Raw genomic sequence first — 57,447 nt, 5'->3', positions numbered from 1 at the left:
GCTGGGGCCGGTCGAGCAGCTCTTCGGTTCGGGGATCAAGTCGGTGAGGTCCGCGTGAACCGGCTCGACGCCATCCGGGGCGCCACCCCGGGGCAGGACCACAACGCGCGCAGCATCGCGGCCCTGGCGGCGAACCCGGCGTGCGACCGGCGGGCGATCCTCGACGCGGCGGCGATCGACAAGCCCCGGCTGATGCGGCGGTTGCGGTTCGACGACCGGTGGGGCCAGTCGCCGTTCGCGATCCAGCGCAACCAGCAGTTCACCGACCTGGTGAAGGCCAACGGCGCGGCCCACCTGCTGCGGCTGCTGCGCACGCTGCTCGACCTGCCGATCGAGGAGGCCGGTTACGTCAACCTCGAAGACGCCGGGGGGAACGAGGGCCAGGTCGCGCGGCACGGCCACACCCGCCGGATCATCCGGCAGACCGCCGAGGGCCGGGGCCGGGCGACGATCCTCGACCGGCCGCTGCTGCGGCTCGACGTCGCGGGCGCCCAGGTCTACCTGGAGCCCGACGTCATCGCCTTCCAGCTCGGCGGCAGGTTCCACATCGTGGCGATCAAGTCGTTCGCGATCGTCGACGACCAGGCCGACACCCCGAAGGTGTCGGCGGCGGCGCGCGAGGCGGCGGTCTACGTCCACGCCCTGCGCGCGCTGGTCGGCCGCGACCTGGTCTCCCACGACGTGATCCTGGTCTGCCCGCGCGACTTCACCAACGAGCCGACGGCGACCACGGTCGACGTCCGCCACCAGCTCGTCACCCTCGCCCGCCAGCTCTCCCGGCTGACCAGGATCGAGGCGATCCTCGACCGGCTGCCCGAGAACCTGAGCCTCGACCTCGACGCGCTGTCCCCGGCCCAGATCGAGGCCGCCGTGGCGGCCATCCCGGCCCGCTACGCCCCGCAGTGCCTGTCGGCCTGCGAGTTGTCCCACCTGTGCCGCCGGGAGGCCCATGACCTGGGCCACCTCGACGCGCTGGGTCGGGTCGTCCGCGACGACCTGGGCGGCATCGAATCGGTGCAGACCGCGCTGCGGGTCGCGACGCCGGGCGAGCCGGTGGCCGACGACCAGGCCGAGATCGCCGAGCGGCTCCGCCACGTCGCGCGCCTCTACGACGAGGCGGTCGCGTGAGCCTGCTCCACTCCTACGTGAAGGTGAAGGCGCGGGAGCAAGGGCGGGCGCTGCCGCGCGCCACCGTGCGCCACGTCCACCTGGCCGAGGCGCCGATGGTGTTCGTGCCGCTCCGGCTGGCCGGTGAGGCCGCCGCGCCGCTCGGCGCGATGGTCGGCACCGATCCCGCGCGGCCGACGCTGCTCGTGGTGCCGCAGCCGCGCAACCGCGACCTGCGGTTCCAGTTCCTCGCCGACCTCGGGGCGGTGCTGCTGCCGTACATCGACCGGATCTCCCGGCAGGTGGAGACGGTCGAGGCGAGGACGCCGTTCGAGCGGTGCCTCGACGCCCCGCAGATCGTCGTGCCGAGCCCCGGCGGGGTGGAGTTCGCCGCCAAACTGGGGCGTTCGTCGCGGTTCCGGCGCACGACCGGCCCCTACGCGGTCGACCCGGCGGTGCCGATGCTGGGCCGGTGGCTGACCTTCCTGGCCGAGCAGAGCGAGTTCGCCGGGTCGTCGCTGATGGTGGCGATGACCGACCTGCTGACCGCCCACTGGGTGACCGGGCAGAGCGCGGCCGAAGACGCCGACCTGGCCGCGCTGCTCGGCTGGATCGACCCGCCCGAGGGCCTGACCGGCCCCGAGGCGGCGGCGCTGGCCGACGATCCGCTGACCCCGCCCGCCGGGCCCGACACCCATCCCGAGTTCGACCGGCAGGAGCTCCAGAAGGCGATCGAGCACTACGACGCGACCGGTTCCGCCGCACAGGTCGAGGAGGCGCTGCACGGCCAGCTGCGGCCGACGTGGGACCGGGTGTGGCAGGCGATCGGGCTGCTCTCGGCGCTGAAGGAGTCGCCCGGCGCGACCGCCCGCTGGGAGCGCGACCGCGTCCACGTCGCCCTCCACCGCGCCTGGATCGACGGCGGCGGCCTGCCGCAGGGCAAACGCGACAGCGCGGTCGCGGCGGCCAAGCGGCTGGCCCGGCTGGAGGCGGCGCAGCAGTCGTTCGAGGCGGCCCGCGCCTTCGACGACCCCCTCGTGATGGCCGAATACCGGGCCGACGGGGTGGCGTTCGCGGGCGAGGTGGTGGCCGTCGACCTGACCCGGCGCATCGTGCCGCCGGGCGGCAAGCGCGAGGTCCCGCGTCCCCTGGTGACGATCGAGACCTCCGATCCGGTACGCCTGGCGAAGGGCAAGAAGGTACGCTCGCCCTCCCGTCCACGCCAGTCGGCGACCATCGCCGATCTCACCGAGACGACGGTCACCGTGCAGATCGACGACGGCATGGGCCGGGGCGGGCAGCCCGCCGAGGGCAGCGTGCCCGCGGTCGGGACCGTGATCTGCTACACCGAGCTCGACCCCGGCGAGTCGCGCCGCGCGCCCCTGCCGCCGCGCGAGGAGACGCCGTGGACCCACGGCGGCCCGCCGCCGGAGTACGTGCCGACCGACGACGACGCAGCGGAGCCCTGGTCATGACCCCCGCCGAGGCCGCCAGGGCGGCCACCGAGACGATCCTGGCCGACTACACCAGCGCCGCCTCCCCGGGCCTGGTGGTCGACTCGCCCCCGGGCGCCGGGAAGACCACGCTGGTCGTCGAGACCACCGCCGCCATCGCCGCCAAGGGCGAGCGGCTGATGATCGTGGCCCAGACCAACGAGCAGGTCGACGACCTGGTCGACCGGCTCGCCCGCAGGTCGCCCGAGCTGACGATCGGGCGGCTGCACGCCGAGGGCTTCGACCCGCCCGAGCGGGTGCGCCGCCACGCCGCCGTCACCACCGGCAGCAAGATCGCCCAGGTCGACGCCTGCCAGGTCGTCACCGCCACCGCCGACAAGTGGGCCTACGTGGCCGACCGGAGCTGGAAGTGGGCGATCGTCGACGAGGCCTACCAGATGCGCTCCGACAAGCTCCTCGGCGTGGCGCGGCTGTTCGCCGACGGGCACGCGTTGTTCGTGGGCGACCCGGGCCAGCTCGACCCGTTCAGCGTGGTCGACAGCGAGCGGTGGACCGGCCTGAAGTGGGACCCGCTGCAGAGCGCCGTCGCGGTGACCCAGCGGCTCAACGGGCTGCGCACGCACCGGCTGCCGGTGTCGTGGCGGCTGCCCGCCAGCGCCGCGCCGATGGTGTCGGAGGCCTTCTACCCGGCGGGCGGCTTCACCGCCGGCACCGAGGAGGGCACCCGGCGGCTGGAGCTGACCGTGCCGGGCCTGCGCTCGTCGTTCGACCGTACGGTCGAGATGGCCGCCGCCACCGGGTGGGCGCTCTACGAGCTGCCGAACCGGCACACCGTCCGCACCGACCCGGAGGCCGCGCAGGCCTGCGCCGAGATCGCCCGGCGGCTGGTCCAGCGCGGCGCGGTCGCCCACGACGAGCACGGCTCCCATCCGGTGACGCCCGACCGGATCGCGATCGGCTGCGCCCACAACGACCAGGTCGCCGCGGTGAAGCTGGCCGGGCCGCCCGAGGGCGTCACCGTCGACACGGCCAACCGCCTCCAGGGCCGCGAGTACGACGTCACGATCGTGCTCCACCCGCTGTCGGGACGGCGCGACGCCACCGCGTTCCACCTGGAGTCGGGACGGCTCTGCGTGCTGACCTCACGGCACCGGCACGCCTGCGTCGTGGTGGCCCGCGCGGGCATCGCCGACCTGCTCGACCACCATCCGATGAGCCCGCGGGTGCAGCTCAACGTGCCGATCAAGTTCCCCGACGGGTGGGCCGCGAACCATGCGGTCCTGGCCCACCTGGAGAACTACCGGGCCTGAGCCAGCACGTCGCCGATCAGCGTCGCCGTCACCGGGATCTTGTACGCCGTCTCGGGGAACGCGGGCGTCCAGTCGAGCCGGGCCGCCCGCGCGAACAGCTCCTCCGACGGCGCGTGCCCGGTGAGGGCCGCCTCGACGCCGGGCAGCCGGAGCGGCACCGCCGCCACTCCCCCGACGGCCACCCCGGCGCGGACGATCACGCCGTCGCGCACGGTCAGGTGGGCGACGGCCTCGGCCAGCGGCCACTCGGCCGAGGCGCGGCCGGTGGCGCGCTTGTACCCGGCGCGTTCGCCGTCGATCGGGGGCGGCAGGACGACCGCGGTGAGCAGGTCGGACGGGTCGAGCAGGTGGTCGCGGGCGCCGTCGCCGTAGAGGCCGGCGACCGGCCGGCGCGGGCCGTCCTCGATCTCGGCGACGGCGTCATAGGTGAGCAGCGCCATGGCCACCGACGAGGGGTGCGGCGCGACGCACGGGCCGACGTCGAGCACGACGGCGCGCTCGCCCGGGTTGCCGCGCGCCGGGCAGCCCTCGCCGCCGGTCTTCAGGCACTCGTAGTGCTCGTTGCGGTAGTAGCGGCAGCGGGTGCGCTGGAGCAGCACCCCGCCGAGCGTGGCGGCCCGCCTGATCTGCGGCGTCGCCAGCGCGCCGGCCGTCAGCGCGAGTGCGGGATAGGCGGCGGACAGGGCGGGGTCGGTCGCCAGGGTGTCGACGGTGACCATCGCCCCGATCCGGAGGCCGCCCTCCTCGGTGGTCTCGATCGACCGGAGGCCCCGGTCGCGCAGGTCGACGATCGGGCCGGTCGAGCGGCCCGACGCGCGGCGTTCCATCAGATCAGTGCCGCCGGCCCGGTATTCGGTCATCGGGGCATCCCTTCGAGCAGGCGGTCGGGGCGGATGGGCAGGTCGAGCGGGCGGAAGCCGGTCGCGTTGAAGACCGCGTTGCCCACCGAGGCGGCGACCGAGACGGTGCACACCTCGCCGAGCCCGACGCCGCCGCCCGGGACGTGGTCCCAGCCGTCCTCGTGGAAGTGGATGGTCATCTCGGGGGTGTCGTTGACGCCGGGCAGGCGGTAGTCCTCCAGGTTCGCCGACAGGACCACGCCGGTGCGCGGGTCGGTGATCCGCTCCTCGTAGAGGGCGTAGCCGATGCCCTGCACGATGCCGCCCTCGCACTGGTTGCGGGCGGCCGTCCGGTTGTAGATGGCGCCGGCGGCGATGCCGCCCCACACTCGCGTGACCCGCGTGTGGCCGAGCAGGGTGTCGACCTCCACCTCGGTGATGTGGACGGCGCCCGCCAGCCCCCGGCCGACGCGCAGATGGTCCATCGACACCGGGACCGCCGAACCGCGCCGGTCCTTGGGCCGTTCGCCGAGCACGGTCACGCCCTCGGCCGCGCCGACCGGCTTGCCGCCGAGGTGCGCGGCGAGTTTCCCGGCCGCGTCGCGGGCGGCCGGGCCGACCGAGGCGGTCGACCGGCTGCCGCCGGCGACCGGGCCGTGGGGCGCGTCGGAGTGGCCGACCTCGACGACGACGTCGGCGTCGGGGAAGACCTCCCTGACGGCGTTGCGGATGACGGTCCGGACGCCGGTGCCGATGTCCTGGGTGGCGGTCCGGGCGACGATCCGGCCGTCGCGCACCGTGAGCTCGATCTTGGTGTCGACGTCGGCGGTGTAGATCCAGTTGGCCGCGGCGGCCCCGACGCCGCGCCGGTAGCGGCCCGTCTGGGGCGTCGCGGGGCGGTCGCGCCACAGCGGGAGTTCGGCGGCGATCTCGTAGAGGGCGCGGCGGCGGCGGTTGCCGTCCCAGGTGCGGCGCAGCTTCAGCGGGTCGGCGCCGAGCCGGTGGGCGATCTCGTCGACGCCCTGCTCGACCGCCCATGCGAACGGCGGGCCGCCCGGTCCCCGGAAGGGGCTGGCCGGGGGCGCGTTGCCGATGACGTCGCGGTCGCGGAAGTGGCGGGGGCCCCGGCCGTACATGAGCAGGCCCAGGGTGGCGACCATGGAGCCGGTCGAGACGCCGCCGTGGCCGGAGACGTCGAGCGAGATCGCGGCCAGCCCGCCGGTCGGGGTGCCGAGCATGCGCAGCTCCGAGCGGGTGCCGGGGCGGTAGCCGGTGTCGGTGAGCTCCTCGGCGCGCGACATCGCGACCCTCACCGGGCGGCCGAGCCTGCGGGAGAGCTCGACGGCGGCGACCACGTCGGTGCTGAGACCGAGCTTCGAGCCGAACCCGCCGCCGACGTGCTGGGCGACGACCTCGACCTTCGGCGGGTTCCAGCGTTTGGCGGCGGCCGCCTTGACGTGCGGCAGCGCCTGCGTGGAGACGTGGAGCGTCAGCCCGTCGGGCCGCCAGTCGGCCACCGAGGCGTGCGGTTCGAGCGCGGTGTGCGACTGACCGGAGGTGGTGAACGTGGCGGCGAAGTAGCCGGGCGCGTTCCGCTCCTCGGCGGCGTCGAGCCTTCGCCGGGCGGCGCGCCCGCGCCAAGCGGAGGCGTAACCCGACCGGACGTTGCCCCGCCACCGCCCGGGGAACCCGGCGCCTTCGGCGCTGGAGGGCGCGGCCTTCTGGGCGGCGGCGTCGGCGAAGATCACCGGGGCGCCGTCGCGCCGGGCTTCCGCGGGATCGACGACCGAGGGCAGCGCCTCGTAGTCGACCGTCACCCGCTCGGCCAGTTCCCTGGCGAGGGCGGGTGTCTCGGCGGCCACGGCGGCGATCGGCTGACCGGTGTAACGGACGACGTCGCCTTGCAGGAGGCGGACGAATCCCGCCACCGGACGACCGGCCGCGGAGGCCGGGGACGTTTTCTCGGACATCTCCGGAGATTTCACCGTGACTCGCGCGTGCGGGAGCCGCGAACGCACGATCACCCCGTGGAGCATGCCCGGGAGGCTCACGTCGACCGTGTACTCGGCCGCGCCGGCGACCTTGGCCGGGGCCTCAACCCGGGCGGGCACCGGCTCGCGGTCGTCGAACACGCCCGCGCAGGCCTGCCGGACGGCGGCGACGATGTTCTCGTAGGCCCCGCACCGGCACAGGTGGCCGGTCAGCGCGGCGGCGACCTCCTCGCGGGAGGGCGTGCCCTCGTGGTCCTTGCGCCACCGGTCGTGGAAGGCGACGGCCTCGGTCACGAAGCCCGGCGTGCAGAACCCGCACTGGAGCGCGTCGCACTCGACGAACGCCCGCTGGACGGGGTGGTCACCACCGACCCCCTCGACGGTGGTGACCTCGGTGCCGTCCAGATGGGCGGCCGGCAGCAGGCAGGACACCTTCGGCTCGCCGTCGACGAGGATCGTGCAGGCCCCGCAGACCCCGGCGCCGCAGGCGACCTTGGTGCCGGTGGCCCCGAACACCGTCCGGATCACGTCGGCGGCGGTGTCGTCGGGACCGGGGTCGTGCTCGCGTGGACCGCCGTTGAACGTCAGGCGCATCGGAGGCTTCCCTTCGGCCGGTTATCCGGAGTGAATGTTCACTCCGCTTGGGATCGTACGTCAAGCAGCGCCCACGTGGCCGCCTGCGCCGCCGCCAGATCCTCATCCGTGAGCGTCAGCCCCGCCCGCCGCGCCTTCACCAGCCCGACCAGCGCGCCGTAGACGAGCGCGACCAGCATCTGCGGGTCACCGGCCCGGATCTCCCCCGCCTTCTGCCCCTCGGAGACGAAGTCGACCGCCGTCTGGTCGATGGACGTCGAGGCGGTCCGGCTGTCGACGTCGAGGTAGCCCTCGTGCTGCTGGAGTTCGAGAAACGCGAACGCCTCCGGATGGTCGGCCGCGAACCCGACGAACGTGCGGAACATCGCCGCGAACGTGCTCGCGTAGGACGCGTCGGCCGACCGCTCGGCCGCGAGCCGCTCGCCGAGCCGCTGCTTCCAGAGCCGGTAGACGGCATTGCCCAGCGCCTCCTTGCTGGGGAAATAGCGGTAGAGGGTGCCCACCGACACCCCCGCCCGCTCGGCCACCTCGGCCACCGGGGTGTCGCCATAGGTACGCTCGTTGAACACCGCGAGCGCTGCGTCGAGCAGCGCGGCACGCGTACCTCCCGCTCGTGTCATTCCGGCAGTCTACGGTGGGCCTGGTGAGGATGACCTGGGACGAACCGGCCACCGTCGACGAGGCGACGGCGATCCAGTCGCGGCTCCGCCCGCTCGCCGACCTGACCTCGGAGGGCCCCGCCAAGATCGGCCTCACGGCCGGCCTCGACGTGGGCTACGCGGCCGACGACACGGTGACCGGAGCCGTCGTCGTGCTCGACGCCTCGCTCAAGGTCGTCGACCAGGCGGTGGCGCGGGAGAAGGCCCGGTTCCCCTACGTGCCGGGGCTGTTCGCGTTCCGCGAGATCCCGCCCCTGCTGACCGCGCTCTCCCGCCTATCGGTCACCCCCGACCTGCTGGTCTGCGACGGCTACGGGGTGGCGCATCCCCGCCGGTTCGGGCTGGCGTGCCATCTGGGCGTGCTGACCGGCCTGCCGGCGATCGGCGTGGCCAAGACGGCGTTCGTGGGCACGCACGAGCCCCCCGCCGACGAGCGCGGCTCGTGGACGCCGATCGTCCTCGACGGCGAGACGGTGGGCCGCGCCCTGCGCACCCGGACCGGGGTGAAACCGGTGTACGTGTCGCAGGGCCACCGGATGAGCCTCGGCAACGCGTGCGCCCAGGTGCTGCGCCTGGCCCCGGAGTTCCGGCTGCCCGAGCCGATCAGGCTGGCCGACCGGCTCTCTCGTACCTGACCGACAGATCGGGTTTCCAGACGCCCTCCTCCTCGGCCAGTTCCCACCCGCCGTCGATGACGTCGGCTCCGACGGTGGCGGTGAAACGCTGCGCGAAGCCGGGCTGGTCGCGCCACATCCTCCAGACGCCGTCGTCGAGCGTGCACTGGTAGACCCGGTGCACGCCCCGGCCGTCGGAGTAGAGCTGGGTGAACCGGCCGGTGCCGTCGTCGGAGCCGTAGACGCAGACGGCGGGGAACAGTTCGGGCATGCCCTGGTCGCCGGGGAAGACGTCGGTGCGCTGGACGACGAACCGGTCGTCGAGCCAGGCGAACGTCGACCGCACCCGGCCGAGCACCTGGCCGCCGGGGAGCGCGGTCGTGACGGCCCATTCGCCGATGAGAGGCTTCAGTCGCTGCATGCCGTATGCGTAGCAGAAGACGGCGGTCACCGGGGAGCCGGAACGGCCTTCTCGGCGGCGCGGCTGACCTCCTCCCACGCCGCCCAGGTCTCCATCTTCTTCCGGGAGACGTCGAAGGCCAGGTCGTAGACGGCGCTGCCCAGCAGCAGGCGCAGCGGCGGGTCGTCGGCGTCGACGAGCTTCATGACGGCCTCGGCGGCCAGGTGCGGCAGGCTGTCGACCGACCCGTCGGCGAACCGCCGCTCCATTTCGGCCCGCAGCGGCGCGTAGACCTCAAGCGGCTCGGTGGTGACCAGGCCCGTGGTGTAGAGGCCGGTCCAGTATCCGCCGGGCTCGACGATGGTGACCTTGACGCCGAAGCCCTCGGCCTCGGCCGCCAGCGCCTCGCTCATCCCTTCGAGGGCGAACTTGCTCGCGCTGTACATCCCCGTGAGGGGGAAGCCGCCCAGCGCGCCGATGCTGGAGATCTGCAGGATGTGCCCGCTCCCCTGGGCGCGAAGGTGCGGCAGCACGGCCTGGGCGACCCAGAGGGGGCCGAAGAAGTTCGTCTCCATCTGGGCGCGGGCCTCGGTCTCGCCGAACTCCTCGACCATGCCCATGGCGAGGTAACCGGCGTTGTTGACGACGACGTCGAGGCGGCCCATCCGGCGCACCGCCTCGTCGACCGCGGCCCGGACGGCCGCGCGGTCGGTGACGTCCAGGGGAAGCGTGAGCAGGCGGTCGCCGTGCTCGGCGGCCAGCGGCTCCAGCGGGGCGACGGACCGGGCCACCCCCACCACGCGGTCGCCCGCGGCCAGCGCCGCCTCGGTGAAGGCCCGGCCGAGGCCCCGGCTCGCTCCGGTCACGAACCACACACGATCAACGGTCATTCCACAGCTCCTCTTTTCAGCGAGACGAACCGTCTCGCCTCGCTTGAGAACTGTACGCACATCTCCCCTGACGATGCAAGACGGTCCGTCTCGTCTTAGGATGAGCGCATGACGACGCAGCGCAAGGCGCCCGACGCCGCCCGGCGCAACGAGACCGCCCGCCGGGCCATCCTCACCGCCGCGCTCGACCTGGCCGGAGAGGTCGGCTACGCCCGGCTGAGCATCGAGGGCATCGCCGCCAGGGCCGGGGCGGGCAAGCAGACGATCTACCGCTGGTGGCCGTCGAAGGGCGCGGTGTTGTTCGACGCGCTGCTGATGCTCTCGGAGGGCCAGGGCGACCAGCCCGCCGACCTGCCCGACACCGGCGATCTGGAGGCCGACCTGAAGACGGTGCTGCGCGCCACCGTCGACGAGCTGAACGACCCGCGCTACAGCGAGCCGATGCGCGCCTTGGCCGTCGAGATCCTGCTCGACCCCGCCCTCGCCGCCGACTTCGCCGAGCGGCTCGACGAGCCGGTCAGGGAGCTCAAGCGCCGCCGGCTCAGCCGCGCCCAGGCCGCCGGGCAACTCGCCGCCGACGCCGACCTCGACGTGGCCGTCGACCTGATCTGGGGCCCGCTCCGCACCCGCTGGCTCTACCGCGAGGGCCCACTGACCACCGCCTTCGCCGACACCGTGGTCGAGACGGCCCTCAACGGACTGCGCCCGGGTGCGAGCAGCCGGCCCACCAGCCCAACCCCGACCTGATGGAGACGGCCGGGCGCGAGCTGAAGAGCCTGCCGGGCACCGGTGAACGGGTCAGCGGGGAACTCGTGGCGGTCGCCACGGCCTTCCCCGAGGCGGGTCAGCGGCGGGCCGCGGCCGCCCGGCGGACCTTCTTGTCGAGCCAGGTCGGCCCGCTGGACCGGATCGTGACCGGGGCGTCGAGTTCCTGGGCGACGAGCCCCGCCCACGAGTCGGGCGCGGAGGACAGGATCGGGCGGGCGGTGAGCAGGCGTTCGGACACCTGCGCCCGCAACTCCAGGCCGCCGCCGGGCACCAGGGTCAGGCCGTCGGCGTACTCGCGGCAGACCTTGAGCTCGGGGTGCTCGTCGGCGACGTCGAGGTGGGTGAGCGCGATCTCGTCGATGCCGCCGCAGACGCGGGCGGCGTAGCGGAGCGCGACGAGGTCGAGGTGGCCGGTGCGGAACGGGCCCTGCCACTCGCCGGTCATGTTGTGGCGTTCGGGCAGGTGGAGGGTGGGGTCTTCGGTCACGAACGGGCCGTTGCCGTGCCGGGTCATGTACGTGCGGACCACGCCGAGCCGCTTCGCGTCGTCGAGGCCGGCCTCGCCGAGCAGCTCGAACGCGTTGGTGAACGTGGTGGTCGACCAGGTCGTGTAGGGGTGGAAGCCGTACCACTCGTCGAGGAGCACACCCTGGGCGCCCTCGAAGACGAGCGGCCCGCCCGAGGGCAGCCGGCCGGTGTGGACGGTCGCGGCGAACTGGCGGTAGGCCTCGGCGACGTCGTCGACCGACGGCATCCTGATCGGCCGGCCGATCTCGGCGGAGGCCCAGTCGCGCAGCCGCCGCAGCAGCGGCCGCAGCGCCCGGGGGTTGCCGCAGTCGGCGACCCGGATCGCCGACGCGGGGTTGTCGATGGCGTAGGACGCCGTCTCGCCGACGCCCATGCCGCACGACCCGTGGCGGCGCTCGCCCCGGGAACGTTCCCGGAACCGGTTGACGCGCATGTGGAACGGGGTGGTGACCAGCGCCTCGGGGTCGACGGTGAGCAGGTCGAACGGCCGGTGCACACCGAGAGAGCGCAGGTGGTTGGCCTCGCTGGCCAGCCGCATCGGGTCGACCATCATGTAGCGCGACAGGAAGGTCGGCACGCCCCAGAAGGTGCCCGCGCCGAACTGGGCGAAGGTGTGGTGGCGGCCGTCGGGGGTGACGACGTTGTGGCCGGCCTGGCCGCCGCCGTTGTAGCGGACGACGGCCCTGATGTCGGGGTGCCGGGAGCACAGGTAGTCGACGATGGTGCCCTTGCCCGCGTCGCCGTATCCGAGGTCGGCGACGATCACGTGGTCTTCCATGGTGGCCTCCACTCTCGCTAGTGGGCCTTCTGGGACATGACACGGTCGACCACGGTGAGCGCGATCGTGTCGCAGATCGACGAGACGTCGTCGAGCTCGATCACGCGGTCGCCGAGTAGCGTGCGCCACAGGCCGCTGACCTGCTGGTCGCCCGCGTGGGAGGTGCCGCCCGGGATGATCATGTTGATGTCCCAGGTGCGGGAGGCCTCCTTGATGACGGTCTCGGTGCGGACGTCCTTGACCATGGACTCGCCGAACAGGGCGGCCACCTCGTGGCCGGACACCGACGGGTAGGGCATCTCGTCGCCGATGACGAAGGCGACCCCCTTCACGCCGCGCTTCTCGTGGCAGTCGAGCGCGGTGTGCCGGGCGAGGAAGTAGAGGGCCAGTTCGTAGCTCTCCCGCATGCCGCCGCCTCCGCCGCCCTCCAGGAGGATGCGGCGCAGGTCCTCGTCCATGCGGTTGTCGGACTCGAACTGGCCGATCTGCAGGGGCGCGCGGTCGCACGTCGCGTCGCCGACGGCGCCGAAGAGGATCTGGGCGTCGGGGATCAGTGCGGTGACCGTGGACAGCAGGCTCGGCAGGCGGACCTGTAACTCCCGGGGGACCCGCTGCATCGAGCCGGTGACGTCGAAGAAGACGGCGACGGCGACGCTCTCGGGGTGTTCCTGGGAGTCGCGCGCCTCCCTGACCTTCACGTTGTAGGGGTCGAGCGCCTGGTGCACCCGCCAGGTGTGGCGGGGCTGGTTGCGCATCGCCTCGGAGTGGCCGAAGGCGGCCAGTCCGCGCTGCTCGCGGTAGGTCTGCGCGGCCTCGAATTCATCGTCGGACCAGTGGCCCCATCCCATGTGCGGTGACTCCTCATCGGTGGCTTCGAGTGTTCGGTGGCTTCAGGTCGTCTCGGACGGGCGCAGCAGCGCCGGATGGAGCTGCGTCGCGCCGCCCCACCGGTAGAGCCGGGCACGGGGGCCCCCACGTTCTCCCCCGCGCTCGGTGGTGCGGCCGGTCTCCTCGACGTAGCCGTCGACCGACATCACCTTCCGGTGGAAGTTGCCGGGGTGGAGCTGCTCGCCCCACACCACCTCGTAGACGTTGCGCAGTTCGGAGATCGTGAACTCCGGCCCGACGAACGAGGTGGCCAGCGAGCTGTACTCCAGCTTGTTGCGGGCCCGTTCGACGCCCTCGTCCAGGATCGCGGCGTGGTCGAAGGCGAGCTTCATGTCCCTGGTGGCAGCCAGGGAGATCCACGCGGCGTTCTTGGCGTCGGTGCCGGCGACGGGCTCGGGGACCTGGGGCGCGAAGGCCAGGTAGGCCACGGTGAACACGCGCAGGGGGCGCGGGTCGCGGCCGGGCTTGCCGAAGGTCTTCAACTGCTCCAGGTAGACGCGGTCGAGGTCGGACTGCCGAAGGCCGGTCTCCTCCTTCAGCTCACGGGCGGCGGCCTCGTGCAGGTCCTCGTCAGGCTGGACGAACCCGCCCGGGAGCGCCCACTCGCCCATGAACGGCGGCTCGCCGCGTTCGACGAGCAGGACGTGGAGCTCCTTGTCGCGGATCGTCAGGATGACGAGGTCGACCGTCACGCCCACAGGCGGGTAGGCACGCGGCTCATAGGTGTTCAGCCATTCCGCCTCTTCCATCGCACCGTCTTTCTCAAACTGAGTATTTCTAAGGGTGAGCATAACCCCGTGTCCGGGTGCGCACAAGCCGTGTTCCTGAACGTTTCACCACACTCCGTACGCCGTCCCACGTCGGCAGACCTCGCCTCGTCACGTTCCCGAAACACTCTGTACGCCGGACGGAAACGCGCCCACATTGAGAGCCGCCCACCCCCCGCCCTGGAGACGACCTGCTCATGAGACCCCCACCCAGACTCCGGCCGCGGTCGTGGCGGTTCCGCGCCACGGCCGTGTTCGCCGCAGTGGCGGCGGCCGTCGCGCTCGCCACGTTCCCGACTCTCCCCGCCAACGCCGCCATCGCGTGCCAGGTGACCTACGCCAAGCAGTGGGACAACGGCTCCGGCTTCGGCGCGAACATCTCCATCCAGAACCTCGGTGACGCGGTCAGCCCGTGGCGGCTGACCTACACGTGGCCGGGCAACCAGACCGTGCAGCAGGGCTGGAACGGCACCTGGTCGCAGTCGGGCGCGAACGTGACGGTCGTCGCGCCGTCGTGGGCGCAGAACCTGGCCTCCGGCGCGAACGTCGGCATCGGCTTCAACGGCCAGTACAGCGGCACCAACACCAACCCGACCTCGTTCTCGCTGAACGGCACGGTCTGCAACGGCCCGAGCCCGTCGCCGTCGCCCTCCCCCTCGCCCACCCCGCAGGCGCTCGTCGTGACGCCGACCACGGTGAGCGTGCCCGAGGGCGGCACGGCCACCTACTCGGTCCGGCTCCAGGCGCAGCCCACGTCGAACGTCACGGTGACCTCGACGGCCGGTTCGGGTGACACCAACCTGACCGTGAGCTCGGGCGGCAGCCTGACGTTCACCTCCGCGAACTGGGCCACCCCGCAGAACGTGACGCTGGCCGCCGCGCAGGACTCCGACAGCACGAACGGCTCCCGCACGATCACGGTCGCCTCCAGCGGCCTGGCCAGTGTGAACGTGACCGCGAACGAGGCCGACGACGACCCGGGCACCACCCAGTCGCTGGTCGTCTCGCCGACCGCGCTGACGGTCCCCGAGGGCAACACCGCCATCTTCGGCGTACGGCTGGCGATCGCGCCCACCTCGAACGTCACCGTCACCACCACGGCCGGCTCGGGCGACGCCGACCTGACCGCGACCGCCGGCACCTCGCTGACGTTCACGCCGTCGAACTACGCGACCGTGCAGAACGTGACCCTGAGCGCGGCGCAGGACAGCGACAGCACGAACGGCTCGCGCACCTTCAGCGTGGCGTCCACCGGCCTGACCTCGGTGGCGGTCACGGCGACCGAGGCCGACGACGAGAACACGAGCAACGCCTACATCACCGAGTTCCAGACGCAGTACAACAAGCTCAAGGCCAGCGCCTCGGGCTACCTGTCGCCCGAGGGCATCCCCTACCACTCGGTGGAGACACTGCTCGTCGAGGCGCCCGACCACGGGCACGAGACCACCTCCGAGGCGTTCTCCTACCTGATCTGGCTGGAGGCGCAGTACGGCCGCATCACCCGCAACTGGGCGCCGTTCAACGCCTCGTGGTCGCTGATGGAGCAGTACATCATCCCGTCGACGGCCGGGCAGCCGGGCGGGCAGACGGCGTACAACCCGAGTGACCCGGCCGACTACGCGCCCGAGTTCAACCAGCCGAACCAGTACCCGTCGCCGCTCTCCACGAGCGTCGTCGCGGGCCAGGACCCGCTGGCGAACGAGCTCCAGTCGACCTACGGCAACCGGACCATGTACGCCATGCACTGGCTGCTCGACGTCGACGACGTCTACGGCTTCGGCACCGGCCGGGGCAGCAGCCTGACCGAGTGCGGCGACAACACCAAGCGGGTCACCTACATCAACACCTACCAGCGCGGCCCGCAGGAGTCGGTGTTCGAGACCATCCCGCACCCGTCGTGCGAGACCCAGCGGTACGGCCAGACGGGCGGCGGCTTCCAGCCGCTGTTCATCCAGGGCACCGCCGCCGCGCAGTGGCGCTACACCAACGCCCCGGACGCCGACGCCCGCGCCGTCCAGGCCGCCTACTGGGCCTACATCTGGGCCGGCGAGCAGGGCAACCTGTCGCAGATCAGCTCGACCCTCACCAAGGCCGGCAAGCTGGGCGACTACCTGCGCTACGCGATGTACGACAAGTACTTCAAGAACCCCGGCTGCGCGTCGCCGACGTGCACCGCCGGATCGGGCAAGAGCAGCTCGGCGTACCTGCTGAACTGGTACTTCGCCTGGGGCGGCGCCCTCGACGGCACGTGGGCGTGGCGGATCGGCTCCAGCCACAACCACGGCGGCTACCAGAACCCGCTGGCGGCCTGGGTGCTCAGCTCGGCCGGTCCGACGGCGCTGCGCCCGCAGTCGCCGACGGCGGCGACCGACTGGAACACCTCGCTCACCCGCCAGGTGCAGTTCTACAAGTGGCTCCAGTCCGCCGAGGGCGGCATCGCCGGCGGCGCGACCAACTCGTGGGACGGCGCCTACGCCTCCCGGCCGAGCGGCCTGCCACAGTTCTTCGGCCAGACCTACGACGTCGACCCCGTCTACCACGACCCGCCCTCGAACCAGTGGTTCGGCTTCCAGGCCTGGGGCATGCAGCGCCTGGCGGAGCTCTACTACGTGACCGGCAACACGATGGCCAAGTCGGTGCTCGACAAGTGGGTCGCGTGGGCCATCGCCAACACGACCCTGGGCAGCGGCGCGACCTTCGCCATCCCCAACGAGATGGACTGGTCGGGCGCCCCGTCGGCCAACTTCAACTGCGCGACGTGCACCCCGGCCGACAACCCCGGCCTGCACGTGACGATCCGCAACACCGGCACCGACGTCGGCGTCGCGGCCTCGCTGGCCAGGACGCTGATCTGGTACGCGGCCAAGGAGAACGGCTCGACCCTGGGCAACCAGGCGAAGGCCACGGCCAAGGGCCTGATCGACCGCCTGCTGCTGTCGAAGACCAGCAAGGGCATCGCGATCCCCGAGCCGCGCGCCGACTACCAGCGGTTCGACGACGTCTACAACGCCTCGACCGGCCAGGGGGTCTACATCCCCTCGGGCTTCAGCGGCGTCATGCCCAACGGCGACACGATCGTCCCGGGCAAGTCGTTCCTCGGCATCCGGTCCTTCTACCTGCAGGACCCGGAATGGCCCAAGGTCCAGGCCTACCTGGACGGCGGTCCGGTGCCGACGTTCACCTACCACCGGTTCTGGGCCCAGGCGGACATCGCCATGGCCTTCGCCGACTACGGCACGCTGTTCCCGGCGGGCTGACGATCCGACCGGCGCGGGCCCTGGCAGGCCCGCGCCGGCTTCACTGGAGTATGCCGTGTATGCACAATTCGCCGGGGGCCGCGAAGGGAGGGCCCGCCTGGCCTGGGGGCAGCGCGCCATCTGGGACGCGATCCAGCAGGCCGGACCGGCCAACGCCCACTTCTTCAACATCGCCCGGCTGATCGCCTTCGCCCGGGGGCGCGGCCCCTTCCCGCTCGACGACGTGGTCGCCGCCGTGGCCGCGCTGATCCTCCGGCACGAGGCCCTCAGGGCCAGGACCTACGTGGACGAGGACGGCGAGCCCTTCCAGGTCGTCCACGGCGAGGGGGCGCTGCCGATCCGGCTGGCCGAGTGCGCCGACGACGAGGCCGACGAGGTCGCCGAGGTGCTGCTGGCCGAGCTGGCCCGCACGGCGTTCGCGCCGGGCGACGAGTGGCCGGCCCGGTTCGGCCTGGTCGTCGTGGAGGGCAGGGTCCGGCACGTGGCGTTCGTGTTGTGCCATCTGGCCGCCGACGACTACGCCGCCGACCTGGTGGCCCGCGAGCTGCGCAACCTGCTGCTGCGCGGCGCGTTCCCCGTGCAGCCGTCGCAGCAGTTGCTCGACCTGGTGACCGAGGAGGAGTCGGGCGTCGGCCGCTACCGCTCGGAGGCCGCGCTGGCCCACTGGGAGAAGGGCTACCGGCGCATCCCGCCCACGATGTTCCCCACGGTCGTCGGCCCGCCGGCCGAGCCGCGCTGGAGCCGGGCCGTCCTGGAGTCGCACGCCCTGGAGGACGCGGTCGCGGTCGTGGCCGCCCGCCACCACGTCAGCACCGGGACGGTGCTGATGACGGCGGTGACCACGCTGCTCGGCCCGCTGCTGGGGCACGACGTCTGCGCGATCACCCCGATCGTGCACAACCGCTACCGGCCCGCCACCCGCGACCTGGTGGCCACGCTCACCCAGCTCGGCCTGTTCACCATGCGGAGCGACCCCCTCGCGCCGCTGGCCAAGACGCTGGAGCAGACCCACTCCGACGCGATGCGCTCCTACCGCCACGCCCAGTACGACCAGCGCGCCTGGGACGCGATGGTGGAGAAGGTGAGCGCCGACCGGAACGTGCGCGTCTACCCGTCGTGCTGCTTCAACGACGTCCGGCCGGTCGAGCAGCGCACGGCCACACAGGTGGCGATCGACGGCCCCTGCCCGGCCGAGGTGGAGTGGCTGCCGGGCGTGGAGCACTTCAACTGCGACTTCTGCTTCGTGGTCACCCGGCAGGCCGGGACGCTCGCGATCGGCCTGACGGCCGACACGTGCCGGTTCCCGCGCGACCGGATGGTGACGCTGATGCGCGGGGTCGAGGAGCTCGTCGTCGAGTCGGCCTACCGGGACACCCGGCCGGTGGATCTGCGGGTGTTGCGGTGACCTCCCGGCGGACGGGCGGTGAACTGGGGTTTATGTCCGGCTTGTCCCCAGCGCGTTCCCACGAAGACGGGTGCCGCCGGTAGTCAAAGCCTGATATTTCACCATTTTGTCAGCGATGTGAGAGTCACCCTTGACACGGTTCACCACCCCACAAGGAGCTCCCGTGCGGCGTGCCCTCTCCTTAGGCGTGGCCTCGATCGCCACCCTCGCCCTGCTCGCCACCCCCGCCTCCGCCACCCCTCCCGGCATCCCCTCCTACTCCACCGCCGTCAGTCAGCTCAACGCGCTGACCGTGGCCGCCGAGGCCAACGCCGGTTCGTACAACCGCGACCTGTTCCCGCACTGGAGCACCGTCTCCGGGGCGTGCAACACCCGGGAGCAGGTGCTCAAGCGCGACGGCACCGGCGTCGTGGTCAACTCCTCCTGCGCGGCGACCTCCGGCAGCTGGTACTCGCCCTACGACGGCGCCACCTGGACCGCCGCCTCCGACGTCGACATCGACCACATGGTCCCGCTGTCGGAGGCGTGGAAGTCGGGCGCGAACGCCTGGACCACCAGCCGCCGGGAGCAGTTCGCCAACGACCTGTCGAGCCCGCAGCTGTGGGCCGTGACCGACAACGTCAACCAGTCGAAGGGCGACCAGGACCCGGCGTCGTGGAAGCCGTCCAGGACCGCCTTCTACTGCACCTACGCCAAGTCGTGGATCGCCGTGAAGTACAAGTACTCCCTCAAGCTCCAGTCGGCGGAGAAGACGGCCCTGAACTCGATGCTCGGCTACTGCTGACCCCTGACCGCGAGGGGGCCGGTCCGTCCGGCCCCCTTCAGCATCTCCTGGCCGATCAGGTCGTCGGGGAGCGCGTCGGGGACCCGGTCGTCGAAGTACCACAGGCCCCTGATGAACCGGGCCACCAGGACGGCCGTCGCCATGACGATCGCGAACAGCACGTACATGAGCGCGATCCCGCGTCCCTCGCCGGTGCCGATGACGAGCCCGACCGACCCGGCCAGCAGGCCGCCCTCGACCATGAGCGGTTCGAAGAGGGCGGTGCCATAGGGGGCGACCAGGCCGTAGCCGATCGGCAGGGTGGAGAAGGCGACGAGCTGGTTCAGCGCGAACACCCGGCCGTGGAACCGCTGCGGGACCTTGACCTGGATGATCGTGTTGTAGATGCCGTTCAGCACGGTCAGCGAGAAGAACATGCCGAACACCCCGGCGGCGATGACGACCAGGTTCTCCTGCGCCCCCACCACGACCGCGCCCGCCGACAGCGCCACCGTCGACCAGAGCTGACCGCGCAGGCGGCGACGCCGCGGGCCGCCCCAGATGGTCATCAGCAGTCCCCCGACGAACACGCCCAGGCCGCCGGCGAAGGTGACCCGGCCGACGTCCTGGAGGTCGCCGAAGCTCAGCACGAGCGGCGAGACGAGCAGGAACAGCGGCGACATGAACAGGTTCACCACGGCGAAGAACAACAACATGCTCCGGATGCCGCGGTTGCCCCAGGTGAACTTCAGCCCGTTGACCAGCTCGGTGAGCAGCGGCTCGCGGCGCCGCCAGCCCATCGTCTTCGGGAACCTGACCAGCAGCACCGTGATGATCGCCACCGTGTAGCTGACGACGTCGATGACCAGGATGCCGCCGAGCCCCACGACCGACATGAGCCCGGCCGCCGCCAGCGGCGGCACCAGGTTGGCCAGGCCGCCGACCATGCCCATGAGCCCGTTGGCGTGCCCCAGGAACCGTTTCGGCACGATCTGCGGGACCGCCGCCGCCCAGGCGACCCGCTGGAAGGTGAGCGCGAGCGAGAGCAGCACCAGCAGCGGGTAGACCTGCCACACCATCAGGTTCCCGGTCCACACGAGCACGCCCAGCGCGAGCTGGGTGCCGCCCGCGGCCACGTCACTGGCCAGGATGACCTTCCGCCGGTCGAACCGGTCGACGACGGCGCCCGCGAGCGGCGCGGCGAGCATGCCGGGCACCAGCGCCAGCACCGAGAACAGCGCGAAGTTCACCAGCGAACCGGTGGTCATGTAGATCCACAGCGGCAGCGCGAACTCGGTCAGCGCCGTCCCGGTGATGGAGATGAGCTGCCCGGCGGCCAGCGCGGCGAAGCGCTTCATGCCCGGCTTCGGCCCGACGTGGATCTCGGGGCCGGGCCCGCCGCCTTCGGGCGTGCCGCGCACGGACAGGCCCTCCAGCCACCAGGTCTCCTCGCCCGTCGACTTCTCCAAGGTCGCGGTGGAGCCCTCGGCGATGGCGCGGTGGGTGTGGGTGACGATGGCGGCCAGCTCTTCGTTGCGGTACTTCACGAAATAGTGGGCGGCCTCGTCGAGCACGACGCAGGCGGTGGTGTCGGCCACGCAGTGCCATTCGCGGAACCGCTCCTGGTAGTACTCCATCGCGGGGTCGCGCTCCCCCACCACCGCGATGACCGGGGCCGACAGCGGCGGCAGCTCCTTCTCGAAGACCTCGGTGAAGTACTCCTCGGCCTCCCGGGTGCCGGTCCTGCGGTTGGCCACGATGAGCTTGAGCTCCTCCTGGTCGAACTCCGTGACGTCCAGGCCGGCGGCGCTGAGGGCGTTGATGCGGCCCTGGTCGCCGCCCAGCTCCTCCAGCCAGGTGCCGATCCGGGAGAACACGCCCTTCGGGCGGGCGAACGGAAAGGCGCCGCCCAGGTAGACGGCCTCGGGGGCGCGTCCGGCCGCCTCCAGGTGACGGGCCGCCTCGATGCTGATCATGCCGCCGAGGCCGCAGTGGCCGTACAGGACGATCGGGCCCGTGACCTTGGCGAGGATCTCGTCGGCGTACTCCTTGGCGACCTCGTTCATGGGGCGGGGCTCTTCGCCGAGTTCGTTGCCCGGCACGGCCAGGGAGTACAGCGCCCAGTCGGCCGGCAGGGCGTCGGCCAGCGGCTTGTAGATGACGGCGCTGCCGCCGCCGTAGGGGGCGCAGACGACCGTGGCGCGGGCCGGCCGCGACGGGGTCAGGCGGTGCAGCAGGCCGCCCGCCGCCTTCTCCGTCGACGGGTCGAGCAGGCGGGCCAGGTCGCGGACGGTCGGGTGCTTGAACAGGTCGAGCAGGGTGGCGACGTGCCCGGCCTTGCGCAGCCGGGCGACGACCTGCATGGCCAGCAGCGAGTGGCCGCCGAGGTCGAAGAAGTCGTCGGTGACGCTGATCCGCTCCAGCCCCAGCACGGCGGCCCAGATCCCGGCGACGAGCTCCTCCAGCTCGGTCTCCGGGTCGGTGAACTCGGCCGTCGGCTCGGCCACCGCCGCCGGGTCGGGCAGCGCGGCCCGGTCGACCTTGCCGTGGGACTTCAGCGGGAGGCGGTCGAGCCAGACGTACCGGGCCGGGACCATGTAGTCGGGCAGGCGCTCCTTCAGCCAGGCGCGCAGCGCGCCGGTGTCGCCGACCCCGGCCAGGTAGGCCACGAGGCGCTGGTCGCGGAGTTCGACCACAGCCTGGGCGACCCCCTCGTAGGTGCCGAGGAGGGTCTCGATCTCGCCCAGTTCCACCCGGTAGCCGCGCACCTTCACCTGGAGGTCGCGGCGGCCGAGGAACTGGAGCTCGCCCGACTCCAGCCAGCGCCCCAGGTCGCCGGTCCGGTAGAGGCGGGCTCCCGGGGGGCCGTACGGATCGGGCACGAACTTTTCGGCGGTCAGCGCCGGGCGCCCGAGGTAGCCGCGCGCCAGGCGCGCGCCACCGAGGTGGATCTCCCCGGGCATGCCGATCGGGACCGGACGGCCGTTGGCGTCCAGCAGCCGGACCGTCGCGCCGGGCAGCGGCCGGCCGATGGGCAGCAGGCCCTTCTCGGCGCCGACCTCGTGGGTGGTGACGCCGACGGTGGCCTCGGTGGGCCCGTAGTGGTTGACGACCCTGACCCGGGCGGCCAGCTCGGCGGCCCACTCGGCCGGCGCGGCCTCGCCGCCCAGGACGAGCAGCTTGCGGGGCAGCAGCTCGGCGGGGTCGGCCTCGGCCAGCAGCGCGGCCAGGTGGGAGGGCGTGATCTTGAGGTAGTCGGGCGGGTAGAGCCGGAAGTAGGCCGCCAGATCGGGCGCGGCCGTCTTCGGCGGCAGCAGGTGCAGGCAGCCGCCCGTCATCAGCGACAGGTAGAAGACGGTGATGCCGAAGTCGAAGGCGAGCGACTGGAGCAGCGCGAACTCCGACCCGGGCTCGACCGCGAACCGCTCGTGCACCCCGGCCAGGTAGACCAGCACCTCCCGGTGCTGCACCGCCACGCCCTTCGGCCGCCCGGTCGTGCCGGAGGTGTAGATGACGTAGGCCAGGTCGTCGGGGGTGACGCCGACCTCAGGAGCCCGCGCCGCCGTCCCGCCGTCGAGGTGGATGCCGGTGACCCCGTCGGGCCCCAGCTCGGGGGTGGTCACCGCGAGGGCGATGCCGGCGTCCTCGATCATGTACGCCAGCCGCGCCGCCGGCAGCTCCGGGTCCAGCGGCACATAGGCGGCCCCCGACTTGAGCACGCCCAGGATCGCCACGGCGATGTCGGCCGACTGCTCCAGGCAGACCGCGACCCGGTCACCGGGCCGCACCCCCTCCCCGACGAGCCGGGCGGCCAGGTGGTTGGCCCGCTGGTCGAGCTCCCGGTAGGTCAGCGTGTCGTCGCCGAAGACCACGGCCGGGGCGTCCGACACCCGCACGGTGTGGTGCAGCAGCGTGGCGTCGAGGCGCCGTGGCTCCGCCGACTCCCCGAACGCCGGCGTCGTGGCCGCCTCGTGCGCGGGCAGCAGGTCGAGGGTGGAGATCCGGGCCGACGGGTCGGCCGCGATCGACCGCAGCAGCGTCTCGAACGACTCGGCCAGTCGCCGCACGGTCGAGGGCTTGAACAGGTCGGTGCAGTAGATGAACGAGGCGCCCATGCCCTCCGGGCCCTCGTACAGGTAGAGCGCCAGGTCGAACCGGGCGGCGGTCACCTCGGCCGAGAAGCCGGTGACCTTGACGACGTCGGCGCCCGCCGGTCCGGTCTGGTAGTTCTGCAGCGCGAACAGCACCTGGAAGATGGGCGTGCGGCTGACGTCGCGTTCGACGTTGAGCTCGTTGACGAGCTGGTCGAACGGGAGCTCCTGGTGGGAGAAGGCGTCGAGCGCGCCGTCCTTCACGCGGTCGAGCAGGTCGGTGAAGGCCGGGTCGCCGTCGAGGTCGGCCCGCATGGCGAGGGTGTTGACGAACATGCCGACCAGCCCGTCGAGCTCGGGCTGTCCGCGCCCGCTGACGGGGGTGCCGACGGCGAAGTCGTCCTGCCCCGACCAGCGGCCGAGCAGGACCTGCAGCGCCGCCAGGAAGGTCATGTACGGCGTCGCCCCGCGCGCGTTGCCCAGCTCGGTCAGCGCGGCGACGAGGTCCCCGTCGAGCCGGAACGCGTGCTCGGCCCCCTTGGCGCTCTGCTCCGGCGGGCGGGGCAGGTCGGTGGGCAGGTCGAGCGGCGGCAGGTGGGCGAGCCGGTCACGCCAGTAGTCGACGTCGGACTGGAAGACCCGGCCGCGCTGCCAGAGGGCGTAGTCGCCGTACTGGACCGGCAGCGGCGCGGGCTCCCTGCCGGCGAGCAGGGTCAGGATGTCGCCCAGCAGCACGTCGCCCGACCAGCCGTCGGTGACGGCATGGTGAGCGGCGAGCTGGAGCACGTGCTGCTCGTCCGCGATCCGGACGAGCGTGGCCCGCAGGAGCGGCCCGGCGGCCAGGTCGAACGGCCGGGCCAGGTCGGCCGAGATCAGCCGCCGGGCCTCCTCGGCGTCGGCGGCCTCGTGCACGGTCAGCTCGACGGCGGCCTCGTCGTCGATGACGAGTTCCGGCAGGCCGTCCTCAGTGGTGGTGAAGCGGGTGCGCAGGGTCTCGTGCCGGGCGGTCACCTTCGCGAGCGCGTCGCGCAGGGCGTCGGCGGAGAGCCCGCCCTCCAGCCACACCGCGAACGGGACCGTGTAGGCGGTCGTGCCGGGGCGGTACTGCTCCAGGAACCAGAGCCGTTCCTGCGCGTGCGACAGCGGCGGCACCACACCCGGCTCGCGCGGGGTGATGACGGCCTTGGCGGTGCGGCGGCGGAGCCGCTGCTGGATGAGGGCCCGCTTGGCGGCGGAGATGTCCTGGGTCATGACTCCTCCAGCAGGGCGAGCGCCTCTTCGTCGGACAGGTCGCCGAGCTCGGCGAAGAGCAGGTCTTCGACCGCCTGACCGAGGGTCTCGACGGTGGTGTGCGTGAACAGGGTCCGGATCGGCACCGAGACGCCGACCGTGCTCTCCATCCGCGCCGCGACCCGGACGGCCAGCAGCGAGTGCCCGCCGAGCTGGAAGAAGTCGTCGAACGCGCCGATGCCCTCGACTCCCAGCAGTTCGCTCCAGACATCGGCGACCAGCGCCTCGGCGTCTGAGCGGGGCGCGACGAACGTCTCCTGCCGGCGCGGTTCCGGTTCGGGCAGCGCGAGCCGGTCGAGCTTGCCGTTCGGCGTCAGCGGCAGCGCGTCGAGCGCGACGAACACGTTCGGCACGTAACCGGCCGGCAGCCGCTCGACCAGCCGCTCCCGCAGACCCGTGGTGTCCCCCACGACGTAGGCGACCAGCACGTCGCCCCTGACCGCCACGGCGGCCCGGGAGACGCCGTCGAGCGCTTCGAGCGCCGACTCGACCTCGCCGAGCTCGATCCGGTGGCCGCGCAGCTTGACCTGGTCGTCGTTGCGGCCCAGGAACTCCAGCGTGCCGTCCCAGTTCCAGCGGACCAGGTCACCGGTGCGGTAGACCCCGCCGACGAACCGCTCGGCCGTCAGCTCGGGCCGCCGCAGATAGCCGTCGGCCAGCCCGAGCCCGCCGATGACCAGCTCGCCGGGGGCGCGCGGCGGCACCGGGTTCAGGTGGGCGTCGACGACCGCGACGGTGGTGTTGCCGATGGGCCGTCCGATCGATGTCTCCCCCGGATCGTCGGGCACCTCCCAGGCGGTCGACCAGATGGTGGTCTCGGTCGGGCCGTAGACGTTCACGAGCCTGCCGGTCCTGGCCTTCAGCTCCTTCGCGAGGCCGGGAGGCAGCGCCTCCCCGCCGACCAGCGCCGTGACCCGCGGGATGTCCCCTTCGACCAGCACCCGCCAGCCGGAGGGCGTGGCCTGGACGTGTGTGACCCCGCCCTCGGTGATCCGCCGCGCGAGCGCCGGCCCGTCGAGCGCGATCCCGGGATCGGCGATCACGACCCGGCCGCCGGTCACGAGCGGCAGGTAGAGCTCCAGCCCGGAGATGTCGAACGAGAGCGAGGTCAGCGCCAGCCAGACGTCGTCGGGCGTCGACCCGAGCAACTCCCGCATCGAGACGAGGAAGTTGAGCAGCGCCCGATGCGGGACCACCACTCCCTTGGGCTTCCCGGTCGAGCCCGAGGTGTAGAGGACATAGGCGGGATCCTCGGGCAGCGGCCCACCCCACATTTCGTGACTTGGGGCGGAACCGGATGCCGGTATGTCGAGGCGGATGACGGGGAGATCTCCGCTCCCCCATGGCTCGCGGTCCGCGAGGAGCACCTTGGGCTGCGCGTCGTCCAGGACGAAGGCGATGCGCGCCTCCGGATAGGCCGGGTCGAGGGGCAGGTAGGCCGCGCCCGCCTTCATGACCGCGAGCATGCCCGTCAGCGCCGGAACGGATCGTTCGGCGAGGATGGCGACGATGTCGCCGCGGCCGACGCCTGCCGCGGTCAGCCGGGCGGCCAGGCCGTCGGCCGCCGTCAGCAGGGCGCGGTAGGTGAGGTCGTCGACCGCGATCCGGTCGCTCGGGGTGATCAGGTCGAGGAGGGTGCCCTCCGGGAGGGGGAGGTCGGGGCCGCTGCCCCACTCCGCCAGGGCCGCCTCGTCCTCGGGGGTGCGCATCGTGAGGGCCGACAGCGGGGTGGTCGGGTCGGCGGCGATCTCGTACAGGCAGGAGAGGAGCCTGGCGGCGAAGCGCTCGACCGTCGAGGTGTCGAAGAGGGCCAGGTCGTAGTCGAAGACCAGGTTCAGGCCCTCGGCCACCGGCCAGACCGTGAGAGTCAGGTCGAATGCCGTCTTGATCGCCCCGGCGTCGTAGGGCTCGTGCCGGAGGCCGCCGAAGGTCTCCGGGAGGTTGCCCTCCGAGGTGTGGCTGTGCAGGATCAGCATGGTCTGGAAGAGGGCCGACTGGCCGAGGTCGCGGCGCACGCCCAGCACCGACTTGAGGCGTTCGACCGGCACGTCCTGGTGGGCCAGGGCGTCGACGAGGGTCGCCCACGTCCGGCGGAGCAGTTCGTCGAAGCCGGGGTCGCCGCTCAGGTCTGCCCGCAGCACCAGCGTGTGCGCCAGGTAGCCGATCACCGACTCCAGTTCGACGCGTTCGCGGGCGGCCGTCGGGGAGCCGACCGCGAAGTCGTGCTGGCCGGTGTGCCGCGACAGGACCGCCTGGTAGGCGGCGAGCAGGACCATGAACAGCGTCGTGCCGCTGTCGCGGCCGATCGACTCCAGCCGGGCGACGAGGGCGGCGGGTGCCTGGACGCTCAGCTCCGCGCCGACCCGGGCGCCGTCGAGGGGGCGCGGGCGGTCGAGAGGCAGTTCCAGGGCCGGTACGCCGGCCAGTTTCTCCTTCCAGTGCGCCAGCGCCGCCGCGCCCTCGTCGAGGGCCTCCCGCCGGAGTTGCCACAGGGACACGTCGCCGGCCTGGACGGGCAGCGGGGGGAGGTCGGCGCCGTCGTACAGGGCGGCGAGTTCGGTGATCATCACGTTGACCGAGTAGCCGTCGGCGACGATGTGGTGCATCGCGACGCACAGCACGTGGTCGTCGGGGCTGATCTGCACCAGCGTCGCCCGGACGGGGGGAGCCGCCGCCAGGTCGAACGGGGTGTTCACGAGTTCGGCGCAGAAGTCGGCGACGGCGTCCTCGGGGAGGGCGACCCACTCGATCGTGCCGCCGCCGGGCGGGTCGATGACCAGCGTGGGGCGGCCGTCGTCGGCCGGGAAGCGGGTGCGCAGCGACTCGTGCCGGTCGACCAGGGCGCGGTAGGCGTCGGCGAACCGGGCCAGGTCGAGGGGGCCGTGGAGGCGGCGGGCCAGGTACATGTTGCTGGAGGCGTCGCCGGGGTCGAAGTGGTCCATGAACCACAGGCGCTCCTGGGCCGCCGACAGCGGCACGGGGGTGCCGGGCTCGCGGGGTTCCAGCGGGACGACGCCGGGGTCGGCGCCGATGGCGGCGGCCAGACCGGCGACGGTCGGATGGGCGAACAGCGCCCGCACCGGGACCGGCACGCCGAACGCCTTCGACAACAACGCCGCCGCGCGCGGGGCCAGCAGCGACCGGCCGCCGAGGGCGAAGAAGTCGTCGTCGGCCCCGACGTCGCCGACGCCGACGACCTCGCCGAAGACGCGGGCGATGCGGCGCTCGGCGGGCGTCTCGGGGGCGCGGTGGGTGCGGGTCACCGGCACGGCCTCGACCCGCGGCGCGGTCGCCAGGCCCTCCGCCCGCCAGGCCGCCCCGCCCAGGGTCACGCCGGGGAACAGCAACTCCGACAGGGGCCGGTCGGGCGTCTCGGCGACGGCCGCCAGCAGAGTGGTGAACCGGGCGGCCAGCGCCTCGACGCGGGCCGCGTCGAACAGGGCCGAGTCGTAGGTGAGGTCGAGGGCCAGGGTGTCGCCGGATCGCCAGGCGTCGACCGTGAGGTCGTAGCGGGCCGGGACGTGGTCGAGCGGGAACACCTCGCCGAACGTGCCGGGCAGGGTGTCGAGGTTGAGCACGGTCTGGAAGAGCGGCGCCTGGCCGAGGTCGCGGCCGAGGTCGAGCTCGGTGAGCAGGCGTTCGACCGGCACCTCCTCGTCGGCCATCGCGGCCAGCACGGTCGCCCGCGCCCGCGCGAGCAGCCCGGCGAACGTCGGGTCGCCCGACAGGTCGGCGCGCAGCACCAGCACGTTGCCGAGACGGCCGAACACGGGCTCCAGCTCGACCCGGCCGCGCCCGGCGGTCGGGGCGCCGACGGCGAAGTCGTGCAGGCCGGTCTCGGCCGACAACACGGCCTGGTAGGCGGCCAGGAGCACGGTGAACAGGGTGGTGCCCTGGCTCTGGGCGAGGGTTTCGAGCGGGGGGATCGAGAGCTCGGTCCGTACGAGAGCGCCTCTGCGCGCCGCGACGGCGGGGCGGGGGCGGTCGGCGGGCAGGTTGAGAACCGGCAGGTCGGCGAGCCGCTCGCGCCAGCGGGCGAGCGCGTCGGCGCCCAGCCCGGCCGCCTCCCGGCCACGCTGCCAGGCCACCACGTCGCCGTGCTGGATCTTCACGGGCTCGCGGTCCCCGGCGAGGTCCTCGGCCAGGACGTCGAGCGACCACTCGTCCCCGGCGATGCCGTGGAAGACCACGCACAGCACGTGGTCGCCGCCCACCCGCACCAGCGCGGCCCGCACGGGCGGCGCGGCGGCCAGGTCGAACGGGGCGTTGACCCGCGCCGACAGCAGCGCCCTGGCCTCCTCCTCGGTGTCGGCGGTCAGCCGTTCGAGCGGGAGCGGGAAGTGGTCCTCGACGACCGCGACCGGCCGCCCGTCGGCGTCGGGGAAGCGGGTGCGCAGTGCCTCGTGCCGGTCGACGGCTCTCTGGAGGGCGTGTCCGAGCGCGTCGGCGTCGAGCGGGCCGCGCAGGCGGCGGGTCAGGTGCAGGTTCCACGACGCGTCGCCGGGGTCGAAGCGGTGCAGGAACCACAGCCGCTCCTGCGCGGGCGACAGCAGCACCGGCGACCCGGCGGGCCGGGGCTCCAGCGGCACCGACACCGTGTCGAGCCCGTCGAGCACCGCCGCCAGCGCCTCGACCGTCGGCGCCCCGAACAGCTCGCGCACGGGGATCTCCACCCCGAGCCGCCGCGTCAGCCGCGCGGTGACCTTGGTCGCCAGCAGGGAGTGCCCGCCGACGGCGAAGAAGTCGGCCTCCGCGCCGACCCGGTCGAGCCCGAGCACCTCCGCGAACGCCTCGGCGACGACACGCTCGGTGGGGGTACGAGGGGCGATCTCCCCCGCGCTCCTCGCGGGCGCCGGAAGGGCCAGCCGGTCGACCTTGCCGTTGGGGGTGAGCGGCAGCGCGTCGAGGGAGATCACGATCGACGGGACCATGTATGCCGGCAAACGCTCTCTCAGCGCGCTCAAAAGGTCGCCGTGGTCGCCGACGACGTAGGCCACCAGGACCTCGTCGTGCACCGCCACCACCGCCTGGGCGACGCCGTCGAGCTCCTCCAGCACGGTCTCGATCTCGCCCAGCTCGATGCGGTGGCCGCGGAGCTTGACCTGGGTGTCGGCGCGGCCGAGGAAGTCGAGGCCGCCGTCGGCGCGGCGGCGGACCAGGTCGCCGGTCCGGTAGAGGCGCTCGCCCCCGGGGGCGGGCAGGAACCGCTCGGCGGTCAGCGCGGGCCGGTTGAGGTAGCCGTCGGCGACGCCGAGCCCTCCGATGTAGAGCTCGCCCTCCTCCACCGGCCGCCCGTCGTCGTCGAGGACGTGCACGGTCGTGTTCAGGATCGGGGTGCCGATGCTGACCGACGCGGGGTTCTTCGGCACGTCCCACGCGGTCGACCAGATGGTCGTCTCGGTCGGGCCGTAGACGTTGACCAGCCGGGCGCACCGGTCGGCGAGCCGCCGGGCCAGCCCGAGCGGCAGGGCCTCGCCGCCGACCAGGCCGGTGACGTTCCCGGCGAACCCGGCGTCGAGCAGCACCCGCCAGCCCGAGGGGGTCGCCTGGACGTGCGTGACGCCCTCGCGCTCGACGAGGTCGCGCAGGCGCGTGCCGTCGCGGGCGGTCTCGGCGTCGGCGATCACCATCCGGCCGCCGGTCACCAGCGGCAGGTAGAGCTCCAGGCCCGAGATGTCGAACGAGAGCGACGTGAGGGCCAGCCAGACGTCGTCCGGTCCGGCGCCGAGGAGCTCGCGCATGCCGGTCAGGAAGTTGAGCAGGGCCCGGTGGGAGATGACGACGCCCTTGGGGCGGCCGGTCGACCCGGAGGTGTAGAGCACGTAGGCGCGGGCGTCCCGTCGTCCGCCGACGTCGCCGGTCGCGCCGTCGACGTCGACGACCGGGCCCCGGAAGGCCGGGAGGCTGTCGCGGAGATGCGGCCTGGTCAAGGCGGCCGCAGCCCCGGAGTCCTCCAGGACCATCGCGATCCGGGCGGCGGGGTAGCCCGGATCGAGGGGTAAGTAGGCCGCTCCGGCTTTCAGGACGCCGAGTAACGCGGCGACCATCTCCGCCGATCTGTCGACATAGAGGGCGACGAGGTCGCCGGGCCCGACTCCGGCGTCGGCGAGGCGGCGGGCCACGCCTCGGGCGGCGGCGTCGAGGTCGCCGTAGGTCAGCGTGCGGTCTCCGCACACCACCGCGACCCGGCCGGGCGACGCTTCCGCGTGGGCCTCGAAGAGGTCCAGGAAGGCCGGGACGTTCGTCAGGGTGGTTTCGATCATGCAGCCATCTCCCAGGGATGAAACAGGACTTCTCCGCGATCAAGGACTTCGGCGACAATCGCGGGATGACAGTGCCCGAACAGGCCGACAAGCGCCGCGCTCTGGTGGCGAAGCTGCTGGCGCGCAAGGCCGCCCCGCAGGGGGTCACCCCGGTTCCGCGGGACGGCGGCCCGCTCCCGTGCTCCCACGAGCAGCGCCGCATCTGGCTCGCCCAGCAGTCCGACCCGGCCGCCGCGCCCAACGTGACGCTGGGCGTGGCCCTCTCGGGGCGGCTGGACCTCCTGCGGCTGGCCGAGGCGTTCGCCGCTCTGATCAGACGGCACGAGGTGTTCCGGACGACGTACACGGAGACCCCTGAGCAGGTGGTGCACGGCGCGCTGCCCGCGCCCCTGGAGTATCTCGACGTGAGCGACATGCCCGACCCCTCGGGGGCCGCGCTCGACCTGGCTCTCGCGCGGAGCGGCGAACGGTTCCCGGTCGGGCAGGGCCCGCTGCTGCGGCTGACCGTGCTCCGGGTCGGCCCGGACGAGCACCGGCTGTTCCTGGTCTGCCACCACATCGCCGCCGACGGCGGCTCGCTGGGCGTCGTCGCCGACGACCTGGCCGCGCTCTACTCGGGCCTGCCCCGGCCGGAGCTCCCGATCCAGTACGCCGACTACGCCGCCTGGTCGGTCCAGCGCGCCGAGACGAGGATCGCCGAACGCCTCCCCTATTGGCGGGACCTCCTGAGCGGCGCCCCGGCCCCGCTCTTCGAGGGCGTGACCGCCCACGCCAGGGCGGGCCGTTCGGGGGCGACCGCCGCGATCAGGGTCCGGCGGGAGACCGTCGACCGGCTGCGGCGGCTGGGCGAGGGGCCGACGACGCCGTTCGTGGCGCTCTGCGCGGCCTACCTGACGCTGCTCCAGCGCATGACCGGCCGGCGGGACCTGGTCACCGGCATCGTCTCGGCCTCGCGCACCCGGCGGGAGCTCGAACCGGTCGTCGGCACGTTCGTGAACATGGTGCCGCTGCGCGTCGCGCTGCCCGCCGGACAGGGGTTCCCCGCGCTGCTCACCAAGGTCAGGGAGGCCGCGGCGGGGGCGCTGGCCAACGAGATCCCCTTCGACACCCTGGTCTCGCGGGCGGGCGTGGCCCGGATCCCGGGCGTGCATCCGGTGTTCCAGACCTCGTTCATCCACCGCGACGACCCGAAGCTCCCGCCCACGTGGGAGGGCCTGGAGGCCCGCGTCTGGGACCACGAGGTCGACGACGCCGCGCTCGACCTGATGCTGACCGCGACCCCTCGGGGCGACGACTACGAGCTCGCCTTCACGGGCAAGCTTGACCGATTCTCCGCAGGTCAGGTCAAGGAGCTGCCCGTCGTCTTCCGGGACTTGCTGGAAGAACTTCGATGACGGGCCCGGCACCCGCGCATTGGATCACGCCGGGCGTGCGCGGCGGTAGCGCCGTCTCACTTACCGGCACAGTCTTCAGAGCCTGAATGACGTGCGGGCGTGTGGGGGCCGGTGGGAATGGCGCACCGGCCCCCACGCCGTCGCCCGGATCGCGGTGCCGCGGGCGCGCGCCGCCCGAGGGCCACCCCGGTCCGGGACGGGGGTGCGAGGGGCCGGTGGTCAGGACACCGGCGCCCCGCGTGGTCCTACTTCTCCTGGTGCTCGGCGCGGTCGCCGCTCCAGTCGGTGTGGAAGACCCCTTCGCGGTCCACACGGTGGTAGGTGTGGGCGCCGAAGTAGTCGCGCAGGCCCTGGATCAGGGCCGCCGGCAGGCGGTCGCGGCGCAGGCCGTCGTAGTAGGCCAGCGCCGAGGAGAACCCGGGCGTCGGGACGCCGATCGAGGCGGCCGTGGAGACGACCCGGCGCCAGGCGCCCTGCGCCTCGGCCAGCGCCTCGCTGAAGGACGGCGAGGCCAGCAGCGTCGGCAGCCCCGGGTCCTTGGCGTAGGCGTCGCGGATCCGGTCGAGGAACCGGGCCCGGATGATGCAGCCGCCGCGCCAGATCGTCGCCATGTCACCGAGGTTGATGTTCCAGCCGAACTCCTTGGAGGCGGCGGCCATCTGGTCGAAGCCCTGGGCGTACGCCACGATCTTCGACGCGAGCAGGGCCTGCCGGACGTCGTCGACCAGGGAGTAGTTGGGCGCCGACCCGATCGGCCCCTCCAGGTCGCGGGCGGCCTGGCGGCGGGTGACGTCACCCGACAGGCCGCGGGCGAACACCGCCTCGGCGATGCCGGTGACCGGCACGCCGAGTTCGAGGGCGTTCTGGACGGTCCAGCGGCCGGTGCCCTTCTGCTCGGCGCGGTCGGCGACGACGTCCACGAACGGACGGCCCGTCTCGGCGTCGACGTGGCCGAGCACCTCGGCGGTGATCTCGATCAGGTAGGACTCGAGGTCGCCCCGGTTCCACTCGGTGAAGATCTCCGCCAGCTCGCCCGGGGTGCGGCCGAGGGCCTGCCGGAGCAGGTCGTAGGCCTCCGCGATGAGCTGCATGTCGGAGTATTCGATGCCGTTGTGGACCATCTTCACGAAGTGGCCCGCGCCGTCGGCGCCGACGTGGGTGCAGCAGGGCACCCCGTCGACCTTGGCCGAGATGTCCTCAAGGATCGGCCCGAGGGACTTGTAGGCCTCCGGCGAGCCGCCCGGCATGATGCTGGGCCCGTTGAGGGCGCCTTCCTCACCACCGGAGATGCCGGTGCCGACGAACAGGATGCCGCGCTCCTTCAGCGCCGCCTCACGCCGCCGGGTGTCGGTGAACAGGGCGTTCCCACCGTCGACGATCATGTCGCCGGGCTCCATGTGGGCCGCCAGGTCCTCGATCACGGCGTCGGTGGACGGACCGGCCTTCACCATGATGATCGCCTTGCGGGGTTTCGTGAGCGACGCCACGAACTCCGCCGTCGTGCCCGTCGCGACGAACGCGCCCTCTCCGGCGTGGTTCTCGACGAGCTCCTGCGTCTTGCTCTCGGTGCGGTTGTGCACCGCGACGACGTATCCGTGGTGGGCCAGGTTCCTCGCGAGGTTCCGGCCCATCACCGCAAGGCCCGTCACCCCGATGTCCGCCGTGCCCAAAACGTTCTTGTCCATGCGCCGCTCCTATCCTTCCGGGCAGCTCAGTAACCGTACATGCCGCCCGCTGACGACGTCGGCGTGGTGGCCGCCGACGGCTTGGGCGTCGCCGACGCGGACGCCGAAGGCGCCGGCGTCGACGCCGCGCCGGGCAGCGGCCCGGCGTCAGACGGCCTCAGCACGCCCAGGAGGCCGTGCTGCGCCTTGTCGATACCCGCCGCGAACCATACAGAGTTCTCTCCGCCGTTCGTCGCAGTGCCCGGCTCCAGATCCCACAGACCCTCAAGCTGGATCGCCTGTCCGTTGGTCTGCCGCAGCGGGCCGAGGTACCGGCCGGTGCGGGCGCTGTAGGCGTTGACCAGCCCATCTCCGAAGTTACCCACCAGAACGGCCCCGGCCAAGGCGCCGAATCCACGCGGCGCGCGGATCATCGCCCACGGCGCGTTCAGCGCGCCGCGATTGGCGAAGCGGCCGAGGAAGCGGCCGTTGGCGGAGAACCGGGAGACGAACCCGTTGCCCCGGCCGGGCACGGCCTTGCCGGTGGCGGCGTCGCGCTTGGCGTACGCGACCATGATCACGTTGCCGACGACCTCGACGTTGAAGGGGGCGTAGTCGGCGGGCATGCGCGGGTCGCGGAACTGCGAGCGGGACAGCCGCACCCGGTCGAACTCCGAGTCGTAGACGTGGATCTTGCCGTGCGAGAATGAGGGGGCCAGCAGGAAGGCGCCCCGGTTGGTGTTCATCACCGCCAGGCCCTTGTAGTCGGCGTTCTTCGTGAACGCCGCGATGACCGCGTTCTTGGGGTTGACCTCGGCGTTCCACGCCGTGATCGCCCCCGAGGGGCTGGCGAAGATGAAGGTCGCGGGCTTGTCCTTGATCAGGAAGTCGTCCTGCGACGTGTTGACGACCTGTCCGGTCGGCGTGCCGCCCGGAATGGCGACCTCGGTCTGCTCCTTCTTGGCGTTGCCGGAGTAGACGGTCGCGACACCGGCGCCGGCGCCCGAGACCCACAACGTCTTGCCCATCGCCAGACCCCAGGGGTTGACCAGCTTGGGATCGGTGACGGGGGCCTTGCCGGGCACGTCCGAGACCAGGTTGACCTGGGCGAACCGGTTGGTCGACGTGGTCGTCTTGGTAACCTTGACGGTGGCGGGCTTGGCCTGTGGGGCCGTCTGGGCGCTTGCGGGAATGCTCAGGGGGGTGCTCAGAACGAGCGTCCCGGCGGTGAGCACGGCGACGCGTGAACGCATCTGGTGGTCTCCTTCGAGGGGCCTTCTCGGTTCATGACCTAAGGTGCGGAGGTTCGCGAAGCTCCCTTACGGGCGGAGATACGCGGCGCTTCCCGGGAGGGTTCACCGGCTGAAAACCTAGTAAAAGGGTAGGGTTTGCCGAGTCAACGACCGGCAAAGCCCCTTTGACCCCTCCACCTCGCTGTCTATCGTCGACGTGTGATCCTTGGAGACTCCGGAATGTTCCTCCCCCAGCCTCAGCGCTCCGTCGTGGCGATCCCCCCGCCGGGAGACGGCCCCGGCTTCTGGGCCGGCGCGCCGAGCGCCGTGGCGACGCCCGACGGCACGATCTACCTGGCCTACCGGCTGCGCCGTCCCATCGGCGAGGGCCGCGGCTACGCGATCCAGATCGCCCGCTCCGACGACGGCGAGCGTTACGAGCCGGTGCTGACGATCACCAAAGACCAGATGCGGACCGAGTCGCTGGAGCGGCCCACTCTCGTGCTGACCCCCGAGGGCGGCTGGCGCCTCTACCTGAGCTGCGCGACCTACGGCACCAAGCACTGGCGGGTCGAGCTGCTGGAGGCCGCCCGCCCCGAGGACTTCGACCCGGAGACCGCCCGCGTGGTGCTGCCCGGCGACCTCAAGACGGGCGTGAAGGACCCGGTGATCGTCCACCACGGCGGCCAGTGGCACCTGTGGGCGTCCTGCCACCCGCTGGAGGTCCCCGAAGAGGCCGACCAGATGGTCACGGACTACGCGACCAGCCCCGACGGGCGCGACTGGTCGTGGCACGGCACCGCCCTCGACCGCCGTCCCGGCGCCTGGGACTCCCGCGGCGTGCGCATCTCGGCGGTCCGGTTCACCGACGACGGGGTGCTGGCCTACTACGACGGCCGGGCCAGCGCGGCCGAGAACTACGAGGAGCGCACCGGCGTCGCGACCGGCCCCGACCCGTCGACCCTGACGGCCGTGGGCGACCACCCGCACGCCGAGTCACCCCACGGCGGCCTGCGCTACCTCGACATCCTCGACCTGCCGGGCGGCGGCCGGCGCATCTTCTACGAGTGGACCCGCCCCGACGGCGCCCACGACCTGCGCACCGAACTCATCTGACGGAACCCGCGCCGCCGCCTCACCGGCCATCGGCGCGGGTCGAAGCTCTTTCTCCGTTACGGCTCCGCCCGCCCGGCGCCGACGCCCGCCCCGCCCAGGCGCCGCACCCGGCGCCGGCCACCGCTCCCCCGACCCGCCGCGACGAGTCGTCCGTGGCCGGTCAGGCGGCTATCGGGGCCGCCCGTTGCGCGCCTGGCCCTGACCGGTCGGGCGGTGGCCGACCTGGCCGCCCGAACGGTCGCGGGGCCGGATCCAGTCGGAGAAGTCCTCCCCCGTCACCTCTTCCAGCAGCTTGATGTCGTCGGTGAAGTAGGGGATCAGCTCCTGCCGCTGCTCCCACGTGAGGGGCCGCCGCGCCTTGCCGTCGCGCTGGAGCACCCGGGCCAGCGGCGCGGTCAGCGCCTGCCCGCCCAGCCGGTCGCCCACCCGCACCACCTGCGACAACACCTGGTGGAGCACCGTCTCGTGGGGGTGCACGGTCACGTTCTCCCGGGGCACCTCGGAGATCACCCCGGTACGCACGCCGAGATGCCCGCAGATGCGGTCGAGGGTCTCCGCCGGCCGGTCGAGCAGGTCCCGGTAGCGGAAGACGAGCACCTGCTCCTCGGTGAACAGGTCGTAGAGGTCGCGGAGCTGCTCGCCGTACTTGCCCAGGCCGACGTAGTGCCAGAAGGGCGCCCACCCGGCCCTGATCCGCTCGGGCTCGCGGGCGCAGGCCTCGACGACGTCGCCGACGGGCTCCAGCCCGGCCGACCACAGGTGGGTCCAGTTCGAGTGCGCCCGCTCGACCGGGTCGCGCACGACCACGATGAGCCGGACCTCGGGGATGAGCGCCTTGATGCGCCGGTGGGCGTCCCGGTCGTACAGGTAGAACGGGGTCGACTCGCCGTTCAGGTAGCCCGGCCGGAACAGGGCCTCGTAGTCGTCGCGGCGCCACACGTGCTCGCGGTAGGTCTCCGCGTCGCCGGGCCCGCCCCTGTCGGGCGGCGGGCCGTCGGAGAGGAAGAACTTCGGCTCCTTCACCGCGGACAGGTACAGGTCCGGGTGGGCGCTGAGCGCGGCGTGCAGGGCGGTCGTGGCGGCCTTCGGGGCCCCGATGACCAGGAAGCCGGGCAGAGTCACACTAACCTCCACTTTTCCTACAAACTTAGTATGGAATTGGTCCTCCTTCAACGTCCCGGCACTTCCACAGTACGGCCCGATGATTCACTTCCCGGAAGACGGGCGGCACAACGCGATGGTCGCGTCGTCGCCGGGCTTGTGCCGGGGCCAGCGACGACCCCGGGGGTCGCTCGCCTCGACCGCGCGGACCCGGCGCAGCCACCCCTCCGGCCCGGCCTCCGCCAGCCACGGCAGCGCGGCGCGCCAGGTGAGCTGTCCGTAGAGATCGACCAGCGCGGCGGCGCCGTCGGTCATCACCGCGGCCGGCCCGGTCCCGGTGGCGGGCACGCTGCCGGTCAGCGCGTGCCCGGCCGCCTCAGGAGCGGCCCCCGCGAGCCAGTAGCCGCCCGGCGCGTTGCGCAGCAGCCGCTGAGCCTCGATCATCTCCGCCGTGCGCTCGCGCCGTTCCGCGCTCCCCATGGGCGTCCTCATCGCCGCCGCCGCGAGCTCGCCGAACAGGTTCTCGGCCCGCCGGTCGCGGATCGCCGTGCCGCCGACGACCACGGTGGCGTCGCTGAGCACGAGGTGGTCGAACCGCCCGGCGTACTCCCGGATCACCGCCACGGTGGCCGACGGCGTGCCGGGGGCGGTCAGATCGCAGGTCCCGGCATGGGCCGCGGCCACCTGCCCGATCGCTTCGGCCAGCGCACGGTCGAGCGGGAGCCGGGGGTCGCCCTCCGCGTGGGCGACGATCGCCCGGACGAGGGAGGCGGCGTACCACGGTGTGCCGTGGACGCAGCCGGTGGGCAGCCCGAGCGAGGTGACCCCGTCGGCCACCGCGACGACCGACCTCCCGGCGGCCACCGCGTCCTCGTTGGGCACGAGCGCCGAACCGGCTTCGGTGGCGGCGATGACATCCATACCGATCTCCTCTCCAAGACCGTTGACAGGGCGGACCGGGCCACCCAGAGTGGACGCCGAAGCCGGACGATCCGGTCACGGAGAGTGAAGGAAATCGTGTGGATCCTCTCTCTATCACGGTTGTGGGCCTCGTCGCGGCGAAGCTGGCCGAGGGATTCGGCGGCGAACTCGGCACGCGCGCCGCGGGCGCTCTGTCCGACCTGGTCACTCGGGTGAAGGCGAGAATCTCCGGCGATCCGGAGGCGGAAGCTGCCATGTCCGACATCGAGGCGGGTGACCAGGCCGAGGAACCTCGGGAGACGGTGGCCGAGGCGCTGTCGAAGGCGCTGGAGTCCGATCCGGAGCTCCGCGAGCAGCTCTCCCGGCTGGTCGGTGAGGTGCGCGGCGATCCCAAGGCCGTCTCGTTCGTCACCCACGTCTCGGGAGACGCGCAGGTCGGCAAGATCGTGACCATCGGCGAGGTCACGGGCGACGTCTCCTTCTGACGATGACCACACCAGGAGACGCCGACGCCGGCGACGACACCCTCACGACGCTGCTGCCCTTGCTGGCCCGGCGCCTGCGCGCCGACCGGGCCGGGCAGGAGGCGCTGTCACGGCTGACCGACGACCCGCGCGACGCGACCCTGACCCAGTGGCTGGAAAGCCGAGGCGCCCCCACGATGGCGACCGTGGTCACCGGCGGCTACGTCGAGAAGCTCGTCACCATCGCGCACGCCGACAGCGTCCACATCGAGATGCCCGCGGAGCCGCCGCCCCTCCCGGCCGACCTGCCCGCCGTTCCGGGTGACTTCACCGACCGGGACGCCGAACTGCGGGAGGCCCTCACCCACATGACCGCCAGTGGTGGCCTGCTGACCGTCTCGGGGCTCGGCGGCATCGGCAAGAGCGCCTTCGCCACCCGCGTCGCCGCCGGTCTCGCCGGTCCGCACGGCGGTTTCGGCGGCGCCCAGTTGTACGCCGACCTCCGCGGCCACGGCGACGACCCGCGCGATCCCGGTGAGGTGCTGACGGGTTTCCTCCGGTCGCTGGGTGTGCCCGAGTCCCGCATCCCGCATGACCTCGATCAGCGGGCCTCCCTCTACCGGACCGCTCTGGGCCGGGGCCGGTCGATCGTGCTGCTCGACAACGCCCGCGACGAACGCCAGGTCCGGCCGCTGCTGGCCGGTGCCGGACACGCCGTCCTGGTCACCAGCCGCCGGCCCTTGGCGGCGCTGGAAGGGGCGTTGTCGCTGCCGCTGCCGGCGCTTCCGGCCGGCGACGGGCTCGCGCTGCTCGCCGCGATCGCGGGGCCTGACCGGGTCGGCGCGGAACCGGAGGCCGCGGCCGAGACGGTCCGGCTGTGCGGGGGGTTGCCGCTGGCGATCAGGATCGTCGCCGGGAAGCTGGCCGTCCGCCGCCACTGGCGGGTGAGCCGGATGGCGGCGGCGCTGGCGGCCGAACGCACCCGGCTGGGCGAGCTCTCGCTCGGCGACCTGGACGTGAAGGGCTCCTTCATGCTGAGCTACCGCGACATCGGCCCCGACGCGCAGCGGGCCCTGCGGCTGTCCGGGTTTCTGGGCATGCCGAGTTTCCCCGGCTGGCTGCTGGCCGCCCTGCTCGACGTCCCGGTCGGCCGGGGCGAGGAGCTGGCCGAGGAGCTGGCCGAGCTTCACCTGCTCGAACCGATGCCCGAAGACGCGACCGGCGAGCTGCGCTACCGCCATCACGACCTGCTGCGCCTGTTCGCCGCGGAGCGGTCCATGGCCGAGGACTCCGAGTCGGAGCGCCGCGCCGCCGTCGAACGCGCCCTGGGCGCACTGCTCGCCATCGCCAAGCGGGCCCTGTACTTCCTGTCGCCGCACAGCAAGCGCGATCCCGACCCGACGCTGGCCCGCCTGTGGCCGCTGCCCGCCGACCACCTCGACCGGCTGGCCGGGCAGCCCTACGCGTGGTTCGAGTCCGAGTACGACACCCTGATCGCCGCCATCGCCCGCGCTCACGGTGAGGGCCTGTGGGAGTGCGCCTGGGAGCTGGCCGACTCGATGCACTACTTCTTCCGTGTCCGGGCGCTGTGGGCCGACTGGGTGCGCACTCACGAACTGGCCCTGGAGGCGGTCCGTGCGGCCGGGAACGCGCGTGGCGAGGGGTGGACGCTCCGCAACCTCGGCAACGCGTACCGCGACCAGGGCGACCTGGACCGGGCCGCGGAGTGCTTCCGGCTGTGCCTGGAGCTCTTCGACCGCATCGGCAACCGGCTCGGCCAGGCGGCCGCCCTGAACAACCTGGGCGAACTGGCCATGGACCGCGGCCGGCTGGCGGAGGCCAGGGAGTACCTGGAACGTTGCCTTCCGGCCTGGGACGACGTCGGCGACGCGGTCGGCGTCGCCTACGTCACCAACCACCTCGGCTGGGTCACCATGCGGCAGGGCGACGGCGACGCCGCCGCGGCCTACTTCGCCCGATCCCTCCCCCGCTTCCGTGAGCTCGGCGACCGGTGGGGCGAGGCGCACGCCCTGCGCAGCCTGGGGGTGCTGGCTCGCGAGCGCGGCGACCTGGCCGCCGCCGAGGAACCTCTCACGGTCTGCGCACGGTTGTTCGCCGAACACGGCGACCCGGCGGGACAGGCCAGATCGAACGTCGACCTCGCCTGGGTGCTGGCGTTGTCGGCCCGGCATCGGGAGTCGTCCGCCCTGCTCGACCGCGCCCAGGCCGTGTTCGGCGAGCTGTCCGACAGCGCGGGCGTGGCGTGGTGTCTGCTGGTCCGGGCCGAGCTCCTGCTGGCCGAGGGCGACGGCACGGCCGCTTCGGCCGCCCTGGAGGAGGCCGCCGCCACCTTCCGCGACCGCGACGAACTGTACGAGGAAGGCCTGGCCCGCACCGCGCTGGCCGCCGCCTACGCCCGGACCGGCCACGGCGACCGGGCCCGGCGCGCCTACGACGAGGCGATCACCACCCTGGCCGAGTCGGGCGCCTCCGCGTGGCTGGCGCGGGCCAGGCGCGAACGGGCCGAACTGAGCCGCGCGTGATCGCGGCCGCGTGGTCGGCGGTGGGCGGGGCGGTGCTGCTGCTGATCGGCGTCGCGAACCTCTCGTCCGTGGCGATCAGCCCCGACGGGCACCGGTATCTCGCGGCGGGGGCGGGGCGCCCGGTCCCTCACCCGTTCGCCGGCCGGTGGCTGCTGCCCCGGGTGCTCGGTGCCGCGCCGGGCCGCTGGCAATGGTCCACCCGGCTGCACCTGCTGGCGCTGCCGCCGCTGACGACACTGTGGCTCGAACCGTGGATCGCCGACCAGACGGCCCGGACGGTCGGCGGCCTCATGGTGTGCGGACTGACCGGGCTCTGGCGAAGCAGCCTGTTCCGGCCGGTTCTGGTCGAGGCGCCGGCGATGGCGTGGAGCCTGGGGTGCGCGGTGCTGCTCCAGCACGGCTGGTGGGCCCCGGCTCTGGCGGCGGCCATTGTCGCGGCCGCGATCAAGGAGACCTCGCCGCTCTTCGCCGCCTGCTTCGCCTGGCACCCCCTCCCCCTGGCCGCCCTCGCCGTCTCCGCCGGACTGCGCCTGGCCGTGCGAACCGGCCCCGACCCGATGGGGGAGGAGGAACTGCTCGCCCACCCGGTACGAACCGGGCTGCTCTCCCACATGGACCGCTGGTTCAGCCTGAGGGAGCTGCTGCTGCCGTGGGGCGCGGGAACGCTGGCGCTGCTCGCGGTCGACGCGTCGTTCACGCCGATGCTGGTCACCGCCGTCGTGATCGGATACGGGCAACTGCTGGTGGCGACCGGGACGGTCCGCCTCTACCAGTGGGCGTTCCCGCCGGTGCTGCTCGGCGCCGTCTCCGTCATTCCTCCCCGGTGGCTCGTGGCGGCGCTGGCGGTCCACCTGCTGAACCCGTGGGCCGGACCCGGCCGGTGACATCAGACCAGGCGGAATCCGTCGTGTTCCCGCACAAACGGCGTACCCCCGGGCGGGAGGGCATCGCGGATGCGGACCTCGAAGGCCTCCGTGGTGAACAGGGCGAGATCGGCCGGGGAGGCCCAGTGGAAGGCGGTGCTCTCCTCCGACAGGGTCAGGCGCCCGCCCGTCACCTCGCAGGCGAAGACCAGTTCCACGACGGCGGCCGGCATGCTCTTGTACACGCCGGTCAGCCGGACCGCGCGGACCTCCAGACCGGTCTCCTCGCGGACCTCGCGGCACAACCCGTCGGCGATGCGTTCGTCCATCTCCAGAACGCCTCCCGGAGGTTCCCAGGCGCCGTTGTCACAGCGGCGCTGGAGCAGGACGCGGCCGTCGTCGTCGACGACGACCCCGATCACGCTGACGGAGTGCATGGTGGCTCCTCACGGGAGTCGGCGCAGAACGGCGTGGGGTAACAGGCGCAGCAGCAGGGCGACCGGCCGGGCCGCACGAGGCACCCAGACATCCCCGCTCCCCCGCCAGACGGCGTCGACGACGGCCTCCGCCACCGCGTCAGGAGTGGTGGCAAGCGGTGGGACGGAGAGGCCGGCGGTCATCCGGGTGTGCACGAACCCGGCGCGGACCAGCAGCACGCGGACGCCGGTGCCGCCCAGGTGGCCGGCCAGGCCCCGGGTGAAGGCGGTGAGGCCGGCCTTGGCGGAGCCGTACAGGAAATTGGCCGGGCGGGGACGCTCGCCCGCGACGGAGGAGAGCACGACGATGACGCCGTGGCCCTGGACGGTCATCTCCCGGGCGAGCAGGACCCCGGCGCTCACCGCACCGGTGTAGTTGACGGACGCGGTCCGGACCGCCAGAGCCGGGTCGCGCAGCGCCGTGTCCTGGTCGGGCAGCAGGCCAAAGGCGACGACGGCCAGGTCGACGTCACCGCCCGCGAAACAGGCGCCCAGTGCCGCCTCGTGGGTGGCGGGCTCGGCGGCGTCGAACGGCACGATCTCGACCTGCGCCCCGGCGGCGGCCAGGTCGGCGGCGGCCTCCTCGAGAAGACGCGAGGGCCGGCCCGCCAGCACGACGCGCAACGGCCCCATGGCGAGATATCGCCGCGCGATCGCGAGACCCAGTTCGGAGGTCCCGCCGAGAAGGACCATCGACTGGGGGCGGCGCAGCCCGTCCATCACAACGACAGCCTCCTCGCGAGGTCGGAGCGGAACACGCCTGCGGGGTCCCAGTGTCCCCGCAGGCGCCGGAACTCGGTCAGCCCGGGATACATGGCGGGCAGGTGCCGCGGGTCGGTCCCGGCGTCCTTCGCCAGGTAGACCCGCCCGCCCGCGGCGGCGACCAAGGCGTCGAGGCGGGCCAGCAGCGGCGCGAGCGCCGGGTGGGCCGGGAAGTCGGCGGCCAGCGTCCAGCCGTCCATCGGGAAGGACAGCAGCCCGGGGCCGGCTCGCCCGAGGCGTTTCAGCACCAGCAGCGGTACGCCCACAGGCGCCCCCGCCACCATCCGCAGCGCCTCGGCCAGCTCCGCCTCGGCCGAAGCGGGCACGACGAACTGGTATTGGAGCAGGCCGGACCGCCCGTAGACGCGATTCCAGCCGGTGATCCGGTCGAGGGGGAACATCGCGACCGGCAGCGGGCGAACCTCACGGACCGTACGCCGTCCAAGCCCGAGCAGCCGGTTGGCGGCCCCCACGAGCCGGGGACGGGCCAGCCCGGCGAGCGGCAGCGGCGGGCACGGCAGCGGCCGGGGCGCCAGGTAGCGCAGCGGCTCGGCGCGATGCACTGTCGGCACCTCTCGAAGCCGGGCGGGAGCCGACAGGCTGAGCACCCCTCTCCCGGCCGACGGATCGAGCCGGGCCACCGCGTGCCACCCGGGAGCGACGGCCGACAGGCCGTCGAGCAACCCGCGGAGGCCGTCGACGCGCCGATGGACGAGCGTGACCCAAGCGGTGTCCAGCGGGCGCAGTCGCAGATCGGCCCGCAGGACGACCCCGGTCAGGCCCATGCCGCCCATCGTGGCCCGGAGCAGGGCGTCCCGGTGGGTCAGTGTGTGCGCCGTCCCGTCGGCCGTCAGGAGGTCGACGGAGGTCACGTGGTCCCCGAACGATCCGGCATCCGCGTGGTTCTTGCCGTGCACGTCGGCCGCGATCGCTCCGCCCACCGTGACGTGCGCGGTGCCGGGCAGCACGGGCGGACACCACCCGGCCGGGACGACGGCCCGCAGCAGGGCGTCGAGGGTGAGCCCGGCCTCCACCCGGATCAGCCCGGCGGCGCGGTCGAAGGACAGGATCCGGTGCCGTGCCGTCATGTCCAGCACGACGCCGCCGCTGTTCCCGGCCGCGTCTCCATACGATCGTCCGGAGCCGCGCGCCAGCACCCCCCGGGGCCCGGCCCCACGGACGGCGTCCGCGAGTCGTTCGTCGTCGCCGCTCAGGACGGTGGAGCGGGTGGGCTCCATCCGGCCCCAGCCTGTCAGCAGCGTCATGACATCAGTGTCCCGATCACGAAGAGCCCGCACCAGGTCGCCGCGAGCGCGTGCAGGACGCGGTCCCGGTGGACCACCTGGTCGACGTCGCCCGCCCGTCCGGCCAGCGCCGTGGCGGCGTACCTGCCCAGGGCGGCGGTGAACGGCGCCGCCGACAGCAGCGGAACGAGCTCTCCCCTGTCGAGGAACAGCCCCAGAGCACCGGTCGTGTAGATCGCCGCGGCCGTGCACGACGTCGCGACGATCAGGGAGCGCAGGTGGGCGGGCCGGTACCGGGCCAGCGCCCGCCGGGTGACGGCGCCGCCCTGGGTGACCGCCTCGCCGTACCGCTTGCCGGCGGCCATGAGCAGCGCCGCCACCACGACCGCGCCGGTCAGCCAAAGATCTGGGGCGGCGCCGACGCACAGGTACCCGGCGACCAGCCGGAACCCGAACCCGGCCGCGACGGCGAGCAGGTCGAGCCCCACCAAGTTGCGCAGGAGCAGGCAGTAGGCCACCGCCACCGCCAGGTATGCCGTCACCGCGGGCCGGGCGGGGCCGGCCACGGCGACACCGGCGGCCATGAGCACCGCCGAGGTCGCCAGCGCGGGCCCGGCCGGCAGCAGACCGGCGGCGATCGGCCGTTGGCGTTTGACGGGGTGCGCCCGGTCCTGCGGGGCGTCCCGGACGTCGTTGAGCAGGTAGATCCCCGACGCGCTCAGACAGCAGGCCGTGAACGCGGCGGCGACGAGGAACAGGTCAGCGGTGAGCGGCTGCCCGGCGACGCACACCGGGACCAGGACGGGCACGTTCTTCGTCCACTGCCACGGGCGAGCCGCCATCACGACGGCGTAGAAGAAGTGGGTTCTCGTAGTCTGCGAGCGCGGCCGATCACGGAATCGGGGCATGGCAGTGCACCTTTGTGTCGTCGGCGGAGGGGGAACGCGCGAGGTGCTCCGTCGACTATCGCCACGACGGCGTGTGTCCCGCCTGAGTAGGGGGCTACTCAATGACGCGGAGTGAGGTTGGCAACCAGATCTGCGCCAAGGTATTCACAATAAGTAATCATGCGATTACTCTTGGTAGTAACAGCAGGTCAAAAGCCTGCCTGGTACGTAAGGAGTGAGATCATGGATCTCGTCAAGCCCGCCGTCCTCGCCACAGCGACCGTGCTCTGCCTGGCCCTCCCGGCCGGCGCGAGCACCGCGCTCCCCGCCACGGCCTCCGCCGCGTCCTCCGGCTTGGCCGTGAACGCCGCCCCCTCCACCGTCCACGCCGGCCAGACCGTCCGGCTCCGCACCAAGGCGTGCCCCAACCGGCCGGGCTACGCCTACTCGCCGGCGTGGGGCCGCAGCGTCACGCTGCTGCCCAACGGCGTGCGGGCCACCGGGAGGGCCACCGTGTGGTCGGGCACGAAGCCGGGCACCTACTCGGTCTCCGTCGCCTGCCAGGGGCAGACCTACCCGACCGCGTTCGGCTACCTGACGGTCGTGGCGGCCGGGACCTCGGTGAAGTACCGGGTCCAGCACGTCCGCAAGGGCAGCCACCTCAACGTCCGGTCGGGGCCGGGCCTGGGCCATCGGGTGGTCGGCAAGCTGAAGTGGCGGGCGACCGTCCAGGGGTCCCCGGTCCGTGAGAGGGGCTGGGTCAAGGTGACCACGAAGAGGGGCACGACCGGCTGGTCGTACGGCTACTACCTGCGCCGCGCCTAACCGGTCACCAGGTCGTGGGCCCGTTCGGGTACGTCCCCGGCCGAACGGGTCCGCCTCCTGCAGGTCAGCGCGGCGAGCGCCGTCGTGATGGGCACCGCCGCGACCAGCCCGATCGTGCCCACGATGCTCCGGACCAGCTCCTGGGCAACCACCGGCCCGGCCAGCACCTCACCCAGGGGCTCGTTCCCGACGCTGATGAGCAGCAGCAGCGGGAGCGACGCTCCGGCGTACGCGAGCACGATCGTGTTGATGACCGAGGCGATGTGCGCCCGCCCGACCCGGGTGGCGGCCCGGTAGAGCTGCCGGGCGGTGTATCCCGGGTTGGCGTGGGCGAGTTCGGCGACCGTGGCGGCCTGGGTGACCGTGACGTCGTCGAGCACGCCGAGCGAGCCGATGATGATGCTCGCCAGCAGCAGGCCCTGGGTGTTGATCTGGTGGCTCGTGCCCAGCAACCAGCTGCTGTCGTCGCTCACGCCGCTCAGGTGGGCCCAGTCGATGGCCAGCAGCGACAGCAGGCCCGTGAGGGCCAGGCTGACCAGGGTGCCGATCACGGCCACCGAGGTGGGCACGGTGACGCCGTGGGTGACGTACAGGACGATCAACATGATCGCCGCGGCGCCGACGACGGCGACCAGCAACGGCGGTTGCCCCGCCAGGATGGCCGGGAGCACGAACGTGAGCAGCAGCCCGAAGGTGATCGCGAGGCCGGCCAGGGCGGTGATCCCCTTCCACCGTCCGAAGGCGATCACCGCCAGCGCGAACGCCGCCCCGAACAACCACAACGACGACGAGCGGTCGTGGTCGGAGACGGCGTAGGTGCCGTCCTGCAGGTCGAGCACGACCACCTTGTCGCCCTCGGCGAAGGTCGCCGACCCCGGCGCGGTCGGCAACATCGCGGTGACCTGGTGGAACACCGAGAACTCGACGATCGCCTTCTCCCCCGAGACGGAGGTGATCACCCCGGTGAGCTCGGGGATCCGCGGCTCCTCCGTCTTCTTCACGTCGCCCGGCCATAAGAAGACCAGCGCCACGAGCGTCGCGGCCGCCAGCGGCAGGATCACGGCCAGCACGGCCAGGACGGTTGTGCGGTCGGCGGGCGCGGCCGGCCCGTGCGAGTGCCCCATGGCGAGGAACAGTAGCTCAGGCCGACATGATGGCGACCCCCAGACACATCTCGTCGGCGGTCCCCTCGCCCCACACGACGTAGCGGGCCGGGTCGTTCGCCAGCTGCGGCAGCATGCCCCGCAACTTCGCGTCGTGGGTGCAGGTCACCCGCACCACGTCGCCCTCGCCGACCTTCACCGGCGCGGGGAGCGGGCGCAGCGCCTGGTCGTCGAAGTTGTAATCGGGCACGTCGAGCAGGGTCCGCGCGTCCGGCTTGCCGGGGTTGAGCTCGATCTTGATCGACCGGCCGAGCAGGTGCATGTGCCCGGCCAGGGCGTGCAGCAGGCCCTCCCGCGGCACGGGGATGTCGCAGTGCTGCGTGGGTCCCGGCTCGGCCGGGCCGCACATCTCGGTCAGGAAGCCCTGCATGCGCGCCGACTCGGCCCCGAACCGGCGGCCGATGTCCTCGACGGCGGCCTTCCGGTCGCAGAGCGGCCCCGACTCCCCGGGGGCGCAGGGCAGTTCGACGGCGGCCGGGAACAGGGCGGTGCCGAGGGGCTCCAGCTGCTTGTCGCTGACCCGCAGCCGGATCGCCGACTGGTCGGCCCCGTCGCCCGCGCGGGTGTTGTAGTGAACCTGCATGACGAGCTGGCTGCCCGGCGGGATCGGGTGGCCGTACTTCGGGTCGAGCAGCGTCTCGCGGTCGCCCGGCGCCCAGTGGGCCACCCATCCGGCCTCCCTGACGCCCGCGTCGGCGAAGCAGGTCCAGCCCTGGCCGGGGGCGGCGGCGTCCATCCTCTTCGCCTCGGCGACCTGTTCCGGTGCCAGGCGGAAGAAGATCGCGTGGTGGACGATGGCCAGGTTGAGCGGCTGGAACTGGGCGCCGGTCAGGAAGCCGGTGCCCTGGGTGCCGGGGTCGATGAGGAAACACCGGTAGTCGTCGGACGCGCCGTTGGGTCCCTTGGGGGTGTACGGCTCCGGCATCGTCAGCGTGACGAACCGCTCGCCGTCGCGCAGCGGCTGCGCGGGCGCCGTGGAGGCCCCGTGACCGTGTTTCGGCGTGGCGCCGGGCGGCGGCGCCGCCGCGTTCTGCGTTCCGCAGGCCGCCGTCACCACCAAGACCAGGAGCGCGGCCAGACTTCCCCGTAGTCGATTCATGTGTTCAACGCTGACGCACCCGGCGCCACCCGGCCATCCTCCTTTGGAGGGAGAGATCGTCCGTTCGGATGGGCCGCCATGTCGACTCCCGTATGACGAGTCCGGCGGGCAGCGCCCGCCGCCAGGCCTCGCCCACCGCGCCTCACCTGACCATCAGCAGCGGCCGGCTTCGTCAACCTGAACTGCGCCATCGGCCGGGGCTCCCGTCATCCGCCCTGGGACAGCGCCCTCAACTGGGGGAACTCCCCGGTCCCGTCGAGGCTGCCGTTGTGGACCGGCGGGCGGCAGCCCACCCGCACCGACACCCCCACTCCCGGACCGTCGGCGTAGCGGAACTGGAGGTCGTACCACTCCGTCGCCGTGCCGGTGCACGACCCCGCGCCCGGCGCGGCCGGGATCGCGTTCAGGTCGCCGGCGAGCGCGAGGGCCACGTCACGGCCGTGATCGCGCTTCGAGTCCTTCCCGCAGACCAGCACGCCGACGGGTCGGCCGGGGACCATCTCGAACTCCTGGCCGCGCCGCCCGAGCGACCGGTGGCAGGGGTCCTCACGTCGGGGGGTGGTCCACTTCCCGGTCCGGTACGCGGCGGTCATCTCCTTCCCCAGGCAGGTGGTTCAGGTCCCGGGCCATCCGCGCCGTCTCGTCCGGCGACAGAGTCCGCTGACCTCCCAGCGTCTCGCCCTCGGTCATGTTGCTTCCCGGATAGGCGCACATCAGCGCCCCGGCGGGGGTGCCGGGAACCAGCATGTCGGCCGCCCCGTCGACGGTCGTCTCCTCGGGCGCCGTCCCGGTCCAGGTCTCCGGGCAGGGCGCGGGGGCGGTGAGGGGAGCGGGCGTACAGGCCGCGATCAGCAGGAGGATCGCCGGCGGCGTCGAACGCTTCATGATCCCATGACGCCTGACACCGGCCCGGGGTTCAAAACGAATACGGCCCCCGCCTGGGCGGGGGCCGTACCGGAAAAAGGGTCTAGAGGGCCGCCACCGGCTCCTCCTTGCTGAGCTGCTCGGGGCCGCCCCGCAGCGGGACCTCCTTGATGAAGGCCGCCAGGATCGGGACCACCACCGCGAAAACGATCGCCCAGAGGAAGACGCCGCTGATCGCGCCCGCGAGCGACTCCAGGAAGCCGGTCTTGATCTGCGGGGGGAGCTGCGCCAGGGCCGCCGGGCTCATCTGGCCGCCGCTGGCGACCATGTCGGCCGACCGCTCGCCGAACTTCTCGCGCAGGCTGTCGGCCAGGTGGTTGTTGAACACCGCGCCGAACAGGGCCACGCCGAACGAGCCGCCGATCGAGCGGAAGAAGGTCGAGGCGCTGGAGGCCACGCCCAGGTCCTTCTGCTCCACGCTGTTCTGCGCGATCAGCATGGTGGTCTGCATCAGGAAGCCCATGCCGAGGCCGAGCACGGCGATGAACACCCCGGTCTGCCAGAGCGGGGTGCTGACGTCCATCAGCGTGAGCAGGCCCATGCCGATGGCCATGATCACACCGCCGATGACGGGGAACGCCTTGTACTTGCCGGTCGCGGTGATGCGCTTGCCGACGTAGAGCGAGACGACCATCGAGGCCGCCATCATCGGCAGCAGGAGCAGGCCGGAGTTGGTCGCGGTCGCGCCCTGCACGAGCTGCTGGAACAGCGGCAGGAAGGAGATCGCGCCGAACATCGCGAAGCCGAGCAGGAAACCGACACCCGAGATCAGGTTGAAGTTGCGGTCCTTGAACACGTGCAGGGGCATGATCGGCTCGGGGGCGCGCCGCTCGACCGGGATGAACGCCGCGAACGACACGACGGCCAGCACGCCCAGGCCGATGATCTGCCACGATCCCCACGGGTAGCCATGGCTCTGGCCGCCCCATGAGGTGATCAGGACCAAAGCGGTGATCCCGACCGTGAGGATGATCGCGCCGAACCAGTCGATGCGGTGCTCGGTGCGCTTCTTGGGCAGGTCGAGCTTGAGCCAGAGCCACACCAGCGAGACGCCGCCGAGCGGCAGGTTCACGTAGAAGGCCCAGCGCCAGTCGAGGTGGTCGGTGATGAAGCCGCCGGCGAGGGGGCCGGCGATCATGGCGAGCGACATGATCGCGGCCATGATGCCCTGGTACTGACCGCGCTCACGCGGCGGCACCAGGTCGCCGATGATGGCCATCACGCCGACGATGAGGCCGCCCGCGCCGAGGCCCTGGATCGCGCGGAAGGCAATCAGCTCGGTCATGCCGTTGTCGACGCCGCCGAAGAACGACGAGCCGGCCATGCCGCACAGGGCCGAGCCGACCAGGAAGATGACGATCGAGGTGAGGAAGACGGTCTTGCGGCCGTAGAGGTCGCCCAGCTTGCCCCAGATGGGCGTGGACACCGTCGTGCCCAGGATGTAGGCGGTGGTGACCCACGTGAAGTATTCGAGACCGTTCAGCTCGCCGACGATGCGGGGCATCGCGGTGCCGACGATCATGTTGTCGAGGAAGGCGAGCATCATGGCCAGGAGCAGTCCCGGCAGGATGATCATGACTTCTCTGGACCGCGCCGGAGGTGGACTGGCGGCGGTTTCCGACATTACGGGGCCCCCTTGTTAACCCATGAACTTACTTGCCGACCGGCAAGTGGCCGGAGTTAAGGTAAGGTCCGTACTAGCCGCCCGTCAAGTTGAATTAAAAGGACGACCAAACGCCATGAGCGAACGTGCGTTCGCCCCTCGGGAGACCCGAGACACCCGTGCGCGCATCCAGGAGATCGCGCTCGAACTGTTCACCGAGCAGGGCTATGAGGCGACCTCGCTCCGCGAGATCGCCGAGGCGCTGGGGGTGACCAAGGCGGCCCTCTACTACCACTTCAAGACCAAGGAAGACATCGTCGCGGGCATGATCATCGACCGCATCGCGAAGCTCGACGTGATCATCGACGAGCTGCGCGCCCACGACGCCGTCACGCCCGAGGTCCGCCGCGCGGCGATCGTCCGCTACGCCGAGGGCGCCTACGAGGGCCGCGCGATCACCCGCTTCATGGAGCGCAACCCGACCGCGATGAAGCACCACCCCGTGATGCTGCGCATGCGCGAGAAGGTGATCGAGCTCAGCGAGCTGCTGATCGACCACGACCAGCCGCTGACGCTCCGGCTCAAGCACGGCCTGGCCCTGTTCGCCATCCACGCGGTCGGCTTCATGCTGCCCGACCCGAAGATCGACGAGAACGAGAAGTATGAGGCGTCACTGAAGGTTGCCCTGGAATTGATCGAGGCCACCGGGAGTTGATCCGCCCGAAAGGGTAGGTGAAACCCATGCTTTTCGGTAAGGAACACGTCGAGCGTTATCAGGCCACCGACGGCGCCGAGGGTCACGAGTGGCAGGGCACGACGGCGGCCCTGCTCACCACGAAGGGCCGCCGCACCGGCAAGGAGCACACGACCCCGCTGATCTACCAGAAGTACGGCGACGCCTATCTGCTGGTCGCCTCCAAGGGCGGCGCGGACGCCCCGCCCGAGTGGTATCTGAACCTCCAGGCCAACCCCGAGGTGGGGTTCCAGGTCTTGGGCGACAAGTTCCGCGCCCGCGCCCGGACCGCCACCCCGGAGGAGAAGCCCGACATGTGGCGGGTGATGGTGGCCGCGTGGCCCGACTACGACGAGTACACGAAGAAGACCGACCGCGAGATCCCGGTCGTCGTCATCGAACGCCTCTAGCTCACCAGGCGACCACGCCCTCCTCGTTGACGAACGTGCCCGTCGGGCCGTCGTCGCCGAGCAGGGCCATCGACACCGACACGGCCGCGCCCTGGGCGGCCGTCCGGTCTCCCTGGAAGCCGTTGAGGTCGGTGGCGCAGTAGCCGGGCGAGATCGCGTTCACCTTGATCGGGGTGCCGGCCAGTTCCTTGGCGTACAGGGCGGTGACCATGTTGAGGGCCGTCTTGGACGACTGGTAGGCCAGGCTGTTCAGCTCGCCCCACGGGTTGGCCGGGTCGGTCGTGACCGTGAGGCTGCCGACCTCGCTGGAGACCATGACGATCCGGCCGGCGGGCGACTTGAGCAGGAGCGGGACCATCGTGTTGGTGACCGCGACGACGCCGAAGACGTTCACCTCGTAGACGCCGCGCATCAGGTCGAGCGGGGTCGCGGTGGGCGGGCCGCCCTGGGCGATGCCGGCGTTGTTGACCAGGATGTCGAGAGAGCCGAAGCGTTCCCCGATGAACGCGGCGGCGGCCGTGATCGTGTCGGGCGAGGTCACGTCGAGCTCGACCCAGGCGGCGCCGATGCGCGCGGCGGCCTCCGCTCCCCTGCCGGGGTCCCGGGCGCCGACGACCACGTCCACGCCCCGCTCCCCCAGAAGGCGGGCCGTCTCGAAGCCGATTCCCTTGTTCGCGCCGGTGATGAGTGCTGTCGTCATGGCCTCAAGGGTGGGCGGGGCCGTGCCGGCGCACGAGAGACCGGCCGATGCTGGGATCGGCGGTACCACCCACGCGCCCCGGACACGGGGGAAAATCGGCTCATGGACAGGAACGGGCTGGCCGACTTCCTCCGCACCCGCCGCGCCCGGTTGAAGCCCCGCGACGTCGGGTTGCCCGACGGCGCGCGGCGGCGGACCCAGGGGCTGCGCCGGCAGGAGGTCGCCGAGCTGGCCGGGATGTCGGTCGACTACTACATCCGGCTGGAGCAGGGGCGCGGCCCGCATCCCTCACGGCAGATCCTCAACGCGCTGGCCAGGGCCCTCATGCTGAACGCCGACGAGCGTGCCCACCTCTACAACCTGGCCGGGGAGGCGCCCGCCCGGCCCGGCGTCTCCCCCACGGTGCCGCAGGGCGTGCTGGAGCTCCTGGCGACGCTGACCGACGTTCCGGCCTACGTCCTCGACGACGGGTTCGACGTGCTGGCCGCCAACCCGATGGCCCTGCACCTGATCCCCTACCTGACGGTCGGCGGGAACGAGATGCGCGGCATCTTCGCCGGTCCGGTGCACCGCGAGGTCTGCCGCCACGCCGAGTCGTTCGCCGCGGCGGCGGTCCGCGAGCTCCGGGCGGCGTCGGCGACCCGGCCGGAGCTGACGGACCTGGTCGCCGAACTGGGCGCGCGCAGCCCCCTGTTCACCGAACTCTGGGCCGCCCATGACGTGGAGATCCGTCGCGAGCTGCGCAAACAGCTGCTGCACGAGGCCGTCGGCGAGATCGACGTACGGCGGCAGATCCTCGCCATCCCCGACTCGGGCCAGCGCCTGATCACCTACGTCCCGATCCCCGGCACCGGCGCGCAGGAGGCCCTCAGGAGGGTCCGGGAACTACTGGATCGACCGGGATACGCGCGGTCAGGGTGAACCCTCCGCCGGAGGCGCCCGCCTGGAGGGTGCCGCCGACCAGCATGATCCGCTCCCGCAGGCCCGCCAGGCCGTAGCCCGACTCGCCGAAGACCCGCCCGCGCGGCGGCCCGGCGGCGTTGTGGACGACGACGACGAGCTCGTCGTCGTCGATGCGCCCGGTGACGGTCACCGTGGCCCCGGGCGCGTGCTTGCGGGCGTTGTTCAGCCCTTCCTGGACCACCCGGTAGGCGGCGTGCTCGACGCTGCGCGACAGGTGCGTCCCGTCGACCACGAAATCCAGGTCGACCCGCTGACCGGTCGTGTTGCTGTCGGCCACGAGCCTCGGGATGGCGTCGATGCCCTGGGCCGAGCCGGGCAGGTCCCCGGCCCGCAACACGGTGAGCAGCTCGCGGAGTTCCGTGAGGGCGCGTACCCCCTGGTCTTCGATGTCCCTGGCCAGAGCCGGGTTGTCCTCCTGGTCGGTGTCCTCCTGGATCATCCCGGCCTTGAGCACCATCACGGTCACGGCGTGGGTCACGGTGTCGTGCAGCTCGGCCGCGATCCGCCTGCGCTCGCGCGCGGCGGCGTTCTCCTCCCTGATGTGGACGTCGTCCGTCAGCGTCTGGATCATGTCGCGGTAGCCGCGCACCCAGGTGCCGACCACGGCGGCCACGTACACGGTGGTGATCCCCCGCACGGCGTCGATGCCGACGTTGGGGCTCATGTGGGGCTGGTAGTGGTAGCCGATCGCGAACCCCACGGTCAGCACGGCCGCCACGGCCTGCCACCACCGCACGGTCCGGTGCGCCGTCATCGAGTAGGCGGCGATCGACACCGGGATCGACTGCGCGGTGAACAGGTAGCAGACCAGCGAGAACACCAGCGACGGCCCGGCCCACCGGCGCCTGACGAGCATGGTCAGCGAGGCGACGACGGCGCTCGCGGTGGCCACCCAGACCGGCACCACGATCGAGGAGTCGTAGGGGTCGACGAGCGCCGGCGGCAGCGTGTAGACGAGCACTGTGGCGGCGAGGGCGAGGTCGACGATCCTGTCCCGCCGTCCGGGGTCGAGGGAAGCCCAGCGCTCCCGCCACCGGTCGATCGTCTCCCGCATCCCGCCAATGTCGGCTCCGCGGCGGCCCCGCGGGCCCTCTGACACGCGGACTTTCCCGATCTTGTACGAACACGCGTTTCCGCACCGCCCGCGCTTCGGGGCAGGATAGAGCGGTGAGCCTGATCGAGCGCCTGCCGCAGACCCCCGACCCGGATTCCCTCTTCGAGGCGTTCGCCGCCTGGAACGAGGAGCGTGGGCTGACGCTCTATCCGGCCCAGGAGGAGGCGCTGATGGAGGTGGTGACGGGCAGCAACCTGATCCTCTCCACCCCCACCGGCTCGGGCAAGTCGCTGGTCGCGGCCGGGGCCCACTTCGCGGCGCTCGCCAACGACCAGGTCTCGTTCTACACCGCCCCCATCAAGGCGCTGGTCTCGGAGAAGTTCTTCGACCTGTGCGCGATCTTCGGCACCGAGAACGTCGGCATGATGACCGGCGACGCCTCGGTCAACGCCGACGCCCCGATCATCTGCTGCACCGCCGAGATCCTCGCCCAGGTCGCCCTGGCCGAGGGCCGCCAGGCCGACGTCGGCATGGTGATCATGGACGAGTTCCACTTCTACGCCGAACCCGACCGGGGCTGGGCCTGGCAGGTCCCGCTGCTGGAGCTCCCCCAGGCCCAGTTCGTGCTGATGTCGGCGACCCTGGGCGACGTCACCCGCTTCGAGAAGGACCTCACGCGGCGCACCGGCCGTCCGACGGCCGTGGTCAAACACTCCGAGCGCCCGGTGCCGCTGGTCTACTCGTACCGGATGACCCCGCTGCACGAGACGCTGGAGGAGTTCCTGTCGACCGGGCAGGCCCCCGTCTACGTGGTCCACTTCACCCAGGCCGCCGCGATGGAGCGCGCGCAGGCGCTGATGAGCATCAACATGTGCAGCAAGGCCGAGAAGGAGGCCATCGCGGCCCTGATCGGCAACTTCCGCTTCACCACCAAGTTCGGCCGCGCCCTGTCCCGGCTGGTCCGCCACGGGATCGGCGTCCACCACGCGGGCATGCTGCCCAAATACCGCCGGCTCGTCGAGAAGCTCGCCCAGGCCGGCCTCCTGAAGGTCATCTGCGGCACCGACACCCTCGGCGTCGGCGTCAACGTCCCGATCCGCACGGTGCTGTTCACCGCGCTCACCAAGTACGACGGCAACCGCGTCCGCCGCCTGCGCGCCCGCGAGTTCCACCAGATCGCCGGCCGCGCCGGCCGGGCCGGCTTCGACACCATCGGCTACGTCGCCTGCCAGGCCCCCGACCACGTGATCGAGAACGAACGCGCCCTGGCGAAGATCGGCGACGACCCCAAGCGCAGAAGGGGCTACGCCCGCAAGAAGCCGCCGGAGGGCTTCGTCAACTGGAACGAGGAGACCTTCGAGAAGCTCCAGACGGCCGAGCCCGAGCCGCTGACCAGCCGGTTCAAGGTCTCCAACGCGATGCTGCTGGCGGTCATCAACCGCCCCGGCAACTGCTTCCAGGCGATGAAGAGCCTGCTCACCGACAACCACGAGGAGCGCAAGAACCAGCGCCGCCACATCAGCCACGCCATCGCGATCTACCGCTCGCTGCTGGCCGGCGGCATCGTCGAGACCCTGAAGGAGCCCGACGACCAGGGCCGCTACGCCCGCCTGACGGTCGACCTCCAGCAGGACTTCGCCCTCAACCAGGCCCTGTCGACCTTCGCCCTGGCCACCTTCGAACTCCTGGCCCCCGACAGCCCGACCTACGCCCTCGACGTGGTCAGCGTCGTCGAGTCGACCCTCGACGACCCCAGGCAGATCCTGCACGCCCAGCTCAACAAGGCCCGCGGCGAGGCGGTCGCCCAGATGAAGGCCGACGGCATCGAATACGAGGAGCGGATGGAGCTCCTCCAGGAGGTCACCTACCCGATGCCGCTGGAGGCCCTGCTCTTCGGCGCCTACGAGACCTACCGCCAGGGCCACCCCTGGGTCGGCGACCACACGGTCAGCCCGAAGTCCATCATCCGCGACATGTACGAACGCGCGATGACCTTCACCGACTACATCCAGTTCTACGAACTGGCCCGGTCGGAGGGCACCGTCCTGCGCTACCTGGCCGACGCCTACCGCGCCCTGTCCCGGACGGTCCCGGAACACATGAAGACCGACGACCTGATCGACCTGATCGAATGGCTCGGCGAACTGATCCGCCAGGTCGACTCCAGCCTGATCGACGAATGGGAGAAGCTCGCCAACCCGTCGGAGGCCCTGGAACACCGCGACGAACTGGAGTCGAAGCTCCGCCCGGTCACCGCGAACACCCGCGCCTTCCGCGTCCTGGTCCGCAACGCGATGTTCCGGATGGTGGAGTTGGCCGCGCTCGACCAGCAGGAGGAGCTGGAGGAGCTCTACCCCGACGTCGACTGGGCGGCGGGGCTCGACGCCTACTACGACGAGCACGACACGATCGGGACCGGGCCTTCGGCACGCGGGCCGGCGTTCCTGCGGATCGAGGAGGAGCCGGGGGTGTGGCGGGTCCGGCAGGTCATCGAAGACCCGGCCGGCGACGGCGACTGGGGGGTGTCGGCGGATGTCGATCTGGCGGCGTCCGACGAGGAGGGCACGGCGGTGCTCCACGTGGTCGGCATCAACCGCCTCTAGGCGCCGGCCTTGGCCAGGTCGACGATGACGTGCCTGCCGTCCTGCTG

General features: G+C 72.3%; 45 protein-coding genes (2 of these 45 running past the window's edge). 19 read left to right on the top strand and 26 right to left on the bottom strand.

Going from position 1 to position 57,447, the window contains the following annotated elements:
* The 4 genes in view from GT755_RS36175 to GT755_RS36160 are tightly spaced (each overlapping or abutting the next) and all read left to right on the top strand, a layout consistent with a single transcriptional unit that may run on beyond the window.
* On the top strand, positions 1 to 58 hold the 3' end of the coding sequence (locus GT755_RS36175) for a serine/threonine-protein kinase (RefSeq protein ID WP_285582286.1). It extends 692 nt beyond the left edge of the window; only the last 58 of its 750 coding nucleotides appear in the window; its start codon lies off the left edge, out of view; its stop codon occupies positions 56 to 58.
* Complete coding sequence (locus GT755_RS36170; RefSeq protein ID WP_161484067.1) at positions 55 to 1,128, top strand: hypothetical protein; 1,074 nt, start codon at positions 55 to 57, stop codon at positions 1,126 to 1,128. Before GT755_RS36175 ends, GT755_RS36170 begins: the two co-directional genes overlap by 4 nt.
* Positions 1,125 to 2,582, top strand: coding sequence for a hypothetical protein (locus tag GT755_RS36165; RefSeq protein ID WP_161484066.1), 1,458 nt, complete (start codon positions 1,125 to 1,127; stop codon positions 2,580 to 2,582). Before GT755_RS36170 ends, GT755_RS36165 begins: the two co-directional genes overlap by 4 nt.
* Positions 2,579 to 3,871, top strand: a complete 1,293-nt coding sequence (locus tag GT755_RS36160; RefSeq protein WP_161484065.1) for an AAA domain-containing protein — start codon at positions 2,579 to 2,581, stop codon at positions 3,869 to 3,871. Before GT755_RS36165 ends, GT755_RS36160 begins: the two co-directional genes overlap by 4 nt.
* Here GT755_RS36160 and GT755_RS36155 read toward each other — a convergent pair.
* Genes GT755_RS36155 through GT755_RS36145 form a run of 3 tightly spaced genes read right to left on the bottom strand, consistent with a single transcriptional unit; the run spans position 3,859 to position 7,915 of the window.
* Positions 3,859 to 4,731, bottom strand: a complete 873-nt coding sequence (locus GT755_RS36155; protein WP_161484064.1) for an FAD binding domain-containing protein — start codon at positions 4,729 to 4,731, stop codon at positions 3,859 to 3,861. The two genes, GT755_RS36160 and GT755_RS36155, sit on opposite strands and share 13 nt — an antisense overlap.
* Complete coding sequence (locus GT755_RS36150) at positions 4,728 to 7,295, bottom strand: molybdopterin-dependent oxidoreductase (RefSeq protein ID WP_161484063.1); 2,568 nt, start codon at positions 7,293 to 7,295, stop codon at positions 4,728 to 4,730. The genes GT755_RS36155 and GT755_RS36150 overlap by 4 nt, the downstream gene beginning before the upstream one ends.
* A 38-nt stretch (positions 7,296 to 7,333) precedes the next feature.
* A complete protein-coding gene (locus GT755_RS36145) occupies positions 7,334 to 7,915 on the bottom strand; it encodes a TetR/AcrR family transcriptional regulator (protein WP_161484062.1) in 582 nt (193 codons plus the stop codon).
* A 29-nt stretch (positions 7,916 to 7,944) separates the two neighbouring features.
* Between GT755_RS36145 and nfi the strand changes: the two genes are divergently transcribed.
* Positions 7,945 to 8,589 carry a deoxyribonuclease V gene (gene nfi, locus GT755_RS36140; RefSeq protein ID WP_161484127.1) on the top strand — a complete coding sequence of 215 codons (645 nt, stop codon included), beginning with the start codon at positions 7,945 to 7,947 and terminating at the stop codon, positions 8,587 to 8,589.
* On the opposite strand, the gene GT755_RS36135 is transcribed toward nfi, so the two are convergent.
* Positions 8,558 to 8,989, bottom strand: a complete 432-nt coding sequence (locus GT755_RS36135; RefSeq protein WP_161484061.1) for a hypothetical protein — start codon at positions 8,987 to 8,989, stop codon at positions 8,558 to 8,560. The genes nfi and GT755_RS36135 overlap by 32 nt on opposite strands.
* A 26-nt stretch (positions 8,990 to 9,015) precedes the next feature.
* Complete coding sequence (locus tag GT755_RS36130) at positions 9,016 to 9,858, bottom strand: SDR family oxidoreductase (protein ID WP_161484060.1); 843 nt, start codon at positions 9,856 to 9,858, stop codon at positions 9,016 to 9,018.
* Between the two features lie 108 nt (positions 9,859 to 9,966).
* Here GT755_RS36130 and GT755_RS36125 point away from each other — a divergent pair, with 108 nt between their 5' ends.
* Positions 9,967 to 10,605 carry a TetR/AcrR family transcriptional regulator gene (locus GT755_RS36125; RefSeq protein WP_161484059.1) on the top strand — a complete coding sequence of 213 codons (639 nt, stop codon included), beginning with the start codon at positions 9,967 to 9,969 and terminating at the stop codon, positions 10,603 to 10,605.
* A gap of 97 nt (positions 10,606 to 10,702) precedes the next feature.
* Here the strand turns inward: GT755_RS36125 and GT755_RS36120 are convergent, their stop codons facing one another.
* The 3 genes from GT755_RS36120 to GT755_RS36110 are packed head-to-tail and all read right to left on the bottom strand — an operon-like array spanning position 10,703 to position 13,569.
* Positions 10,703 to 11,932: an adenylosuccinate synthetase gene (locus tag GT755_RS36120; RefSeq protein ID WP_161484058.1), complete on the bottom strand. Its 1,230-nt coding sequence runs from the start codon at positions 11,930 to 11,932 to the stop codon at positions 10,703 to 10,705.
* Between the two features lie 17 nt (positions 11,933 to 11,949).
* Positions 11,950 to 12,780: a hypothetical protein gene (locus GT755_RS36115; protein ID WP_161484057.1), complete on the bottom strand. Its 831-nt coding sequence runs from the start codon at positions 12,778 to 12,780 to the stop codon at positions 11,950 to 11,952.
* A 42-nt stretch (positions 12,781 to 12,822) separates the two neighbouring features.
* Entirely contained in the window at positions 12,823 to 13,569 is a 747-nt protein-coding gene (locus GT755_RS36110) for an NUDIX hydrolase (RefSeq protein WP_030453957.1), read from the bottom strand.
* 215 nt (positions 13,570 to 13,784) lie between these two features.
* On the opposite strand from GT755_RS36110, the gene GT755_RS36105 reads away from it, so the two are divergent.
* The 3 genes from GT755_RS36105 to GT755_RS36095 all read left to right on the top strand — a co-directional run bounded on the left by GT755_RS36105 (position 13,785) and on the right by GT755_RS36095 (position 19,033).
* On the top strand, positions 13,785 to 16,844 hold the full coding sequence (locus tag GT755_RS36105) for a glycoside hydrolase family 48 protein (RefSeq protein ID WP_161484056.1): 3,060 nt from the start codon (positions 13,785 to 13,787) through the stop codon (positions 16,842 to 16,844).
* 55 nt (positions 16,845 to 16,899) lie between these two features.
* Positions 16,900 to 18,249, top strand: a complete 1,350-nt coding sequence (locus GT755_RS36100; protein ID WP_161484055.1) for a condensation domain-containing protein — start codon at positions 16,900 to 16,902, stop codon at positions 18,247 to 18,249.
* A 163-nt stretch (positions 18,250 to 18,412) separates the two neighbouring features.
* Positions 18,413 to 19,033, top strand: coding sequence for an HNH endonuclease family protein (locus GT755_RS36095; protein WP_030453963.1), 621 nt, complete (start codon positions 18,413 to 18,415; stop codon positions 19,031 to 19,033).
* On the opposite strand, the gene GT755_RS36090 is transcribed toward GT755_RS36095, so the two are convergent.
* Positions 19,024 to 24,354, bottom strand: a complete 5,331-nt coding sequence (locus GT755_RS36090; protein ID WP_161484054.1) for a non-ribosomal peptide synthetase/MFS transporter — start codon at positions 24,352 to 24,354, stop codon at positions 19,024 to 19,026. The two genes, GT755_RS36095 and GT755_RS36090, sit on opposite strands and share 10 nt — an antisense overlap.
* Entirely contained in the window at positions 24,351 to 30,656 is a 6,306-nt protein-coding gene (locus tag GT755_RS36085) for a non-ribosomal peptide synthetase (RefSeq protein ID WP_161484053.1), read from the bottom strand. Before GT755_RS36085 ends, GT755_RS36090 begins: the two co-directional genes overlap by 4 nt.
* A gap of 65 nt (positions 30,657 to 30,721) precedes the next feature.
* On the opposite strand from GT755_RS36085, the gene GT755_RS36080 reads away from it, so the two are divergent.
* Complete coding sequence (locus tag GT755_RS36080; RefSeq protein ID WP_161484052.1) at positions 30,722 to 32,050, top strand: condensation domain-containing protein; 1,329 nt, start codon at positions 30,722 to 30,724, stop codon at positions 32,048 to 32,050.
* A 245-nt stretch (positions 32,051 to 32,295) separates the two neighbouring features.
* Here GT755_RS36080 and gndA read toward each other — a convergent pair whose 3' ends face one another.
* Positions 32,296 to 33,735, bottom strand: a complete 1,440-nt coding sequence (gene gndA / locus GT755_RS36075; RefSeq protein WP_161484051.1) for an NADP-dependent phosphogluconate dehydrogenase — start codon at positions 33,733 to 33,735, stop codon at positions 32,296 to 32,298.
* Between the two features lie 26 nt (positions 33,736 to 33,761).
* A complete protein-coding gene (locus tag GT755_RS36070) occupies positions 33,762 to 34,967 on the bottom strand; it encodes a TIGR03118 family protein (RefSeq protein WP_161484050.1) in 1,206 nt (401 codons plus the stop codon).
* A 198-nt stretch (positions 34,968 to 35,165) separates the two neighbouring features.
* Between GT755_RS36070 and GT755_RS36065 the strand changes: the two genes are divergently transcribed.
* Positions 35,166 to 36,062 (top strand): hypothetical protein, encoded by an 897-nt coding sequence (locus tag GT755_RS36065; protein WP_328794735.1) that lies wholly within the window; start codon positions 35,166 to 35,168, stop codon positions 36,060 to 36,062.
* Positions 36,063 to 36,230: 168 nt separating this feature from the next.
* Here GT755_RS36065 and GT755_RS36060 read toward each other — a convergent pair whose 3' ends face one another.
* On the bottom strand, positions 36,231 to 37,184 hold the full coding sequence (locus tag GT755_RS36060) for a sulfotransferase family protein (protein WP_161484049.1): 954 nt from the start codon (positions 37,182 to 37,184) through the stop codon (positions 36,231 to 36,233).
* A gap of 84 nt (positions 37,185 to 37,268) precedes the next feature.
* Complete coding sequence (locus GT755_RS36055) at positions 37,269 to 38,084, bottom strand: hypothetical protein (protein WP_161484048.1); 816 nt, start codon at positions 38,082 to 38,084, stop codon at positions 37,269 to 37,271.
* Between the two features lie 98 nt (positions 38,085 to 38,182).
* Between GT755_RS36055 and GT755_RS36050 the strand changes: the two genes are divergently transcribed.
* Genes GT755_RS36050 through GT755_RS36040 form a run of 3 tightly spaced genes read left to right on the top strand, consistent with a single transcriptional unit; the run spans position 38,183 to position 41,975 of the window.
* Complete coding sequence (locus tag GT755_RS36050) at positions 38,183 to 38,569, top strand: hypothetical protein (protein WP_161484047.1); 387 nt, start codon at positions 38,183 to 38,185, stop codon at positions 38,567 to 38,569.
* A 2-nt stretch (positions 38,570 to 38,571) separates the two neighbouring features.
* Positions 38,572 to 41,091: a tetratricopeptide repeat protein gene (locus tag GT755_RS36045; RefSeq protein WP_161484046.1), complete on the top strand. Its 2,520-nt coding sequence runs from the start codon at positions 38,572 to 38,574 to the stop codon at positions 41,089 to 41,091.
* The gene (locus GT755_RS36040; RefSeq protein WP_161484045.1) at positions 41,088 to 41,975 is read left to right on the top strand and encodes a hypothetical protein; all 888 of its coding nucleotides are present in this window, start codon (positions 41,088 to 41,090) and stop codon (positions 41,973 to 41,975) included. The genes GT755_RS36045 and GT755_RS36040 overlap by 4 nt, the downstream gene beginning before the upstream one ends.
* 2 nt (positions 41,976 to 41,977) lie before the next feature.
* On the opposite strand, the gene GT755_RS36035 is transcribed toward GT755_RS36040, so the two are convergent.
* The 4 genes from GT755_RS36035 to GT755_RS36020 are packed head-to-tail and all read right to left on the bottom strand — an operon-like array spanning position 41,978 to position 45,344.
* On the bottom strand, positions 41,978 to 42,391 hold the full coding sequence (locus tag GT755_RS36035) for an NUDIX hydrolase (protein WP_161484044.1): 414 nt from the start codon (positions 42,389 to 42,391) through the stop codon (positions 41,978 to 41,980).
* Between the two features lie 9 nt (positions 42,392 to 42,400).
* Positions 42,401 to 43,150: a decaprenylphospho-beta-D-erythro-pentofuranosid-2-ulose 2-reductase gene (locus GT755_RS36030; protein WP_161484043.1), complete on the bottom strand. Its 750-nt coding sequence runs from the start codon at positions 43,148 to 43,150 to the stop codon at positions 42,401 to 42,403.
* Positions 43,150 to 44,457 (bottom strand): FAD-binding protein, encoded by a 1,308-nt coding sequence (locus GT755_RS36025; protein ID WP_161484042.1) that lies wholly within the window; start codon positions 44,455 to 44,457, stop codon positions 43,150 to 43,152. The genes GT755_RS36030 and GT755_RS36025 overlap by 1 nt, the downstream gene beginning before the upstream one ends.
* On the bottom strand, positions 44,454 to 45,344 hold the full coding sequence (locus GT755_RS36020) for a UbiA family prenyltransferase (RefSeq protein ID WP_161484041.1): 891 nt from the start codon (positions 45,342 to 45,344) through the stop codon (positions 44,454 to 44,456). The genes GT755_RS36025 and GT755_RS36020 overlap by 4 nt, the downstream gene beginning before the upstream one ends.
* Positions 45,345 to 45,566: 222 nt before the next feature.
* Here GT755_RS36020 and GT755_RS36015 point away from each other — a divergent pair, with 222 nt between their 5' ends.
* Positions 45,567 to 46,148 (top strand): SH3 domain-containing protein, encoded by a 582-nt coding sequence (locus GT755_RS36015; RefSeq protein WP_161484040.1) that lies wholly within the window; start codon positions 45,567 to 45,569, stop codon positions 46,146 to 46,148.
* Here GT755_RS36015 and GT755_RS36010 read toward each other — a convergent pair.
* From GT755_RS36010 to GT755_RS35990, 5 genes are all read right to left on the bottom strand, one after another.
* A complete protein-coding gene (locus GT755_RS36010) occupies positions 46,145 to 47,272 on the bottom strand; it encodes a YibE/F family protein (RefSeq protein WP_161484039.1) in 1,128 nt (375 codons plus the stop codon). The two genes, GT755_RS36015 and GT755_RS36010, sit on opposite strands and share 4 nt — an antisense overlap.
* Before the next feature lie 16 nt (positions 47,273 to 47,288).
* Positions 47,289 to 48,410 carry a monooxygenase gene (locus GT755_RS36005; RefSeq protein ID WP_161484038.1) on the bottom strand — a complete coding sequence of 374 codons (1,122 nt, stop codon included), beginning with the start codon at positions 48,408 to 48,410 and terminating at the stop codon, positions 47,289 to 47,291.
* 206 nt (positions 48,411 to 48,616) lie between these two features.
* A complete protein-coding gene (locus tag GT755_RS36000) occupies positions 48,617 to 49,003 on the bottom strand; it encodes a hypothetical protein (protein WP_161484037.1) in 387 nt (128 codons plus the stop codon).
* On the bottom strand, positions 48,957 to 49,295 hold the full coding sequence (locus GT755_RS35995) for a hypothetical protein (protein WP_161484036.1): 339 nt from the start codon (positions 49,293 to 49,295) through the stop codon (positions 48,957 to 48,959). The genes GT755_RS36000 and GT755_RS35995 overlap by 47 nt, the downstream gene beginning before the upstream one ends.
* A gap of 82 nt (positions 49,296 to 49,377) precedes the next feature.
* Positions 49,378 to 50,910 (bottom strand): MDR family MFS transporter, encoded by a 1,533-nt coding sequence (locus GT755_RS35990; protein ID WP_235968151.1) that lies wholly within the window; start codon positions 50,908 to 50,910, stop codon positions 49,378 to 49,380.
* Between the two features lie 163 nt (positions 50,911 to 51,073).
* On the opposite strand from GT755_RS35990, the gene GT755_RS41455 reads away from it, so the two are divergent.
* Entirely contained in the window at positions 51,074 to 51,652 is a 579-nt protein-coding gene (locus GT755_RS41455) for a TetR/AcrR family transcriptional regulator (protein WP_161484034.1), read from the top strand.
* Between the two features lie 26 nt (positions 51,653 to 51,678).
* On the top strand, positions 51,679 to 52,080 hold the full coding sequence (locus GT755_RS35980) for a nitroreductase family deazaflavin-dependent oxidoreductase (protein WP_161484033.1): 402 nt from the start codon (positions 51,679 to 51,681) through the stop codon (positions 52,078 to 52,080).
* Between the two features lies 1 nt (position 52,081).
* Here GT755_RS35980 and GT755_RS35975 read toward each other — a convergent pair whose 3' ends face one another.
* Complete coding sequence (locus tag GT755_RS35975) at positions 52,082 to 52,780, bottom strand: SDR family oxidoreductase (protein ID WP_161484032.1); 699 nt, start codon at positions 52,778 to 52,780, stop codon at positions 52,082 to 52,084.
* 102 nt (positions 52,781 to 52,882) lie between these two features.
* Between GT755_RS35975 and GT755_RS35970 the strand changes: the two genes are divergently transcribed.
* Entirely contained in the window at positions 52,883 to 53,701 is an 819-nt protein-coding gene (locus GT755_RS35970) for a helix-turn-helix transcriptional regulator (RefSeq protein WP_161484031.1), read from the top strand.
* On the opposite strand, the gene GT755_RS35965 is transcribed toward GT755_RS35970, so the two are convergent.
* Positions 53,649 to 54,797: a sensor histidine kinase gene (locus tag GT755_RS35965; protein WP_161484030.1), complete on the bottom strand. Its 1,149-nt coding sequence runs from the start codon at positions 54,795 to 54,797 to the stop codon at positions 53,649 to 53,651. The genes GT755_RS35970 and GT755_RS35965 overlap by 53 nt on opposite strands.
* A 113-nt stretch (positions 54,798 to 54,910) precedes the next feature.
* Between GT755_RS35965 and GT755_RS35960 the strand changes: the two genes are divergently transcribed.
* Positions 54,911 to 57,400, top strand: coding sequence for a DEAD/DEAH box helicase (locus GT755_RS35960; protein WP_161484029.1), 2,490 nt, complete (start codon positions 54,911 to 54,913; stop codon positions 57,398 to 57,400).
* Here GT755_RS35960 and GT755_RS35955 read toward each other — a convergent pair.
* A protein-coding gene (locus tag GT755_RS35955; protein WP_161484028.1) for a hypothetical protein crosses the window boundary here: on the bottom strand, positions 57,397 to 57,447 show its 3' portion. It continues 939 nt past the right edge of the window; 51 of the gene's 990 nt are visible here — the last part of the coding sequence; the start codon falls outside the window, past its right edge — the gene reads right to left on this strand; it ends in the stop codon at positions 57,397 to 57,399. The genes GT755_RS35960 and GT755_RS35955 overlap by 4 nt on opposite strands.

Source organism: Herbidospora solisilvae, from assembly GCF_009901565.1.
Taxonomy (GTDB): Bacteria; Actinomycetota; Actinomycetes; order Streptosporangiales; family Streptosporangiaceae; genus Herbidospora; species Herbidospora solisilvae.
The sequence above is the reverse complement of the archived record's forward strand: the minus strand, read 5'-3'. Positions and strand labels throughout refer to the sequence as shown.

Bases quoted from the DNA above. Each gene is read 5' to 3' on its own strand.
- GT755_RS36160 (WP_161484065.1), top strand. From the start codon at position 2,579: ATGACCCCCGCCGAGGCCGCCAGGGCGGCCACCGAGACGATCCTGGCC.
- GT755_RS36155 (WP_161484064.1), bottom strand. From the start codon at position 4,731: ATGACCGAATACCGGGCCGGCGGCACTGATCTGATGGAACGCCGCGCG.
- GT755_RS36150 (WP_161484063.1), bottom strand. From the start codon at position 7,295: ATGCGCCTGACGTTCAACGGCGGTCCACGCGAGCACGACCCCGGTCCC.
- GT755_RS36145 (WP_161484062.1), bottom strand. From the start codon at position 7,915: ATGACACGAGCGGGAGGTACGCGTGCCGCGCTGCTCGACGCAGCGCTC.
- nfi (WP_161484127.1), top strand. From the start codon at position 7,945: ATGACCTGGGACGAACCGGCCACCGTCGACGAGGCGACGGCGATCCAG.
- GT755_RS36135 (WP_161484061.1), bottom strand. From the start codon at position 8,989: ATGCAGCGACTGAAGCCTCTCATCGGCGAATGGGCCGTCACGACCGCG.
- GT755_RS36130 (WP_161484060.1), bottom strand. From the start codon at position 9,858: ATGACCGTTGATCGTGTGTGGTTCGTGACCGGAGCGAGCCGGGGCCTC.
- GT755_RS36125 (WP_161484059.1), top strand. From the start codon at position 9,967: ATGACGACGCAGCGCAAGGCGCCCGACGCCGCCCGGCGCAACGAGACC.
- GT755_RS36120 (WP_161484058.1), bottom strand. From the start codon at position 11,932: ATGGAAGACCACGTGATCGTCGCCGACCTCGGATACGGCGACGCGGGC.
- GT755_RS36115 (WP_161484057.1), bottom strand. From the start codon at position 12,780: ATGGGATGGGGCCACTGGTCCGACGATGAATTCGAGGCCGCGCAGACC.
- GT755_RS36110 (WP_030453957.1), bottom strand. From the start codon at position 13,569: ATGGAAGAGGCGGAATGGCTGAACACCTATGAGCCGCGTGCCTACCCG.
- GT755_RS36105 (WP_161484056.1), top strand. From the start codon at position 13,785: ATGAGACCCCCACCCAGACTCCGGCCGCGGTCGTGGCGGTTCCGCGCC.
- GT755_RS36090 (WP_161484054.1), bottom strand. From the start codon at position 24,354: ATGACCCAGGACATCTCCGCCGCCAAGCGGGCCCTCATCCAGCAGCGG.
- GT755_RS36085 (WP_161484053.1), bottom strand. From the start codon at position 30,656: ATGATCGAAACCACCCTGACGAACGTCCCGGCCTTCCTGGACCTCTTC.
- GT755_RS36080 (WP_161484052.1), top strand. From the start codon at position 30,722: ATGACAGTGCCCGAACAGGCCGACAAGCGCCGCGCTCTGGTGGCGAAG.
- gndA (WP_161484051.1), bottom strand. From the start codon at position 33,735: ATGGACAAGAACGTTTTGGGCACGGCGGACATCGGGGTGACGGGCCTT.
- GT755_RS36070 (WP_161484050.1), bottom strand. From the start codon at position 34,967: ATGCGTTCACGCGTCGCCGTGCTCACCGCCGGGACGCTCGTTCTGAGC.
- GT755_RS36055 (WP_161484048.1), bottom strand. From the start codon at position 38,084: ATGGATGTCATCGCCGCCACCGAAGCCGGTTCGGCGCTCGTGCCCAAC.
- GT755_RS36045 (WP_161484046.1), top strand. From the start codon at position 38,572: ATGACCACACCAGGAGACGCCGACGCCGGCGACGACACCCTCACGACG.
- GT755_RS36035 (WP_161484044.1), bottom strand. From the start codon at position 42,391: ATGCACTCCGTCAGCGTGATCGGGGTCGTCGTCGACGACGACGGCCGC.
- GT755_RS36030 (WP_161484043.1), bottom strand. From the start codon at position 43,150: ATGGACGGGCTGCGCCGCCCCCAGTCGATGGTCCTTCTCGGCGGGACC.
- GT755_RS36025 (WP_161484042.1), bottom strand. From the start codon at position 44,457: ATGACGCTGCTGACAGGCTGGGGCCGGATGGAGCCCACCCGCTCCACC.
- GT755_RS36020 (WP_161484041.1), bottom strand. From the start codon at position 45,344: ATGCCCCGATTCCGTGATCGGCCGCGCTCGCAGACTACGAGAACCCAC.
- GT755_RS36015 (WP_161484040.1), top strand. From the start codon at position 45,567: ATGGATCTCGTCAAGCCCGCCGTCCTCGCCACAGCGACCGTGCTCTGC.
- GT755_RS36010 (WP_161484039.1), bottom strand. From the start codon at position 47,272: ATGGGGCACTCGCACGGGCCGGCCGCGCCCGCCGACCGCACAACCGTC.
- GT755_RS36005 (WP_161484038.1), bottom strand. From the start codon at position 48,410: ATGAATCGACTACGGGGAAGTCTGGCCGCGCTCCTGGTCTTGGTGGTG.
- GT755_RS36000 (WP_161484037.1), bottom strand. From the start codon at position 49,003: ATGACCGCCGCGTACCGGACCGGGAAGTGGACCACCCCCCGACGTGAG.
- GT755_RS35995 (WP_161484036.1), bottom strand. From the start codon at position 49,295: ATGAAGCGTTCGACGCCGCCGGCGATCCTCCTGCTGATCGCGGCCTGT.
- GT755_RS35990 (WP_235968151.1), bottom strand. From the start codon at position 50,910: ATGATCATCCTGCCGGGACTGCTCCTGGCCATGATGCTCGCCTTCCTC.
- GT755_RS41455 (WP_161484034.1), top strand. From the start codon at position 51,074: ATGAGCGAACGTGCGTTCGCCCCTCGGGAGACCCGAGACACCCGTGCG.
- GT755_RS35980 (WP_161484033.1), top strand. From the start codon at position 51,679: ATGCTTTTCGGTAAGGAACACGTCGAGCGTTATCAGGCCACCGACGGC.
- GT755_RS35975 (WP_161484032.1), bottom strand. From the start codon at position 52,780: ATGACGACAGCACTCATCACCGGCGCGAACAAGGGAATCGGCTTCGAG.
- GT755_RS35970 (WP_161484031.1), top strand. From the start codon at position 52,883: ATGGACAGGAACGGGCTGGCCGACTTCCTCCGCACCCGCCGCGCCCGG.
- GT755_RS35965 (WP_161484030.1), bottom strand. From the start codon at position 54,797: ATGCGGGAGACGATCGACCGGTGGCGGGAGCGCTGGGCTTCCCTCGAC.